Annotated in this window: 53 protein-coding genes (1 of these 53 running past the window's edge); 28 read left to right on the forward strand and 25 right to left on the reverse strand. The window is 72.5% G+C overall.

Features of this window, described 5'->3' with window-relative positions; translation table 11 throughout:
* Positions 1-121: 121 nt before the first annotated feature.
* Positions 122-2,656 carry an ABC transporter permease gene (locus AC0NH5_RS27760; RefSeq protein ID WP_474409353.1) on the reverse strand — a complete coding sequence of 845 codons (2,535 nt, stop codon included), beginning with the start codon at positions 2,654-2,656 and terminating at the stop codon, positions 122-124.
* Positions 2,656-3,423: an ABC transporter ATP-binding protein gene (locus AC0NH5_RS27765; RefSeq protein ID WP_474409355.1), complete on the reverse strand. Its 768-nt coding sequence runs from the start codon at positions 3,421-3,423 to the stop codon at positions 2,656-2,658. The genes AC0NH5_RS27760 and AC0NH5_RS27765 overlap by 1 nt, the downstream gene beginning before the upstream one ends.
* Before the next feature lie 295 nt (positions 3,424-3,718).
* Between AC0NH5_RS27765 and AC0NH5_RS27770 the strand changes: the two genes are divergently transcribed.
* A complete protein-coding gene (locus tag AC0NH5_RS27770) occupies positions 3,719-4,414 on the forward strand; it encodes a neutral zinc metallopeptidase (protein ID WP_474409358.1) in 696 nt (231 codons plus the stop codon).
* 141 nt (positions 4,415-4,555) lie between these two features.
* A complete protein-coding gene (locus AC0NH5_RS27775; RefSeq protein WP_474409676.1) occupies positions 4,556-5,203 on the forward strand; it encodes an HAD family hydrolase in 648 nt (215 codons plus the stop codon).
* Between the two features lie 82 nt (positions 5,204-5,285).
* Here the strand turns inward: AC0NH5_RS27775 and AC0NH5_RS27780 are convergent, their stop codons facing one another.
* Positions 5,286-5,984 (reverse strand): LuxR C-terminal-related transcriptional regulator, encoded by a 699-nt coding sequence (locus AC0NH5_RS27780; RefSeq protein ID WP_474409360.1) that lies wholly within the window; start codon positions 5,982-5,984, stop codon positions 5,286-5,288.
* A gap of 120 nt (positions 5,985-6,104) precedes the next feature.
* Positions 6,105-7,253: a RecB family exonuclease gene (locus tag AC0NH5_RS27785; protein WP_474409362.1), complete on the reverse strand. Its 1,149-nt coding sequence runs from the start codon at positions 7,251-7,253 to the stop codon at positions 6,105-6,107.
* Between the two features lie 156 nt (positions 7,254-7,409).
* On the opposite strand from AC0NH5_RS27785, the gene AC0NH5_RS27790 reads away from it, so the two are divergent.
* The 3 genes from AC0NH5_RS27790 to AC0NH5_RS27800 all read left to right on the forward strand — a co-directional run bounded on the left by AC0NH5_RS27790 (position 7,410) and on the right by AC0NH5_RS27800 (position 10,154).
* The gene (locus AC0NH5_RS27790; RefSeq protein WP_474409678.1) at positions 7,410-8,519 is read left to right on the forward strand and encodes a site-2 protease family protein; all 1,110 of its coding nucleotides are present in this window, start codon (positions 7,410-7,412) and stop codon (positions 8,517-8,519) included.
* Positions 8,520-8,561: 42 nt separating this feature from the next.
* A complete protein-coding gene (locus AC0NH5_RS27795; protein ID WP_474409364.1) occupies positions 8,562-9,500 on the forward strand; it encodes a tRNA (adenine-N1)-methyltransferase in 939 nt (312 codons plus the stop codon).
* Between the two features lie 63 nt (positions 9,501-9,563).
* Positions 9,564-10,154 (forward strand): hypothetical protein, encoded by a 591-nt coding sequence (locus AC0NH5_RS27800; RefSeq protein WP_474409366.1) that lies wholly within the window; start codon positions 9,564-9,566, stop codon positions 10,152-10,154.
* Between the two features lie 32 nt (positions 10,155-10,186).
* Here the strand turns inward: AC0NH5_RS27800 and AC0NH5_RS27805 are convergent, their stop codons facing one another.
* On the reverse strand, positions 10,187-10,498 hold the full coding sequence (locus AC0NH5_RS27805; protein WP_474409368.1) for a ferredoxin: 312 nt from the start codon (positions 10,496-10,498) through the stop codon (positions 10,187-10,189).
* 174 nt (positions 10,499-10,672) lie between these two features.
* Here AC0NH5_RS27805 and arc point away from each other — a divergent pair, with 174 nt between their 5' ends.
* The 8 genes from arc (at position 10,673) to AC0NH5_RS27845 (ending at position 19,284) form a co-directional block, all read left to right on the forward strand.
* The gene (arc, locus tag AC0NH5_RS27810) at positions 10,673-12,454 is read left to right on the forward strand and encodes a proteasome ATPase (protein ID WP_474409371.1); all 1,782 of its coding nucleotides are present in this window, start codon (positions 10,673-10,675) and stop codon (positions 12,452-12,454) included.
* Between the two features lie 57 nt (positions 12,455-12,511).
* Positions 12,512-13,762: an acyltransferase family protein gene (locus AC0NH5_RS27815; protein WP_474409373.1), complete on the forward strand. Its 1,251-nt coding sequence runs from the start codon at positions 12,512-12,514 to the stop codon at positions 13,760-13,762.
* Between the two features lie 47 nt (positions 13,763-13,809).
* Positions 13,810-15,327: a depupylase/deamidase Dop gene (gene dop, locus AC0NH5_RS27820; RefSeq protein ID WP_474409375.1), complete on the forward strand. Its 1,518-nt coding sequence runs from the start codon at positions 13,810-13,812 to the stop codon at positions 15,325-15,327.
* Between the two features lie 100 nt (positions 15,328-15,427).
* The gene (locus AC0NH5_RS27825; RefSeq protein WP_474409378.1) at positions 15,428-15,643 is read left to right on the forward strand and encodes a ubiquitin-like protein Pup; all 216 of its coding nucleotides are present in this window, start codon (positions 15,428-15,430) and stop codon (positions 15,641-15,643) included.
* 201 nt (positions 15,644-15,844) lie between these two features.
* Positions 15,845-16,684 carry a proteasome subunit beta gene (gene prcB, locus AC0NH5_RS27830; RefSeq protein ID WP_474409380.1) on the forward strand — a complete coding sequence of 280 codons (840 nt, stop codon included), beginning with the start codon at positions 15,845-15,847 and terminating at the stop codon, positions 16,682-16,684.
* A gap of 33 nt (positions 16,685-16,717) precedes the next feature.
* Entirely contained in the window at positions 16,718-17,554 is an 837-nt protein-coding gene (prcA, locus tag AC0NH5_RS27835) for a proteasome subunit alpha (protein ID WP_474409382.1), read from the forward strand.
* Positions 17,555-17,686: 132 nt separating this feature from the next.
* The gene (gene pafA, locus AC0NH5_RS27840) at positions 17,687-19,045 is read left to right on the forward strand and encodes a Pup--protein ligase (protein WP_474409383.1); all 1,359 of its coding nucleotides are present in this window, start codon (positions 17,687-17,689) and stop codon (positions 19,043-19,045) included.
* Positions 19,046-19,068: 23 nt separating this feature from the next.
* Positions 19,069-19,284, forward strand: coding sequence for a hypothetical protein (locus AC0NH5_RS27845; protein WP_474409385.1), 216 nt, complete (start codon positions 19,069-19,071; stop codon positions 19,282-19,284).
* A gap of 38 nt (positions 19,285-19,322) precedes the next feature.
* Here AC0NH5_RS27845 and AC0NH5_RS27850 read toward each other — a convergent pair whose 3' ends face one another.
* From AC0NH5_RS27850 to AC0NH5_RS27865, 4 genes are all read right to left on the reverse strand, one after another.
* Positions 19,323-20,786: a GGDEF domain-containing protein gene (locus AC0NH5_RS27850; protein WP_474409388.1), complete on the reverse strand. Its 1,464-nt coding sequence runs from the start codon at positions 20,784-20,786 to the stop codon at positions 19,323-19,325.
* Positions 20,787-20,858: 72 nt separating this feature from the next.
* Positions 20,859-21,500, reverse strand: a complete 642-nt coding sequence (locus AC0NH5_RS27855) for an O-methyltransferase (protein WP_474409391.1) — start codon at positions 21,498-21,500, stop codon at positions 20,859-20,861.
* 81 nt (positions 21,501-21,581) lie between these two features.
* Entirely contained in the window at positions 21,582-22,667 is a 1,086-nt protein-coding gene (locus AC0NH5_RS27860; protein ID WP_474409394.1) for a DUF3866 family protein, read from the reverse strand.
* Complete coding sequence (locus AC0NH5_RS27865; protein WP_474409396.1) at positions 22,637-22,903, reverse strand: hypothetical protein; 267 nt, start codon at positions 22,901-22,903, stop codon at positions 22,637-22,639. Before AC0NH5_RS27865 ends, AC0NH5_RS27860 begins: the two co-directional genes overlap by 31 nt.
* A gap of 128 nt (positions 22,904-23,031) precedes the next feature.
* Here AC0NH5_RS27865 and AC0NH5_RS27870 point away from each other — a divergent pair, with 128 nt between their 5' ends.
* The 7 genes from AC0NH5_RS27870 (at position 23,032) to AC0NH5_RS27900 (ending at position 27,991) form a co-directional block, all read left to right on the forward strand.
* The gene (locus tag AC0NH5_RS27870) at positions 23,032-24,015 is read left to right on the forward strand and encodes a helix-turn-helix transcriptional regulator (protein WP_474409398.1); all 984 of its coding nucleotides are present in this window, start codon (positions 23,032-23,034) and stop codon (positions 24,013-24,015) included.
* Positions 24,012-24,974, forward strand: a complete 963-nt coding sequence (locus AC0NH5_RS27875; RefSeq protein WP_474409400.1) for a helix-turn-helix transcriptional regulator — start codon at positions 24,012-24,014, stop codon at positions 24,972-24,974. Before AC0NH5_RS27870 ends, AC0NH5_RS27875 begins: the two co-directional genes overlap by 4 nt.
* Positions 24,975-24,999: 25 nt before the next feature.
* On the forward strand, positions 25,000-25,242 hold the full coding sequence (locus AC0NH5_RS27880) for a hypothetical protein (protein WP_474409679.1): 243 nt from the start codon (positions 25,000-25,002) through the stop codon (positions 25,240-25,242).
* A gap of 158 nt (positions 25,243-25,400) precedes the next feature.
* Entirely contained in the window at positions 25,401-25,802 is a 402-nt protein-coding gene (gene tatA / locus AC0NH5_RS27885) for a Sec-independent protein translocase subunit TatA (RefSeq protein WP_474409403.1), read from the forward strand.
* 9 nt (positions 25,803-25,811) lie between these two features.
* Positions 25,812-26,777, forward strand: coding sequence for a twin-arginine translocase subunit TatC (gene tatC / locus AC0NH5_RS27890; RefSeq protein ID WP_474409406.1), 966 nt, complete (start codon positions 25,812-25,814; stop codon positions 26,775-26,777).
* Positions 26,778-26,861: 84 nt separating this feature from the next.
* The gene (locus AC0NH5_RS27895) at positions 26,862-27,761 is read left to right on the forward strand and encodes a diacylglycerol kinase family protein (protein ID WP_474409408.1); all 900 of its coding nucleotides are present in this window, start codon (positions 26,862-26,864) and stop codon (positions 27,759-27,761) included.
* 41 nt (positions 27,762-27,802) lie between these two features.
* On the forward strand, positions 27,803-27,991 hold the full coding sequence (locus AC0NH5_RS27900; RefSeq protein WP_474409410.1) for a hypothetical protein: 189 nt from the start codon (positions 27,803-27,805) through the stop codon (positions 27,989-27,991).
* A 20-nt stretch (positions 27,992-28,011) separates the two neighbouring features.
* On the opposite strand, the gene AC0NH5_RS27905 is transcribed toward AC0NH5_RS27900, so the two are convergent.
* Complete coding sequence (locus tag AC0NH5_RS27905) at positions 28,012-28,761, reverse strand: HAD family hydrolase (protein ID WP_474409413.1); 750 nt, start codon at positions 28,759-28,761, stop codon at positions 28,012-28,014.
* A 78-nt stretch (positions 28,762-28,839) separates the two neighbouring features.
* On the opposite strand from AC0NH5_RS27905, the gene AC0NH5_RS27910 reads away from it, so the two are divergent.
* The 3 genes from AC0NH5_RS27910 (at position 28,840) to AC0NH5_RS27920 (ending at position 33,103) form a co-directional block, all read left to right on the forward strand.
* Entirely contained in the window at positions 28,840-31,605 is a 2,766-nt protein-coding gene (locus AC0NH5_RS27910; protein ID WP_474409416.1) for a DEAD/DEAH box helicase, read from the forward strand.
* 286 nt (positions 31,606-31,891) lie between these two features.
* On the forward strand, positions 31,892-32,719 hold the full coding sequence (locus AC0NH5_RS27915) for an ATP-binding protein (protein WP_474409419.1): 828 nt from the start codon (positions 31,892-31,894) through the stop codon (positions 32,717-32,719).
* A 24-nt stretch (positions 32,720-32,743) separates the two neighbouring features.
* Entirely contained in the window at positions 32,744-33,103 is a 360-nt protein-coding gene (locus AC0NH5_RS27920; RefSeq protein ID WP_474409422.1) for an STAS domain-containing protein, read from the forward strand.
* A gap of 102 nt (positions 33,104-33,205) precedes the next feature.
* On the opposite strand, the gene AC0NH5_RS27925 is transcribed toward AC0NH5_RS27920, so the two are convergent.
* Positions 33,206-33,586 (reverse strand): VOC family protein, encoded by a 381-nt coding sequence (locus tag AC0NH5_RS27925; protein WP_474409424.1) that lies wholly within the window; start codon positions 33,584-33,586, stop codon positions 33,206-33,208.
* Between the two features lie 119 nt (positions 33,587-33,705).
* Between AC0NH5_RS27925 and AC0NH5_RS27930 the strand changes: the two genes are divergently transcribed.
* Entirely contained in the window at positions 33,706-34,494 is a 789-nt protein-coding gene (locus AC0NH5_RS27930; RefSeq protein WP_474409427.1) for an inositol monophosphatase family protein, read from the forward strand.
* Positions 34,495-34,833: 339 nt separating this feature from the next.
* Here the strand turns inward: AC0NH5_RS27930 and AC0NH5_RS27935 are convergent, their stop codons facing one another.
* Positions 34,834-36,057, reverse strand: coding sequence for an MFS transporter (locus tag AC0NH5_RS27935; RefSeq protein WP_474409430.1), 1,224 nt, complete (start codon positions 36,055-36,057; stop codon positions 34,834-34,836).
* A gap of 261 nt (positions 36,058-36,318) precedes the next feature.
* On the opposite strand from AC0NH5_RS27935, the gene AC0NH5_RS27940 reads away from it, so the two are divergent.
* Positions 36,319-36,852, forward strand: coding sequence for a snapalysin family zinc-dependent metalloprotease (locus tag AC0NH5_RS27940; protein WP_474409432.1), 534 nt, complete (start codon positions 36,319-36,321; stop codon positions 36,850-36,852).
* Between the two features lies 1 nt (position 36,853).
* On the opposite strand, the gene AC0NH5_RS27945 is transcribed toward AC0NH5_RS27940, so the two are convergent.
* From AC0NH5_RS27945 to AC0NH5_RS27980, 8 genes are all read right to left on the reverse strand, one after another.
* Positions 36,854-37,471, reverse strand: coding sequence for an FHA domain-containing protein (locus AC0NH5_RS27945; protein ID WP_474409435.1), 618 nt, complete (start codon positions 37,469-37,471; stop codon positions 36,854-36,856).
* Positions 37,468-38,733 carry a vWA domain-containing protein gene (locus AC0NH5_RS27950; RefSeq protein ID WP_474409436.1) on the reverse strand — a complete coding sequence of 422 codons (1,266 nt, stop codon included), beginning with the start codon at positions 38,731-38,733 and terminating at the stop codon, positions 37,468-37,470. Before AC0NH5_RS27950 ends, AC0NH5_RS27945 begins: the two co-directional genes overlap by 4 nt.
* 10 nt (positions 38,734-38,743) lie before the next feature.
* On the reverse strand, positions 38,744-40,129 hold the full coding sequence (locus AC0NH5_RS27955; protein ID WP_474409438.1) for a PP2C family protein-serine/threonine phosphatase: 1,386 nt from the start codon (positions 40,127-40,129) through the stop codon (positions 38,744-38,746).
* A 19-nt stretch (positions 40,130-40,148) separates the two neighbouring features.
* The gene (locus AC0NH5_RS27960; protein WP_474409440.1) at positions 40,149-42,509 is read right to left on the reverse strand and encodes a tetratricopeptide repeat protein; all 2,361 of its coding nucleotides are present in this window, start codon (positions 42,507-42,509) and stop codon (positions 40,149-40,151) included.
* Entirely contained in the window at positions 42,506-43,702 is a 1,197-nt protein-coding gene (locus tag AC0NH5_RS27965; RefSeq protein WP_474409442.1) for a hypothetical protein, read from the reverse strand. The genes AC0NH5_RS27960 and AC0NH5_RS27965 overlap by 4 nt, the downstream gene beginning before the upstream one ends.
* On the reverse strand, positions 43,699-44,652 hold the full coding sequence (locus tag AC0NH5_RS27970; protein WP_474409444.1) for a glutamate ABC transporter substrate-binding protein: 954 nt from the start codon (positions 44,650-44,652) through the stop codon (positions 43,699-43,701). Before AC0NH5_RS27970 ends, AC0NH5_RS27965 begins: the two co-directional genes overlap by 4 nt.
* Positions 44,649-45,950: a hypothetical protein gene (locus tag AC0NH5_RS27975; RefSeq protein WP_474409447.1), complete on the reverse strand. Its 1,302-nt coding sequence runs from the start codon at positions 45,948-45,950 to the stop codon at positions 44,649-44,651. Before AC0NH5_RS27975 ends, AC0NH5_RS27970 begins: the two co-directional genes overlap by 4 nt.
* A 121-nt stretch (positions 45,951-46,071) precedes the next feature.
* Positions 46,072-47,625, reverse strand: coding sequence for a long-chain-fatty-acid--CoA ligase (locus AC0NH5_RS27980; RefSeq protein WP_474409450.1), 1,554 nt, complete (start codon positions 47,623-47,625; stop codon positions 46,072-46,074).
* Between the two features lie 173 nt (positions 47,626-47,798).
* Between AC0NH5_RS27980 and AC0NH5_RS27985 the strand changes: the two genes are divergently transcribed.
* Positions 47,799-49,031, forward strand: a complete 1,233-nt coding sequence (locus AC0NH5_RS27985; RefSeq protein ID WP_474409453.1) for an EAL and HDOD domain-containing protein — start codon at positions 47,799-47,801, stop codon at positions 49,029-49,031.
* Between the two features lie 36 nt (positions 49,032-49,067).
* On the opposite strand, the gene AC0NH5_RS27990 is transcribed toward AC0NH5_RS27985, so the two are convergent.
* Both AC0NH5_RS27990 and AC0NH5_RS27995 read right to left on the reverse strand, forming a co-directional pair.
* Positions 49,068-51,377, reverse strand: coding sequence for an FtsX-like permease family protein (locus tag AC0NH5_RS27990; protein ID WP_474409455.1), 2,310 nt, complete (start codon positions 51,375-51,377; stop codon positions 49,068-49,070).
* Positions 51,374-52,129: an ABC transporter ATP-binding protein gene (locus AC0NH5_RS27995; RefSeq protein WP_474409458.1), complete on the reverse strand. Its 756-nt coding sequence runs from the start codon at positions 52,127-52,129 to the stop codon at positions 51,374-51,376. The genes AC0NH5_RS27990 and AC0NH5_RS27995 overlap by 4 nt, the downstream gene beginning before the upstream one ends.
* A gap of 109 nt (positions 52,130-52,238) precedes the next feature.
* Here AC0NH5_RS27995 and AC0NH5_RS28000 point away from each other — a divergent pair, with 109 nt between their 5' ends.
* Entirely contained in the window at positions 52,239-53,474 is a 1,236-nt protein-coding gene (locus tag AC0NH5_RS28000) for a sensor histidine kinase (protein WP_474409461.1), read from the forward strand.
* Positions 53,471-54,118 carry a response regulator transcription factor gene (locus AC0NH5_RS28005; protein WP_474409463.1) on the forward strand — a complete coding sequence of 216 codons (648 nt, stop codon included), beginning with the start codon at positions 53,471-53,473 and terminating at the stop codon, positions 54,116-54,118. The genes AC0NH5_RS28000 and AC0NH5_RS28005 overlap by 4 nt, the downstream gene beginning before the upstream one ends.
* Before the next feature lie 99 nt (positions 54,119-54,217).
* Here AC0NH5_RS28005 and AC0NH5_RS28010 read toward each other — a convergent pair whose 3' ends face one another.
* The 3 genes from AC0NH5_RS28010 to AC0NH5_RS28020 form a co-directional block, all read right to left on the reverse strand.
* Positions 54,218-54,886, reverse strand: a complete 669-nt coding sequence (locus AC0NH5_RS28010; RefSeq protein ID WP_474409466.1) for a peptidase associated/transthyretin-like domain-containing protein — start codon at positions 54,884-54,886, stop codon at positions 54,218-54,220.
* A gap of 325 nt (positions 54,887-55,211) precedes the next feature.
* Positions 55,212-55,967, reverse strand: a complete 756-nt coding sequence (locus AC0NH5_RS28015; protein ID WP_474409681.1) for an ABC transporter permease — start codon at positions 55,965-55,967, stop codon at positions 55,212-55,214.
* Positions 55,968-56,065: 98 nt separating this feature from the next.
* Positions 56,066-56,630: the 3' portion of an ATP-binding cassette domain-containing protein gene (locus AC0NH5_RS28020; RefSeq protein WP_474409469.1), read on the reverse strand. 413 nt of this gene lie beyond the right edge of the window; only the last 565 of its 978 coding nucleotides appear in the window; the start codon falls outside the window, past its right edge; it ends in the stop codon at positions 56,066-56,068.

Below are 56,630 nucleotides of genomic sequence, written 5' to 3' on the forward strand. Positions count from 1 at the left end.
TGCGCCGCCCTTGGCGCTTGCCCCCGTCCGGGGACGGCGCTTCGAGCTGTCGGGGGGTGCCGGCCTGTGTGTGAAGTTCGGGTCCGATACGGACCCGAACTCCACACACAGGGTTCTGGGGTCAGTCGTGGGCGATGGCGTTCAGGACGTTGAGGCGGGCGGCCCGGATCGCGGGTGCCACGGCGGCTATCACGCCGACCAGGGCGGCCAGGGCCAAGTAGGTGCCCATCCGGGGCCAGGGCAGCACGAGCTCGGTGATGCCGTCGCTCTCCAGGGCCCGGGTCACCGCGGTGCCCATGCCGGCGCCGACCGTGACGCCGAGGAGGGCGCCGAAGACCGAGATGACCACGGCCTCGACGGTGACCATCCGCATGGTCTGGGCGCGGCCCAGGCCGACGGCGCGGAGCAGGCCCAGCTCACGGGTCCGTTCCAGGACCGACAGCGCCAGGGTGTTGACCACGCCGAGCACGGCGATCAGGATGGCCAGCCCCAGCAGGATCTGGATCATCGTGATGATCTGGTCGAACTGTGCGGCCTGGGCGTTGACGAATGTCTCCTGATCGGTCGCCGACACCTCGGGGCTGTCCGCCAGCAACGCCTTGACCTGCGGCAGGACGGCTGAGACCGGCACGCCGTCGTTCAGGCGGACGAAGCCGAGGACCGGCTGACTGATCCCGAAGCCGTCGATCGCGGCGGCCGGGAGCACCAGGCTGCCGGGCAGCGTGTCCTCCGCGAAGACCGCGGCGACCGTGTAGGTGCGCTGGTCACCCCGCGACGTCTGGATGTCCACCCGGGTGCCGGTCTGCCATCCGTTCTCGGCGGCCCGTGGCGCGCTGACCGCGATCTGGTCGTCCCGCAGCGTCGTGGCGGTCGACCCGTAGGCACGGGCGAGCACGGCCAGGTCCTCGGTGGCGGTCACGTACTCCTGCTCCCCGCCGATCGCGACCAGGTCGTTGTAGAGGCCGGCGGCCGCCTGCACGCCCGGGATCTGCGCGGTCGCCGACAGGACGGCCGGGTCGTACGTCGGTGGCCGTGGCCCGCCCTGCTCGCCACTGATCATGATCTGGGCCTTGAGCGTCCGGGCGGCCTCCGCCTGGAGGCTGGCCTTCGCCGAGTCCATCACCACGGTCACGCCGGTGACCAGCGCGATGCCGACCATCAGCGCGGCCGCGGTGATCGCGGTGCGCCGCGGGTTGCGGCCCGAGTTGAGCCGGCCCAGCCGTCCCGGCACCGACCAGGCGAAGAGCCGGCCGAGCGCGGACACCACCGGGCGGCTGAGCAGCGGGGTGAGCAGCGCGATCCCGATGAACGTGACCAGCACGCCGCCGAGGATCAGCCACAGCGTCGCGTCGCCGGAGTCGGCGAACAGCCCCAGGCTGAGCGCGGCCGCGCCGGCCGCGGTGACCAGGGAACCGGCCACCGTGATTTTCGTGAGTGGGCGGTCCGGGGTGGCGACGTCCTGCATCGCCGCGACCGGGGCGATCCGGGAGGCACGCAGCGCGGGCAGCACCGCGGCGACCACGGTCACCAGGATCCCGACCACGAACGCGCTGATCACCGCGGACAGCGGGACGCCGATCGGGGCCAGGTCCATGCCGCCGCCCATGCTGCTGAACAGCGCGCCCAGGCCGGCGCCCGCGCCGACCCCGGCGGCCAGGCCGAGGACCGCGGCGATCAGGCCGACCAGTACGGCCTCCACCAGCACCGAGTTGATCACCTGCCGGCGGCTGGCGCCGATCGCCCGTAGCAGGGCCAGCTCCTTGGTGCGCTGCGCGACCACGATCGAGAACGTGTTCAGGATCAGGAAGATCCCGACGAACAGCGCGACGCCCGCGAAGCCGAGCAGGATCTGGTTGAAGAAGCCGATGCCCTCCTTCAGCCCGGCCGAGCTCTCGTCGGCGAGCTGCTCGCCGGTCTTGACCTCGAAGTCCGCGCCGAGCGCCGGGGCGAGCCGGTCCCGCAGCTGCGCCGGGGTCACGTCCTCGGCGGCACGCACGGTCACCGAGGTGAACGCGCCCTTCTCGCCGAGCATCAGCTCACCCGCGACCGGTGTGGTGAACGCGACCTCCTGCACGCCGCCGAGGCTGTCCCGGTCGCCGGCGTAGCCCCAGATGCCGACCAGCGTGAACACCCGCTTGGGCTGCTGGGTGAGCACCGGCACCCGGTCGCCGATCCGATATCCGGACAGCTCCGCGGTGGTGGCGTTCATCGCGATCTCGCTGTCGGCGGTGGGCCCGCGACCGTCCCGCAGCTGGAGCAGCTCATCGGTGCCGGTCCAGTTCGTACCGATCCGGGGTGGACCGAACGAGGACAGCACCTTGCCGTCCGATCCGATCACCCGTGCGCCGTCCGCGTCGACACGGCCCACGGCTGCCCGTACCCCCGGCTGGGTCTTGATCTTGTCCACGACGGAGGCCGGAAGCGGTGTGGCGACCTGTTCGCCCTCGAACTCGGCGACCTCGATCTTGGGTTTGGCGCTGACCGAGACGTCGGTCGTCGCGTAGGCGTCCGAGAAGATCGAGTCGAAGGTGCGGTTCAACGTGTCGGTCAGCACCAGGGCGCCGGACACGAACATCACGCCGAGAATCACCGCGAGACCGGAAAGGATCAGCCGCAGCTTGCGGGCGAGCAGGCTCTTCAGCGTCGCGCGCAGCATCAGAGCATCACCGGGTCGCTGTGGGTGTCCAGCCGCTTCATGGTGTCCAGGACGGACTCGGCGGTCGGGTTCGCCAGCTCGTCGACGATCTCGCCGTCGGCGAGGAAGACCACCCGGTCGGCGTAACTCGCGGCGACCGGGTCGTGGGTGACCATCACGATGGTCTGGCCGTGCTCGCGCACGCTCATCCGCAGGAAGTTGAGGACCTCGGCGCCGGAGCGCGAGTCGAGGTTGCCGGTCGGCTCGTCGGCGAAGATCACGTCCGGGCGGCCCATCAGCGCCCGCGCGCACGCCACCCGCTGCTGCTGGCCGCCGGAGAGCTGGCTGGGCCGGTGCTTGAGCCGGTCCTGCAGGCCGACCGTCTTGATCACGGTGTCCCACCACTGCGGGTCCGGCTTGCGGCCGGCGATGTCCAGCGGCAGCCGGATGTTCTCCGCGGCGCTCAACGTCGGCAGCAGGTTGAACTGCTGGAAGATGAAGCCGACCCGGTCCCGGCGCAGCCGCGTCAGCGCCTTGTCGCTCAGGTTGCTGATCTCGGTGCCGCCGATGTGCACGGTGCCCCGGGTGACCGTGTCCAGCCCGGCGAGGCAGTGCATGAGAGTCGACTTGCCGCTGCCGGACGGCCCCATGATCGCGGTGAAGCGGCCCCGGCCGAAGTCCGCGCTGACCCCTCGCAGCGCGGCGACCTCGGCCTCACCCGAGCCGTACACCTTCCAGACCTCGACCGAACGCGCCGCCACCGGTTCGCCGGTATCCGTCCCTGCCACGTCTCCCCCTCGTGTCACTACCGTCTCGGCCCACCGCCACGGCCCGCCGTCTGGCGGGCCGTGCCGTTCCCGGGCCGTCGTCTTGGTCCGGCCGGGGCGCTCCCGCACCCGGCCGGCCAGCCCAGTCTGTCGGCGCGATCGCAATGGAGCGTCCGCCCCACGGGGGAGCGCGGTCGGAGATTTCGCTGGGGGTGACCACCCACCCCGGCTCAGGGACACCCCCGAGAGAAACGTTTCGCCGGCCGCCCGGATTGGTATCCCTGACTACCGTGAAAGCCCCGGCCTGGAGGACCGCATGCGCCCTCGCCTCGTGTTCGCATTGATCGCCGTGCTGTTCACGGCCGGGTGTCTCGCCCCGGTCGAGGACGGCCCCGGCCGAGCCCCCGCCCCCGCCGAGACCGCCGGGGAGGGCGTCGACCCGGAGGACGGCACCGACACGCCGGAGGAGTTCGCCAACGACATCCGCGCCTCCCAGTCGGTCGCCGAGCAGTACTGGTCGGAGCAGCTCGGCGCCGACTTCCAGCCGGTGCGGCGGCTCATCCCGTACCAGCGCAGCGGCGAGGTCGACTGCGGCGGTGAGTCGCTGCCCCGCAACAATGCGGTGTACTGCTCCGCCGGGGACTTCATCGCTTACGACCTGAACTGGGCGTACGCGGCATTCCAGCAGATCGGCGACGCGTTCGTGTTCTACCTGCTCGGCCACGAGTACGCGCACGGAATCCAGGCGCGGCTCGGCATCCGGAAGCAGTTCACCATCGAGCAGGAGCTGCAGGCGGACTGTATGGCCGGCGCCTTCATCGGTGACAAGGTCCGCGACGGGTCACTGACGATGCAGGACAACGACACCCGGGAACTGGCCGACGGGCTCGCCGCCGTCGGCGACGACCCCGGCCAGCCGTGGTTCGCCGAAGGCGCGCACGGGACGGCCGAGCAGCGGATGGACGCGTTCGCCAGCGGATATGAGAAGTCGCTGTCGGCGTGCGGGCTCTGATCCGGGTCACATCGGGCTCTGATCCGGGTCACATCGGGCTCTGATGTGGGTCACATGGGGCTCTGATTTGGGTCACATCGGGTCGGCGCACGCCGCCGGACGACGCAGAATAGGCGCGGCGGATCGACCTGGGGGGCTGTTCTGGACGCCGTACTCTTCGACATGGACGGGACGCTGGTCGACAGCGAGCGGGTGTGGGGCATCGCCCTGGCCGAACTCGCGGTGCTGGCCGGCGGTGAGCTCTCCGAGCGGGCCCGGCTCGCGATGGTCGGCACCAGCATGGCCGAGACCATGCAGCTGTTCCGCGACGACCTGGGGCAGCCGGACCGGCCCGAGGAACCGGACGCCGCCTGGCTCACCGAGCGGGTCCACGAGCTCTTCGGCGAAGGACTGGTGTGGCGGCCCGGCGCGGCCGAGCTGCTCTTCGCCGTCCGCGAGGCGGGCATCCCGACGGCGCTGGTCACCTCGACCGGCCGGCGCCTCGTCGAGGTCGCCCTCAAGACGCTCGGCGCGGAGAACTTCGACGTCGTCGTCTGCGGCGACGAGGTCACCCGGCCGAAACCGGACCCGGAGCCCTACCTGACCGCGGCCCGCCTCCTGGGGGTGCCGATCACCCGCTGCGTGGCGATCGAGGACTCGCCGAGCGGGTCCGCCAGCGCCCTCGCCGCGGGTGCGGCGGTCCTGGCGGTGCCCGCGGAACTGGAGCTGCCGCCGACCGACGGTGTCCACCTGCGGTCGACGCTGGTGGGCGTGGACCCGGCGTTCCTGACCGGGCTGCTCCGCGTGTAGATCCGGCCGGGTGCCGGATCTGACCAGCCCGGTTGCGACCCGGTCAGGTGCCGGGACTGGCCACGCCGGCTTGTGGACCGGATCAGGTGCCGGGTTTGACCAGGCCGGTCTCGTAGGCGAGGACCACCGCCTTGGTGCGGTCGCGCAGGCGCAGCTTGGTGAGCACGTGCCCGACGTGGGTCTTCACGGTGGTCTCGCTCACCTGCAGAAGGTCCGCGATCTCGGCGTTGGTCAGGCCGCGGGCGACGTGCACCAGGACCTCACGCTCCCGGCTGGTCAGGGCGTTCAGCCGGGAGGCGCCGTTGTCGGCCGGCACGGGGACCGCCGCGGCGACCCGGGTGAGGACGCGGGCCAGCAGCGGCGGGGCGATCACGGCGCCACCCGCGGCGACGGCCCGGACAGCGGCGGCCAGCTCGTCGCGCGGAGCGTCCTTGCACAGGTAGCCGGTGGCGCCGGCGGCGACCGCGGCCAGGATCTCGTCGTCGCTGTCCCGGGTGGTCAGGATCAGCACCCGCACCGGGAGGCCGGCCCGGGTGATGGTCCGGGTCACCGTCAGGCCGTCGGCTCTCGGCAGGTCCAGCTCGGTGATCAGCACGTCGGGGAGCAGCCGGCGGGCCAGCTCGATCGCCTCGACACCGTCTCCGGCCTCACCGGCGACCACCATGTCGGCCACACCGGTCTCCGGGTGGTGGAGGCCGTCGGGTGGGGCGGTCAGCATCGCCCGCAGGCCCGCGCGCTGCAGGGGTGCCGGGTCGGCGACCAGGACACGCAGAGGCTTCATCCCGGCATTGTCCGACGTGCGGCCGGTGATGCCGGTCCCATGGTCGGATGCCCGTCGCGCCGAGGGGCCGGTGGGCGACCGGGCAGTGCGGTGGGCCGGCGAGGCGCCGGATGGGGGCGGTCAGGCAACGGGGGCGTCCCGGGGGAGGGTGGTGAGGCGGTCGGGCTCGGCGTCGGCGGTGAGGTCGGGCAGGGTGGCGGGCGCGGCCTCCGGGAAGGGCGGGGGAGTGCCGCCGAACTCGGGGCACAGGGCCTGGTGACTGCACCAGCCGCAGAGGCGGCTGGGCTTGGGGCGGAAGTCGCGGTCGCGCTTGGCCCGCTCGATGGCGTCGGACAGGGCGATCAGGGTGCGCTCGAAGCGCTCCAGCTCGCCGGCCTCCGGGCTGTAGTCGCAGACCTCGGCGTCCTTGAGATAGAGCAGGCGCAGCACCCGGGGGACCACGCCGCGGGTGCGCCAGAGCACCAGCGCGTAGAACTTGAGCTGGAACAGCGCGCGACCCTCGAAGGCCTCGCGCGGGGCGCCGCCGGTCTTGTAGTCGACGACCCGCAAGTCGCCGGCCGGGGAGACGTCGAGGCGGTCGATGTAGCCGCGGAGGAGCAGCTCGTCGTCGCCGATCAGGGTGGAGACCAGGGTCTCCCGCTCGGCGGGCTGGAGGCGCTGCGGGTCCTCCACCGCGAAGTAGCCGGTGAGCAGGGCGCGGGCGCCGGCCAGGAACGCGGCGACGCGGGCCGCCTCGGCGCCGCCGGGGACGTCGATCAGGATCTGCTGCCCGGTGGCGTCGGCCTCCGCGGCGACCGCGGCCGGATCACGCATCGACGTGGGACCGGTGACGCCAGGGGGGCCGGCGACGATGGTCGGCGTGGCGGTGCCGGGGGCCGGGTCGGCGGCGATGTCCGGCTTGCCGGTGGCGGGGTCGGCGAACAGGCCGGCCAGGGCGGGCTCCTGCTCGAGCAGACGCTGCCACTCGGGCTCGACCAGGGCGATCGCGGCGTCCGGGGTGCGCTCGGCGGCCGGCAGGTCGAAGAGGCGCTCCAGGACGGCGTGGACGAGCGTGCCGCGGGCCTGGTCGGCCGACGGGGTCTCGGGCAGCTTGTCGATGGTGCGGAAGCGGAACAGCAGCGGGCAGGTCTTGAAGTCGGCGGCCCGCGACGGCGACAGCGAGGGGCCGGCCGGCGCGTCGGGGCGGCGGCCGCGAACGGCCGGGACCGGGGAACCCGGTGGCAGAGGCTCGGGAGCCGGTTGCGCGGTCGTCGATGGGGGGGCCGTCATGTCAGAAAGGCTAGGCCAGGGGTACGACGAAAACGCCGGGGTGGGTCCCATCGCGCGGGTGTCCGTAGCATCGAAGCCGTGGAGGACAGCCGAGCGTCGGGGGAGCGCGCGTCACGGGATGCGCGACGGCCGGGTGGCGGGCGGCCGGTTGGGCACGTGCTCGGCATCCCGGTGCACGCGAACGCGTCGATGCTGCTGCTCGCGGTGCTGGTCACGGTGGTGTACGGGAATTACGCCCGCACCCAGCTGAACCTGGCCGACCCCTGGGCGTACCTCGTCGGGCTGGGTTTCGTCACCTGCCTGCTCGGCTCGGTGCTGCTGCACGAGCTGGGGCACGCGCTGACCGCCCGGCGGTTCGGGATCGGGGTGCGCCGGATCACGCTGGAGTTGCTGAGCGGCTGGACCGAGATGGACCGGGACGCGCCGACCCCGCGCATCGACGCGCTGGTGTCGCTGGCCGGCCCGGCGGTGTCGCTGGTCCTGGGCGGGCTCGCCACCGGCGCGGCGCTGTTGCTGCCGGAGAGCACGGTGCCCGGCCAGATCGCCTTCCAGCTGGCGGTGAGCAACGTCCTGGTGGCCGTCTTCAACGTGCTGCCGGGGCTGCCGCTGGACGGCGGCCGGGCGCTGCGGGCCGCGGTGTGGGCGGTGACCAAGGACCGGAACCGGGCCACCGAGATCGCCGGCTGGGCGGGCCGGATCCTGGCGCTGGCCACCGCGGCGGCCGTGGTCCTGCTCTACCAGCTGGGCTTGCTGACCATTTTCGGACTTGTCTTCATCCTGTTGGTGGTGCTCACCCTCTGGCAGGGCGCCGGCCAGTCGATCCGGCTGGGCCGGATGACGCGCCGCTTCCCGCTGATCGACCTGAGCCGGCTGGCCCGGCCGCTGCTCGCGGTGCCGGCCGGGACCCCGCTCGGCGAGGCGCAGCGGCGCCGCGCCGAGGACCCGCGGCCGGACGTGGTGCTCGCGGTCACCGACGCGGCGGGTAGCCTCACCGCACTGGTCGACCCGGTCGCCGCCGAGCGTGTGCCGGTCGACCGGCGGCCCTGGGTGAGCGTGGAGAGCGTGTCACGGTCCCGGGACGCGCTGACCACCCTGCCGCTCGGGCTGACCGGCGAGCAGGTGGTCCGGGCGTTGCAGGCCCACCCGGGTGCGCACTACCTGGTGACCGCAGGCGAGGATGTCGTGGGCGTCCTGCGGGTCGCCGACGTGGCCGCCGTGCTGGAACCGCGGCGGGCCGCACCGGGTCCGCGCGACGACCGCTCTTGATCATTAAAAGCCACCAGACCGCAGACAGCCGAAAGAAGATCAGTGACCACAACCCCCACCACCGCCGTCGACGAGCAGGTCCCCGCCCACCGCGGGCCGTTCCGGGTGGGCGACCGCGTTCAGCTCACCGACCCGAAGGGGCGGATGCACACGATCGTGCTGGAGGCCGGCAAGGCGTTCCACACCCACCGCGGCGCCCTGGAGCACGACGATCTGATCGGGCTGCCGGACGGGAGTGTGATCACCGCGACGAGCGGTACGGCGTACCTCGCGTTGCGTCCCCTGCTCGCCGACTACGTCCTGTCGATGCCGCGCGGTGCGCAGGTCATCTACCCGAAGGACGCGGCGCAGATCGTCGCCATGGGCGACGTCTTCCCGGGCGCGAAGGTGCTCGAGGCCGGCGCCGGCTCGGGGGCGCTGACCTGCTCGTTGCTGCGGGCCGTGGGCAGCACCGGTGAGGTGCACAGCTATGAGCTGCGGGACGACTTCGCGGCGATCGCCCGCAAGAACGTGGAGGCCTTCTTCGGCGGCCCGCACCCGGCCTGGCACCTGCACAACGGGGACGTCGCGGGCAACGACATCACCGGCTTCGACCGGATCGTGCTGGACATGCTGACCCCGTGGGAGGCGCTCGACATGGTCGAGCGGGCGCTCATCCCGGGCGGCGTGTTCATCGGGTACGTGGCCACCACCCCGCAGCTGTCCGAGCTGGTCGAGGCGTTGCGGGAGCGCGGCGGCTGGACCGAGCCGCGGTCCTGGGAGTCGCTGGTGCGCGACTGGCACGCGGAGGGCCTGGCGGTCCGCCCGGACCACCGGATGATCGCGCACACCGCGTTCCTGGTGTCGGCGCGCAAGCTGGCGCCGGGCATCACCGCGCCGCCGCGGCGCCGCAAGCCGAGCAAGGGCGCCGAGGCGTACGCGTTGCGCAAGGCGACCCAGGCCGCACTCGCCGCACAGCGCGAGGACGCCGGAGGGGAGTGACCGCCGCCGCTGCGGTCCGGTAGGTTCCGGTAGGGCGTGATGGGGAGGGCAGGGGTGGGCGCGATGAGTTCTCCGCCGTTCGGCGGCAGCAACGAGATGCCGGCGGTGTTTCCCGACTGGTCGCCCTACCCGGACCTGGACTCGGCCGCCCGGGCGTACCTGCGGGATCCGGACGTGGCTCTGGAGGCGCTGTTCGGGGTGCTGCGCGGGGCCTCGGTGCTGTGTTTCACCCTGGAGCGGTTCGTCAACGAGGTGAACGGCGTCTGGCAGGAGGTCGTGGTCTGCGACGGCAGCCGGCTGGTGCTCTGGCACGGTGAGGACGTCGCCCCCGGTGACGGCCCGGTCGGGGCGATGACCTCGTCGTTGCGGGTGGTGCCGCTGTCCACGGTCACCGAGGTGGGCTGCCGGCGGCGGCTCACCCGCACCTCGAACGGGCAGGCCCGGGTCGACAGCATCGACGTCTACCTGCTGCTCAGCTCGGTCGACGACGCGGTCCCGCCGCCCGGTGTCGGCGAGGAGGAGGGCCGGGCCCCGCTGCGGCACGACGCGCTGCGGTTCGGCAAGACCATCGACGACGGTGGGCCCGGGCAGATCGCCCGCCTCGAGGAGTTCTCGCGCGTGGTCGCGTCCCTCGTGGGCCGTCCTACGCTGTAGATCACCCGAGGAGTAAGCGGGATCACTCCGATTCACTCATCCGGGGCGTCCGGGCCGGCGATCTCCACCTCGTCGGCGGCGCGGACCACGTGGATGCAGTCGCCCGGGCACTCCTTCGCCGAGTCGATCACCTCGAGGCGCAGATGCCGGGGGACGCCGGTGCGGACACCCGGCTCCTGGAGCAGGTCACCGGCGTCACCCTTCACGTACGCCAGGCCGTCGATGTCCAGTTCGAAGACGTCCGGTGCGTACTGCGCGCAGAGGCCGTCCCCGGTGCACAAGTCCTGATCGATCCAGACCTGCAGTTCCTCCGCGCCGTTCGGCGCGACTGTGTCCGACGACACTCCGACCTCCCACGACTTGCTCGTTGCGACGGTACCCGAAGGTCGTATTGACCACCCGGCCGCAGGTTGATCAATCGATCAAGACTCGGTGACGAGGGTGTTGCGGGGGTCGAAAACCGCTTCGCAACAGCTAGTGTTGACCCAAGACGTTCGAGCCCCCCGGGGAGGTGGGACGTGGCACGTAGCGACGAAGCGGACTCCCGCGCCGCACGATGGGAGAAAGAGGCCAACGACCTCTCGAGTCAGGTGGCGTTCCTGCAAGAGGAGCTCGCCCTGGTTCGACGGAAGTTGACCGAGAGCCCCCGACACGTCCGGCAGCTCGAGGAACGGCTCGCGGCAACGCAGGCGCAGCTGGCCCGAGTGACCGAGAACAACGAGCGGCTCGTGGCGACCCTCAAGGAAGCCCGGGCCCAGATCGTCACTCTCAAGGAAGAGATTGACCGCCTCGCCCAGCCGCCGAGCGGTTACGGCGTGTTCCTGACGGCACACGAGGACGGCACGGTGGACGTGTTCACCGGCGGGCGCAAGCTCCGGGTGGCGGTCTCGCCGTCACTGGCCGTCGACGAGCTGCAGCGGGGCCAGGAGGTCCTGCTCAACGACGCGCTCAATGTGGTCGACGCGTTCGGCTTCGAGCGGTCCGGTGAGGTCGTCCTGCTCAAGGAGGTCCTGGCCGGCCCGGACGGTGCGCTCGGTGACCGGGCGCTGGTGGTCTCGCACGCCGACGAGGAGCGCATCGTGTTCCTCGCCGACTCCCTCGAGATCAGCAAGCTGCGCGCGGGCGATTCGCTGATGATCGAACCTCGTTCGGCGTACGCCTACGAGCGCATCCCGAAGAGCGAGGTCGAGGAGCTCGTCCTGGAGGAGGTCCCCGACGTCGACTACACCGACATCGGTGGCCTGCACTCGCAGATCGAGCAGATCCGCGACGCGGTGGAGCTGCCCTTCCTGCACGCGGACCTGTTCCGGGAGCACCAGCTGCGCCCGCCGAAGGGCATCCTGCTCTACGGCCCGCCCGGCTGTGGCAAGACCCTGATCGCCAAGGCGGTGGCCAACTCGCTGGCCAAGAAGATCGCCGAGCGGCGTGGCGAGGAGAAGCACACCAGCTACTTCCTCAACATCAAGGGTCCTGAGCTGCTCAACAAGTACGTGGGTGAGACCGAGCGGCACATCCGCCTGGTCTTCCAGCGGGCCCGCGAGAAGGCCGGCGAGGGCACCCCGGTGATCGTGTTCTTCGACGAGATGGACTCGATCTTCCGGACCCGTGGCTCCGGTGTCTCCAGTGACGTGGAGAACACCATCGTTCCCCAGCTCCTCAGCGAGATCGACGGCGTCGAGGGCCTGGAGAACGTGATCGTGATCGGCGCCTCCAACCGGGAAGACATGATCGACCCGGCGATCCTGCGCCCGGGCCGTCTCGATGTGAAGATCAAGATCGAGCGACCGGACGCCGAGGCGGCGAAGGACATCTTCGCCAAGTACATCCTGGCCGACCTCCCGCTCAGCGGGGACGACCTCGCCGAGCACGGCGGCAACCGGGACGCCACGGTGGCCGCCATGATCGAGGCCGTCGTGCTGCGGATGTACACGGAGACCGAGGAGAACCGCTTCCTGGAGGTCACCTACGCCAACGGTGACAAGGAGGTCCTGTACTTCAAGGACTTCAACTCCGGCGCGATGATCCAGAACATCGTCGACCGTGGCAAGAAGATGGCGATCAAGGAGTTCCTCACCTCCGGCAAGAAGGGCCTGCGGCTGCAGCACCTGCTCGACAGCTGCGTCGACGAGTTCCGGGAGAACGAGGACCTGCCGAACACCACCAACCCCGACGACTGGGCCCGCATCTCCGGCAAGAAGGGCGAGCGGATCGTCTACATCCGCACCCTCGTCTCCGGTGGCAAGGGCGCCGAGGCCGGCCGCTCCATCGAGACCGCCTCCAACACCGGTCAGTACCTGTAAGGCGAGACCGGCAGGGGCGGAGGGTTTCCCTCCGCCCCTGCCGTCGTTCTCCCCTGTGTGACCACCGCACCCCGCCTGGCCTGGCTCGACGCGCTCCGCGGGTACGCTGCGGTGGTCGTCGCGCTCTTCCACCTCAGCCCGGTCGTGCTCGGCTCCGCCCGGCACCTGGAGATCTATCGCCAGTTCGACCTCGGCAAGTACGGCGTCCTGCTGTTCTTCCTGGTCAGCGGCTACGTGATCCCGATGTCGCTGGAACGCCACGGATCCCTGCGGCGGTTCTGGACCGGCCGACTGTTCCGCGTCTACCCCGCTTACCTGCTCACCGTCGCGCTCGCCTGCGGGCTCGGGGCGGCCGGGCTGTACCGGCTGCCGGACCAGCTCGGCTCCGAGACGGTCACGACCGTTCTCGGACACGTGACCATGCTCCAGGACCTGCTCGGCGTCCGCGGCGTGGTCCGGCCGTTCTGGACGCTCTCCTACGAGATGCTGTTCTACCTGCTGGTCGCGGGTCTGTTCGGATGGCGGTGGCACCGGGGGTCCGCGTGGTGGGCGGCCGGGCTCGCGCTCGCCGCGCTGCTCGGCGGCACCCACCTGCCCGGGGACCTGCTCGGCGCCACGCCGGCCGATCGGCGGATCACGGCGGCCACGGTCACCTTGCTGATGGCGGGGAGCTTTTACGCGTACGCGAAAAATCGCAAAGGTCTCGCCCTCGTGGCCGGCGCCGCCGGTCTTTGCCTGATCGTTCTGCCGTTGGTGAACGGTCATGCCACCCGGTGGGTGACCAGCGCGTCCTCGGCGCAGGCCACCCTCATGCTCGCGGTGATGTTCGCCGGAACCGTCATCCATCGCGCGCAGCACCGGCAGATCGGCCGGCCGGGCGCCGCCGTTGCGCTGACCCTGGTCTTCGCCGGCGTCGCTCTGCACCAGTGGGTGGCCACCGGCGCCGGGCTGTTGCGCTGGACCCTGATCGCCGTCGCCGTGGCCGCCACCTTCCTGATCGCCTTCGGCCTGCGTCACCGGCGCGTGCCTGTCGTGCTCACCCGGCTCGGCGCCGTCAGCTACTCGCTCTATCTGCTGCACCTGCTCGTCCTCGGACTGATCGTCCGCCATACGGATGACCCGGTGGTCGTCACGATCGGCTTCACGGCGGGAACGCTTTCGGTCGCGTGGCTCGCGCACCGCTGGGTGGAACGGCCCGGACAGGCGCTCGGCCGCCGGGTCGGGGAGCGCCTCGCCGCGACCGACGTCGCCACCCAAGGTGGCACGCCGCGCACGACCAGCTTCGGAAAGCAACGTGAGAGCGTCTAGGCTCGATGCATGAGCAGGCTTGGCTTCGTGGCGGACAGGGTGGTCGCATGAGCGTTCGACGGATTATGGGGACCGAAGTCGAGTACGGCATCTCGGTGCCCGGCCAGCCCGGCGCCAACCCGATGGTCACCTCGTCGCAGGTGGTCAACGCCTACGGCGCGCGTCCCGAGCTCAACCGGGGCGGGCGCGCACGCTGGGACTACGAGGAGGAGTCGCCGCTGCGCGACGCCCGCGGCTTCACGTACTCCGGCGCCGCCTACGACCCGGCCGAAGCCCTCGCTGACGAGGACCTCGGCCTGGCCAACGTGATACTGACCAACGGCGCCCGGCTCTACGTCGACCACGCGCACCCGGAGTACAGCACGCCCGAGTGCACCAACCCGCTCGATGTGGTCAAGTGGGACAAAGCCGGCGAACGGGTGATGGCCGAGGCATCCCGGCGGGCCGCCACGATTCCCGGCGCCCACCGCATCCAGCTGTACAAGAACAACACCGACAACAAGGGCGCCTCGTACGGCTCGCACGAGAACTACCTGATGCGCCGGCAGACCCCGTTCGCCGACATCGTCGCCCACCTCACCCCGTTCTTCGTGACCCGGCAGATCTTCACCGGCGTCGGCCGTGTCGGGATCGGCCAGGACGGCACCGGCTCCGGCTTCCAGATCTCCTCGCGCGCCGACTTCTTCGAGGTCGAGGTGGGCCTGGAGACGACGCTCAAGCGGCCGATCATCAATACCCGCGACGAGCCGCACGCCGACGCCGACAAGTACCGGCGGCTGCACGTGATCATCGGCGACGCCAACCTCTCCGAGATCGCGTCGTACCTGAAGATGGGCACCACCTCCCTGGTCCTCAACATGATCGAGGAGAAGGTGTTCACCGGCGAGCTGGGCATCGCCGACCCGGTCTCGGAGCTCAAGAACGTCAGCCACGACCCGACCCTCAAGCACCTCATGCGGCTGCGTGACGGCCGCCGGCTGACCGCGCTCGACCTGCAGTGGGCGTACTACGAGCGGGCCCGGGAGTTCGTCGACGACCGGTACGGGACGGACGTCGACGAGCAGACCGCGGACGTCCTGAGCCGCTGGGAGGACGCGCTCGACAAGCTCGGCCGCGACCCGATGCTCTGCTCCGACACCCTCGACTGGGTCGCCAAGCTGCGGCTCCTCGAGGGGTACCGGGAGCGTGAGGACCTCACCTGGTCGTCGCCGAAGCTGCAGCTCGTGGACCTGCAGTACTCCGACGTGCGCCCGGAGAAGGGCCTTTACCACCGGCTGGTCGCGCGCGGCTCGATGAAGACGCTGCTCGAGCCGGAGGCGACCGAGCGCGCCATGTACGAGCCGCCGGAGGACACCCGGGCCTACTTCCGGGGCCGCTGCCTGGCGCAGTACGCGTCCGAGGTGGTCGCCGCCAGCTGGGACTCGGTGATCTTCGATGTGGGCCGGGAGTCGCTCGTCCGGGTGCCGATGATGGAGCCGGAACGCGGCACGAAGAAGCACGTGGGCGCGCTGTTCGACACCTGTGAGAGCGCCAAGGACCTGCTCGAGGTCATCACGAGCCGATGAGAAAACACCCGGACCGGCGGGTCGTTTCGTCACAGGCGCGAGGTAGGTTTTTCCCAACCCGATGTTGCAGGGCTTCGGGTGGCTGAGAAGGGGGACATCCATGGCAACCCGAGACACAGGTGGTCAGTCGCAGAGCGGGAAGGGCCGCAGCGACCAGGAGGTCGAGGACGTCACCGTCGAGGCCAACCCTGAGGTCGCCGAGCGGCATGCGGAGATCACCGAGGACGTGGACGATCTGCTCGACGAGATCGACTCGGTTCTCGAGGAGAACGCCGAAGAATTCGTCCGCGGCTACGTGCAAAAAGGCGGCCAGTGAGTTACTCGTCCGTTTCGCATTGACCGGTCCTTGAGTTCATAGCCGTTCCTGTCGCCGGATGCCGCTTCACGTGGTGTCCGGCGACGATTTCCGGGCCGTCGGTGCCGGCGGCCCGCAACACGTCGATGATGTTCATCGCGCCGGGTCGGTGCGCGGGATATCGTGCTTCAACTCTGCGATCACGTACCTGAAAGGAACCACGTGGCGACGGGCTTTGATCCATCCGGGCGTCTACCGGATTTCTTCACCAGCACGGGGACGTCCTCCTTCACGCAGTTCCTGAGCCAGGCTGCCCCGGAGCTGCTGCCGGGCCGCCGGCCGCTTCCGCCGGGCCTGTCCGCCGACATCGCCCCGCACGGCACCACGATCGTCGCGATCGCGACGGCCGACGGTGTGGTGATGGCCGGCGACCGGCGCGCGACCATGGGAAACCTGATCGCCAGCCGGGACATCAAGAAGGTGCACCCCGCGGACGCGTACTCGTTGATCGGCATCGCCGGCACGGCCGGGATCGGCATCGAGCTGATCCGGCTGTTCCAGGTGGAGCTGGAGCACTACGAGAAGATCGAGGGGGCGATGCTCTCCCTCGACGGTAAGGCGAACCGTCTCGCGGCCATGGTGCGCGGCAACCTCGGCGCCGCCATGCAGGGCCTGGCGGTGGTTCCGCTGTTCGCCGGGTTCGACCTGGCGCCGGCCGATCAGATGCCGGCCGGCCGGATCTTCAGCTTCGACGTGGCCGGCGGGCTCTACGAGGAGACCGGCTACGAGGCGATCGGCTCGGGTTCGCTGTTCGCCAAGTCGGCGCTGAAGAAGCGGTACCGGACCGGCGTGAGCACCGCGGACGCGATCCGGCTCGCGGTCGAGGCGCTGTACGACGCGGCCGACGACGACACGGCGACCGGCGGGCCGGACGTGACCCGCAAGATCTTCCCGGTGGTGATGACCGCGACCGCGGCCGGCACCCAGCGGCTCAGCGACGAAGAGATCACCACGGTGGCCGAGCAGGTCGTCCAGGGACGCATGGAGAACCCGGGCGGTTGATCCGCTTTCTCGTCAGACAAGGAGTTGCCACCCGTGGCCATGCAGTTCTACGCATCACCCGAGCAGGTTCAGCGCGACCGCTCGGAGTACGCCCGTAAGGGCATCGCCCGCGGCCGCTCGGCCGTGGTGCTGACGTACGAGGGCGGCATCCTGCTGGTCGCCGAGAACATCACCACCCTCCGGAAGATCAGCGAGATCTACGACAAGATCGCGTTCGCGGCCGTCGGGCGGTACAACGAGTTCGAGGCCCTGCGCCGCGGCGGTGTGCGGATGGCCGACATGGTCGGTCTCAGCTACGACCGGCGGGACGTGACCGCGCGGGCGCTGGCGAACACGTACACGCAGACGCTCGGTGCGATCTTCTCGGAGACCCAGAAGCCGTACGAGGTGGAGATCTGCGTGGCGCAGGTCGGCGCCTCGGCGGAGCAGGACGAGCTGTACCGGATCACCTACGACGGTTCGGTGATGGACGAGCCGGGCTTCATGGCGATGGGCGGCCAATCCGAGGCGATCGCCAACGTGCTGCGCGAGCAGCACGACGCGGCGGCCGACCTCACGACGGCGCTGACCCTGGCGCGTGAGGCGCTCGGCAGCGTCGGTGGGGAGAACGGCCAGACCCGCACGCTGGAGGCCAAGTCCCTCGAGGTGGCGGTGCTGGACCGGCGCCGGCCGGGCCGGGCGTTCCGGCGGATCGCCGGGACGGCGCTGACCAGCCTGCTCGGTCACGAGTCGGTGGCCGAGGCGGACCTGGGCGAACTGGACGCCGCGCCGCCGGCGCCGGCCGAGGCGAAGCCGACGGTGTCGGCGGCTTCCGCGGACAAGGAGACGGCGGGCACCGAGACGCCGGAGAGCGACAAGAAGAAGAAGTGACGGCTCGCGGCCCACCGGCTCCGTCCCGGTGGGCCGCGCGCTGCCGGCTGTCACCGGGACGCCACGGTGGGTATAGCGGAAAGCGCTCGTGGTGACTGCCGCTGAACCGGTCCTTGCCGCTAGTGTTTCGTCATGGAACGGCGAATTTTCGGCCTCGAGACCGAGTACGGAGTCACGTGCACCTATCGGGGGCAGCGGCGGCTGTCGCCCGACGAGGTGGCCCGCTATCTGTTCCGCCGGGTGGTGTCCTGGGGACGCTCCAGCAACGTGTTCCTGCGCAACGGCGCCCGTCTCTACCTCGACGTCGGCTCCCACCCGGAGTACGCGACGCCCGAGTGCGACTCCGTCACCGACCTGGTCGCCCACGACCGGGCCGGCGAGCGGATTCTGGAAGGCCTGCTCGTCGACGCCGAGAAGCGGCTGCACGACGAGGGCATCGCCGGTGAGATCTACCTGTTCAAGAACAACACCGACTCGGCCGGCAACTCGTACGGCTGCCACGAGAACTATCTGGTCAGCCGGCACGGCGAGTTCGGCCGGCTCGCCGACGTGCTCATCCCGTTCCTGGTCACCCGGCAGCTGATCTGCGGCGCGGGCAAGGTGCTGCAGACGCCGCGCGGTGCGGTGTTCTGCCTGTCGCAGCGCGCCGAGCACATCTGGGAGGGCGTCTCCAGCGCCACCACCCGGTCCCGGCCGATCATCAACACCCGCGACGAACCGCACGCGGACGCCGAGCGGTACCGCCGCCTGCACGTGATCGTCGGCGACTCCAACATGAACGAGGTCACCACGCTGCTGAAGGTCGGCAGCGCCGACATCGTGCTGCGGATGATCGAGGCGGGCGTGGTGATGCGCGACCTGACCCTGGAGAACCCGATCCGGGCGATCCGCGAGGTCAGCCACGACGTCACCGGCCGCCGCAAGGTCCGCCTGGCGAACAACAAGGAGGTCTCCGCGCTGGACATCCAGCACGAGTACCTGTCGAAGGCCACCGAGTTCGTCGAGCGGCGCGGCGGCGACCCGATCGCGAAGCGGGTCGTCGAGCTCTGGGGCCGGGTACTCACCGCGATCGAGAGCGGCGACCTCGACCCGGTGTCCCGCGAGATCGACTGGGTGTCGAAGTACAAGCTGATCGAGCGGTACCAGGCGAAGCACGAGATCCCGATGTCGCATCCGCGGGTCGCGCAGCTCGACCTGGCGTACCACGACGTGCGCCGGGGCCGGGGCCTCTACGCGCTGATGGAGAAGCGCAACCAGGTCGACCGGATCAGCAACGACCTGCAGATCTTCGAGGCCAAGGAGACGCCGCCGCAGACCACGCGGGCCCGGCTGCGCGGCGAGTTCATCAAGCACGCGCAGGAGAAGCGGCGTGACTTCACCGTCGACTGGGTGCACCTCAAGCTCAACGACCAGGCGCAGCGGACCGTGCTCTGCAAGGACCCGTTCCGGGCGTACGACGAGCGGGTGGAGCGGCTGATCGCCAGCATGTGACCACCGGTTAGGCTGGCCGGGCTATGACATCGTCAGTCCCCGGCCAGCCCGAACCCGTGGAACCGCCCGAGCGTACCGATCCGGAGGTTCGCTGGCGCCGCGTCGAACGTCGCCGGGAGAAGGTCTTCCGCCAGGTCCAGCAGGCGAAGCACGGCAAGCACCTGATCCCGACGTGGTTGCTCGCCGCGATCCTCGGTCTGCTGCTGGCCGGCTGGCTCTACCTCGTTCTGACCTCCTGACGCAGCGTGGTGATTTCGGGTGCGATGCGCGCCCCAAGTCACCACGCAACGGGTTGCGGGTGTGGGGCGGGGGCCGTTTCGATGCGGTTGCGGCCGGCCGCCTTCGCCCGGTAGAGCGCGGCGTCGGCTCGTTGCAGCAGCTCGTCGGAGGTCTCGGTGCCGTCCCACACGGCCAGCCCTGCGGAGAACGTCTGCTCCAGCGGGGTAGCCGCCAGCGCCCGGGTCAGCGCCTCCCGGCTCTCGGCGGCGCCGGCGGCCGGCAGCAGCACCACGAACTCCTCACCGCCGTACCGGGCGATCACGTCGACCTCGCGCAGGGCCGCGTGCCAGGCCGCACTCGCGCCCTTGAGCAGCCGGTCGCCGGCCGGATGACCGTGCGTGTCGTTGAAGCGCTTGAAGTGGTCCAGGTCGAAGATCGCCACCGACACCGGCGTGCGGTCACGGCGGGCCCGCTCCAGGGCGCGGGGCAGCTCGTCGTTCCAGGCCCGACGGTTGGGCAGGCCGGTCAGCTCGTCGGACCGGGCCAGGTCGCGCACCTGCCGGGCGTGCTGCTCCACCTCCCGCACCAGCATCGCCATCCGCGCGACGACCAGCAGGAACAGCGTGGCCGAGCCGAGCGCGATGGCCCAGCCGTCGGTCACGGCGCCGGCATGCAACTGCACGGCCAGCAGCACCGGGGCGATCAGTGACGCACCGGTGAGCAGGGCCAGCAGGCCGATGCCGAGCCGGGCCGGCGGCGTCTCGGCGGGCGTGGCAACCCGGCGCGCGTCGACGTGCAGCGCCGCGACGCCGAACAGCAGGAACGCGATCAGGAAGACCGACTCGAGGGGCCGGCGGAACCAGCGGGCCTCCTCCAGCATGACCCCGAAGTCGCCGAGGTTGCCGAGCACCACCCAGGCCGAGTCGCCGGCCAGCAGCGCCGCCAGCGCGCCGGCGATCCACCAGAACGACGCGCCGCGGGCGCCGCCGCTGCGCAGCAGCCGGGTCATCATGGCGAGCAGCAGAAGATCACCGATGGGGTACGCCACCTGCGTCACGTGCGCCCACCGGTTCATCCGGTCGCCGAGGTTCTCCGGCGCGATCACGTAGACCCACGCCAGCAGCCCGAACCCGGTGGTGATGGTCGCCGCGTCGACGACCGCGGTCCAGTCGCGCCGCCGGTCCCGCCGCCACACCAGCACGCCGAGCCCGAGCACGCAGGCCGGGTAGAGCGCCAGGAAGAACGGGTCGGCAGGGGTGGGCAGGTCGGCCAGGCCGAAGCACACGTCGCTGATCACCGCGACCGCGATGCCGGTCGAGTTCAGCAGCACACCCGCGGCGAAGCACCACCAGGGCAGCCGGTCCGGGGCGGGCAGCCGGCGGGCGCCCACCACGATCGCGGCCGTCGCGGTCCAGCCGGTCGCGACCTGCCATACGGTGGTCCACCAGCCGTCGTCCGGCAACACCTGATAGCCGGCGACGGCCAGCACCGCCACCACCGCGAACCGCAGCACACTCGACACCGCATCAGGAAACGGCACCCGGGGGGTGGTGGCGGTGCCCGTCGTGGTGCGGACGGGTTGCCTCTGATTCCGCTAAGGGCGCTTGCGGATCAGGGTGACGCCGTCGCGGACCGGCAGCATCACCGACTCCACCCGCTCGTCGGTGACGATCCGGTCGTTGAGGCCGGCCACCGCCCGGTCGGCGGCGTCGCCCGGGTTCAGCACCCGGCCGGCGCGCAGCACGTTGTCGAAGACCAGCAGGCCGCCCGGGCGCATCCGGGGCACCAGGGCGTCGTAGTAGTCCGGGTAACCGGTCTTGTCGGCGTCCACGAACGCGAAGTCGATCCCGGGGTCGAGGGCCCGCAGCGTCTCGATCGCCGGGGCGAGGCGCAGCTCGATGCGGTCGGTCAGGCCGGCCCGGCCCCAGTAGGAGCGCGCGATGCCGGTCCACTCGTCGGAGACGTCACACGCCAGCAGGCGGCCGCCGGGCTCCAGGCCGCGGGCGATGCAGATGGCGGAGTAGCCGGTGAAGGTGCCCACCTCCACCGCGTACCGCACGCCGGTGAGACGGACCAGCAGCGTGAGCAGTTCGCCCTCGTCGTGCGAGATCTGCATGCCGGCACTGGCCGGATATTTCGCGGCGGTCTCCTCGGCCAGGTCGCGCAGGACGTCGTCGGCGGGCGTGCAGTGCGCCAGGAGATAGTCGCTGACGGCAGGATCAATGATGTCGGCCATGCCGCCAGCCTTCCGTAACCGGGCCGGGCGCGACAGGGCCGGCGGATCACCGAGGGCCGCGGCATGGCCCGCGGCCGGCTCCTAGCTTGCCAGCAGCGTCGCGGCGTGCCGGCCGGCGGCCGCGGCGGCGAGGAAGTAGCCGTGGTCCTGGTCGAGCTTGCGGCCCATCGTGGAGAGCGGGACCGGACTGGCCCGCAGCGCCGCGTCCAGGCCGGCGGTGGCGACGCGGATCAGGCGGTGACGCCCGGAGAGCGGGGCCAGCGCGGCGTCCACCTCGGCCGCCAGCCGCGGTTCCAGCCCGTCGGGGACGGGCAGGTCGGCGGGGGCCAGGGCGACCCGGCCGTACGCCGTGATGCTGTGATGGGAGACGCCGCGGTGCCGTTCGCGGCCGTCGCCGTCGGAGATGCGCAGCGAGCCGACCGGCCGGCCGTCGAGGGCGGCGACGGCGTTGATCGCCTCGCCGAGCGCGACTCCGGAGAAGCCCCAGGTGGTGCCGGTGCCCAGATTGCCGGGGCCCTGCGCGACGATCGTGACGTCGGCGTGCAGCACGTGCCGGGCGGCGAGCAGGCCGGTGTGCACGGTGCTCGCCTCGAGGTCGCCGCCGAACGCCTGGCCGGTGGTGATCGTGCCGGCCAGGTGCTCGCGCAGGCCGTCGAGGGTGCGGGAGAACCAGGCCGGCAGCGCGCCGCCGTCGGTCATCAGATAGGCGACCCGGGCCGCCGGCCGGTCGGCGTGGATGCCGGCCAGGATCGCCGGCAGCGCGGAGTGCAGGTCGGCGGTGACCACGGGCATGCCGTCGACGCCGGTGGCGGCGGCCATCACCGGGCGGTGCGGGGAGGCCTCCTCGTCGACACCGAGCAGGATCGGCTGCAGCGGTGTGTACCGCGCCTTGACCAGGTGTCCGCTGTCGCGGGTGCTGCCGTCGTCGGGCGGATCCGGCGGCAGGCGGTCGGGCAGCGCGACCACCAGCGCGTACCCCCCGGTGCCGAGGCCCATGACCAGCGCGCCGACGTTGAGCAGCACCCGGTCGCCGGGCTCCGGGGCGCCGACCAGGGCGGGATAGGCGAGGGCGCGCAGCGGGCCGCCGGGAGTGTCCACGTCGAGCTCGACGGCGCCGTTCCAGGCCCGCCGGATCGTCACGACTGTCCCGGACCGCCACCGCACCATGCCCGGGACCCTATCGCTGCGGCCCGCCCCGCCCCCCGGTCGGGTCGAGGAAGACGTGGCTGATACCGGGGTAGCTGCGCGGCGGCGTCCTCGAAGAACACCGCCTCGACCGTGGTGTCCGAGGTGAGCCGCAGAAACCGGGTCGGGGAGGTGTGCCAGCGACGCGACTCGTTGCGCGCCTGCCGGACCGCCTTGCCGAACGACACGCTCTCCGCGGCGAACGCGACGGCCAGCACGATGTACGACGCCAGGTACTCGCGGCGACGGGCTCTGCTGGTGCGGGAACAGTCTGGGTCACGATCGCTGCGTTCCCGCGGCAAACACGGATAACCGCGCCGACCGGTGGGCTGCTAGCGTTGCGGCCGTGTCGCGCACTCGCACGGAGCGCCTGGTTAACCTGGTGATCTGCCTTCTGTCCACGCGGCGGTTCCTGACTGCCGCCCAGATCGCCGCGACCGTGCCCGGTTATGAGCACGACCCCTCCGACCCCCGCGACCACGAGGCGTTCCAGCGCAAGTTCGAGCGGGACAAGGCCGAGCTGCGTGAGCTCGGCGTTCCCCTGGAGACCGGCACCGCGAGCATCTTCGACCAGGAGCCGGGCTACCGCATCGCCCAGCGGGAGTACGCGCTGCCCGACATCCTGCTCGAGCCGGACGAGGCGGCGGCCGTCGGCATCGCCGCGCGGCTGTGGCAGCACGCCGGTCTGGCCGCGGCGGCCTCCTCCGGGCTGGCGAAACTGCGCGCCGCGGGAGTCGAGGTCGACCCGCAGGCCACCCTCGGCGTCGAGCCGGTGGTGACAGTGGACCCGGCGTTCGGCCCGCTGACCGTGGCGGCCCGGCAGCGGCGGGCGGTCACCTTCAAATACCGGCGGCCGGAAGGCGACGAGCCGAGCACCCGCCGCCTGGAGCCGTGGGGCGTCGTCTGCTGGCGCGGCCGGTGGTACGTGGTCGGCCACGACAAGGACCGCGGCGCCACCCGGTGCTTCCGGCTCTCCCGGATCCAGGGCGACGTGCGCATGGTCGGCCGCGGCGAGGCGTTCGAGCCGCCGGCCGGCGCCGACCTGATCAGCCACGTGGCCCGGTCGACCGGGCCGATCGCGCGCACCGGGCGGGCCATCGTGACGGTGCGGCCGGGCCGCGCCGCGGGCCTGCGGCGGATGGCCTCGGAGACGGTGTCGCTGCCCGACGGCGATCGGCTGACGATTGCGTACGGGGACGTCGAATGGCTCGCGTCGCGGATCGCGGGGTACGGGCCGGACGTGCGCGCCGAGGGGCCACCGGAACTACGCGACGCCGTGATCCAGCAGCTCAAGGAACTCGTGGTCCGCTACGAGCCGGTGCCGTCATGACCGCGCGGACCTCCGCCGACCGGCTCGGGCGGCTGCTCAACCTGGTGCCGTACCTGCTGGCCCGGCCCGGGATCGAGGTCGCCGAGGCGGCCGCCGACCTGGGGGTGACCGACAAGCAGCTGCGCGAGGACCTGGAGCTGCTCTGGGTGTGCGGGCTGCCCGGGTACGGGCCGGGCGACCTGATCGACATGGCCTTCGACGGCGACCGGGTCACGATCAGCCACGACGCCGGGATCGACAAACCGCTGCGGCTGAACCCGGACGAGGCCCTCGCGCTGGTGGTGGCGCTGCGGATGCTCGCCGAGACGCCGGGGATCGGCACCCGGGACGCGATCGAACGGGCCCTCGCCAAGATCGAGAGCGCGGCCGGGGACCTGGCGTCGGCGCCGGTGACCGTCCGGCTGCCGGCCAACCAGGAGAAGCTGGCCGCGGTGCGGGCCGCGGTGGACTCCGGGCACGCGCTGCGGCTGACGTACTACACGGCGGCCCGCGACGAGACCACCGAGCGGGTGGTCGACCCGATGCGGATGCTGATGGTGGGCGGCCTGGCGTACCTCGAGGCGTGGTGCCGCCGCGCCGAGGGCACCCGGATGTTCCGGGTGGACCGGATCGACGCGTTCGCCGAGCTGCCCGAGCCGTCCGCCCCGCCGGTCGGGGCGGTGCCGCAGGACGTCAGCGAGGGCGTGTTCCGGCCCGGTCCCGAGCTGCCGCTGGTCACGTTGCGGGTGGCCCGGGGCGGCCGATGGATCACCGAGTACTACCCGGTCGAAGAGGTGCGGCGGGAATCGCCGGAGTGGCTGGTCACGATGCGGGTCACCGACCTGGGCTGGGCGCAGCGGTTCCTCGCCGGGGTGGGGCCTGAGGTCACCGTGCTGGGCCCGCCCGAACTGGTCGAGCGGATCCGGGCCGAGGCCGCCACCGCACTCGACCAGTACGCGGCGCCGCTCGACTCCCGGTGACAACCGGTAAGGTGGCCGGGTGGTGATGTGGGTCTGGATCGTTGTCGCAGCGATCGCGCTGATTGTCCTGGTGTCCGTGGCCGTGCGGCTGTTCGGGCGGCTCTCCGAGCTGCAGCGGGCGGCGCTGCGCCTGCAACGGCGGCAGGAGGAGGCGCTGCGGTTGCAGACGGGTGCGGAAACGTTGCAGCAGACTGTGCAGGATCTCCAGTCGCGTGCCGAACTGACGCAGGAGCGGGTCGCGGTCGTCAAAGCCGGGCTCGGCCGTTGAGAGGGAGCGCCGCTGAAAGGTAGCTGAGTGCTGTTCGCGCTCCGTTGCCCGGGACTTCGCAAGATCATAAGAATCCCAGGGCATCCGGTGGCCGACTTCACCGGAAACCACACGTACGATGGACCCCGCAACCTGATCCGACCGACTGGAGTCATCCCATGAACGTGCTGAAGCCATGGCACATCATCGTTCTCGTCGTGGTGCTCGTTCTGCTCTTCGGCGCGAAGCGTCTGCCCGACGCGGCTCGTTCGCTCGGCCGTTCGCTGCGGATCATCAAGGCGGAGACGAAGGGTCTCGTCGACGACGACAACACCGTCGCGGAGAAGGCCGAGCCGCAGCACAGCCGCACGCCGCTCCAGGGTGAGGTGCAGCAGCCCTACCAGCAGCCGGGTTACCAGCAGGCGCCGCCGGCCGGCTACCAGCAGACCCCGCCGCCGGCCGGCTACCAGCAGGCGCCGCCGCAGGGCTACCAGCAGACCCCGCCGCCGCCGGCCGGTTACCAGCAGCCGCAGCCCCAGCCGTACGTCGACCCCTCGGTGCAGCGCACCAACGATCGCTGACCCAGGCCGATGGCACTGAGCCTGCGCCTCAAGAAGGGACCCAGCAAGTTCCAGCAGGCGTCCGACGGCTCGATGACACTGATCGAGCACGTCCGGGAGCTGCGCAACCGGCTCTTCTTCGCCTCGCTGGGCATCGTCGGGGGCCTGATCTTCGGGTTCATCCTCGCTGACTGGGCGTTCGACCTGCTCAGCGGGCCCTACTGCGCACTCGGGACTTCCTGGGTGCTCAACGCGGACGGCGTCCGGGAGTGCAAGTTCCTGACGCTCGGCGCCACCGACGGCCTGATCCTCAAGCTGAAGATCGCCTTGTGGCTGGGTCTGATCGTCGGCGCCCCGGTCTGGCTGTACCAGCTGTGGGCATTCATCGCGCCCGGCCTGCACCGGCACGAGCGCAAGTGGGCCTACGTCTTCGTGCTGATCGCGGCGCCGCTGTTCGCCGGCGGGGCAGTGTTGGCGTTCTTCGTGGTGGAACACGGCCTGGCCTTCATCATGCAAGCCGGTGTCCTGCAGGAGTCCCAGCAGCTCGAGGTCACCGCCTACATCGGCTTCGTGACCTCGATGATCCTGTTGTTCGGCGCCGGTTTCGAGTTCCCGCTCGTGCTGCTGATGCTGAACTTCACCGGCGTGGTCAGCGCCAAGCGCCTGCTCAGCTGGTGGCGCGCGGTGATCTTCCTATGCTTCGCGTTCTCGGCGATCGCCACTCCTGACCCCGGCCCGTTCGGCATGACGCTGCTCGCGGCCTGCATGTCGCTGCTGTACTTCATCGCGGTCGGCGTGGCCTTCCTCAACGACAAGCGCAAGGGGCGCGGCAAGGAGATCTACGCCGGGCTGAACGACGACGAGATCTCGCCGCTCGCCGAGGAGCGGGTCCCGGTCGGGGCGTCCGACCCGATCGAGGCGCCGAGTGCCGTCGGTGCGCCGTCGCCGGTGGAGCGGCCGGCGCCGCTGGAACGCCGCTTCGACGACATGACCTGACGTTCCGACGCTTCCGCGACCGCCGCACCGGCCCGGTGCGGCGGTCGTTCCTGTTCCGCGGGGCGGGGCGTACCGTGCTCCGCTGTGACGAGCGATTTCATCGCGGTGCTGGCGAACCCGGCGGCCGGCCGGGGACGGTTCCGTGGCTTGCTCCCGGACGTGGTGCGGGCGCTGGGCGGGGTGGGCCGGCCGGTGCGGCTGCTGGAGGCGAGCAGCGGGCTCGAGGCGGAGGCCGCGTGCCACCGGGCGGTGGACGAGGGCGCGGTCGCGGTGGTCGCGGTGGGCGGGGACGGGACGGTCCACCGGGCGTTACAGGCGGTAGCGGGTACAGCGGTCGGGTTCGGCGTCGTGCCGGCCGGCACCGGGAACGACTTCGCGAGCGCGGTGGGCGTACCCCCGGATCCGCAGCAGGCCGCGGAGGCGATCTGCGCGGCTCTGCGCGATGAGCGTGCCCACCGGTTCGATCTGGCCCGGACCTCGGACGCCCGGGGTGACCAGCGATGGTTCTGTGCGGTGCTGGCGGCCGGATTTGACGCCCTGGTGAACGAACGGGCGAACCGGATGCGGCGGCCGAAGGGGCCACGCCGGTACGACCTGGCGATCCTGCTCGAGCTGGCGCGGCTGCGGGCCCGTGCCTACACCGTGCACGTGGACGGCGTGGCGCACAGCTTTCCGGCCGAGATCGTCGCGGTGGGTAACTGCGCGAGTTACGGCGGCGGGATGCGGATCCTGCCGGGCGCGGATCCGGCGGACGGGCTGCTCGACGTGATCTTCGCGGCGCCGCTCGGGCGGGTCCACCTGACGCGGCTGAAGCCGCGCCTGCGGCAGGGCACCCACGTCGACGATCCCAAGGTCACGGTGCTTCGCGGGCGCCGGGTGCGGGTCGAGGCCGAAGGGATCATCGGGTACGCCGACGGCGAGCGGCTCGGGCCGTTGCCGCTCGACGTCGTGTGCGAGCCGGGTGCGGTCCGGTTGCTCCGGTGAGCCGAGGGTCAGATTTCCCGCCGCGGGCCGAACTGACTGGCATGACGAACTCGATCGGCACCAGCGCCTCCTCGATGGCTTCCATGGCTTCGTCGATGTTCGGCAGCGCGCGTGAGGCACTCAAGGCGGTGGCAGACGCGGCCAGGACCGACGGCGCGGCGGAGAGCCAGGCGGCGCAGACCACCGGCAAGAAGGGCCGGATCGGCACGGCTCTCGACTGCTACGCCTGAGGTTGACGCGGCACAGCTCCTTACGCGGCACAGCCCGCCAGGGCGAGGGTCGCGCCGAGGCCGTTGACGTGGCCCGGCTCGGCGGCCGGCAGGACCAGGGCGGCGCAACCCGCGCGGACCGCGCCGGCGTCGGCGGGTGTGTCGCCGACCATGAGAGTGCGCTCCGGGTCCACGCCGAGCATGCCGCAGGCCCGCAGGAAGATGGCCGGGTCCGGCTTGGTGCGGCCCACCTCGTAACTGAGGGCGAAGGCGTCGACCAGGCCGTCGAGGCCCCAGCGCGCGAAGTGCGGGCGGATGTCGAAGCCGATGTTGCTGACCACGCCCACCTTGATCCCGGCGTCGTGCAACCGGCGCAGCGTGGGCCGGGTGTCCGGGTACGGCAGCCAGCCGTCCGGCGTGAGCAGCCGGTCGTAGAGGGCGTCGGCGAGACCCTCGACGTCGGTGTGCACGGTCGAGGCCAGCCCGGTGTAGGCGGCGCGGTGACTGTGCGCGTACAGATCCCGGTCGGCCCAGTGCTCGGCCAGATGCGGCGGCACCCGGTGCGGCAGCGGCCCGCCGGCCCGCCCGGCGGTCAGCAGACGGTCGGCCAGGACGGTTGCCCGGTCCCGGGGAAGTTCCGCCCCGCAGGCCGCGGCGGCGGCGACGACCCAGGTCAGCGGGTCCTCGACCTGGGCCAGCGTGCCGTGGAAGTCGAACAGCACCGCCTCCACCGGCCGTCCAGGATCGCGCGGGTGTTCCGTCATTTCGATGGCATCCGGCACGGGATGCACCTTACCGATCCACACCGACCCGCCCGGCAGCCACCACCGTGTCGCAAAGTGTCACATCCACGAACTAGCCTGGGGTTCATGACGAGTCCCGCCGAACGGTATGCGGAATCCAAAAGGCGGGCGGCGCGGGTCGCGCAGTTCCCGGCCCTCGAGGATTTCATGCTCGACGTCGGCTTCGACCTGGACGACTTCCAGCGCGAGGCCTGCGCGGTCCTGGAGCGCGGCAGCGGCGTGCTGGTCTGCGCGCCGACCGGTGCCGGCAAGACCGTGGTCGGCGAGTTCGCGGTGCACCTGGCACTGCGCTCGGGCGTGCGCAAGTGCTTCTACACCACCCCGATCAAGGCCCTCTCGAACCAGAAGTACCACGACCTCGTCGACCGCTACGGCGCCGACAAGGTGGGCCTGCTGACCGGTGACAACGCGATCAACGGCGACGCCCCCGTGGTGGTGATGACCACCGAGGTCCTGCGCAACATGCTCTACTCCGGCTCCGACCAGCTGCGCGGCCTGGCATACGTGGTGATGGACGAGGTGCACTACCTCGCCGACCGGTTCCGTGGCGCGGTCTGGGAAGAAGTGATCATCCACCTGCCGGCCTCGGTGACCCTGGTGTCGCTGTCGGCCACGGTGAGCAACTACGAGGAGTTCGCCGACTGGCTGGTCACCGTGCGCGGCCAGACCGAGGTGGTGGTCAGCGAGCACCGGCCGGTGCCGCTCTGGCAGCACATGCTGGTCGGCCGCCGGATGTTCGACCTGTTCCACGACGCCGACGCGGCGAAGAAGCACGACGTCCACCCCGAGCTGCTGCGCTACACGCGGGAGATGGAACGCCGCCTCGAGATGACCGACCGGGCCGCCACCGGGTGGAACGGCCGGGGTGGTCATCGCGGCCGGCGCTGGACGCCGCCGCCCCGCCCCGAGGTGGTGGACCGGCTGGACCGCGCCGGGCTGCTGCCGGCCATCCTGTTCATCTTCAGCCGGGCCGCCTGCGACGCGGCCGTGCAGCAGTGCCTGACCGCCGGCATGCGGCTCACCGACGCCGACGAGCGCGCCGAGATCCGCCGCATCGCCTCGGTGAAGGTGGCGAGCATCCCGGCCGAGGACCTGTCGGTGCTGGGTTACTGGGAGTGGCTCGACGGCCTGGAGCGCGGGGTCGCCGCGCACCACGCCGGCATGCTGCCCGCCTTCAAGGAGGCGGTCGAGGAGTGCTTCGTCAAGGGCCTGGTCAAGGCGGTCTTCGCCACCGAGACGCTGGCGCTGGGCATCAACATGCCGGCCCGGTGCGTGGTGCTGGAACGCCTGGTCAAATACAACGGCGAGGCGCACGTCGACCTCACCCCGGGGGAATACACGCAGCTCACCGGCCGGGCCGGCCGGCGCGGCATCGACGTCGAGGGGCACGCCGTGGTGCTCTGGAGCCCGGACGTCGACCCCCGGCACGTCGCCGGTCTCGCTTCCACCCGCACCTATCCGCTGCGCTCGTCGTTCCGGCCGTCCTACAACATGGCGGTCAACCTGGTCGGCACCGTCGGCGCGGAGAAATCCCGCGAGCTGCTCGAGTCGTCGTTCGCCCAGTTCCAGGCGGACCGGTCGGTGGTCGGCCTGGCCCGGCAGGTCCAGCGCAACGTCGAGACCATGCAGGCGTACGGGGAGGACGCCGCCTGCCACCACGGCGACTTCGACGAGTACTTCGCGATCAGGGTCGCCATCGCCGACCGGGAGAAGGCGCTGTCCCGGCAGGGGGTGGCCCAGCGCAAGTCGGCCGCCGTGGCGTCGCTGGAGAGGCTGCGCCTCGGTGACGTGATCCGGGTCCCGCAGGGGCGCCGGGCCGGGCTGGCCGTGGTGCTGGAGCCGGCCGGCAGCGGGTTCGGTGAGCCCCGGCCGCTGGTGCTGACCCAGGACCGCTGGGCCGGCCGGGTCAGCCCGGGCGACTTCGGCGGCGAGGTCGAGGTGCTGGCCCGCCTCCGGGTGCCGAAGAACTTCAACCACCGCTCGCCGGGCGCCCGCCGGGACCTGGCCGCCCAGGTCAGCGGCACCGGGCTGGACCGGCACCCGGACCGGCGGCGCGGTGGCCGCAGCCGGGGCAACCCGGGTGAGGACGCCGAGATTGCCCTGCTCAAGGTGCAGCTGCGACAGCATCCGTGCCACGCCTGCCCGGAGCGCGAGGATCACGCGCGCTGGGCGGAGCGGCGGCACCGGCTGCTGCGCGACACCGACGCGCTGCGGGACAAGGTGGCCGGCCGGACCGGGTCGCTGGCCCGCACCTTCGACGAGGTCTGCTCGGTGCTGACCTCCCGGGGATATCTCAGCGCCGACGGCGAGGTCACCGAGGCCGGGCGGATGCTCGGCCGGATCTGGTCGGAGGCCGACCTGCTCGTCGCCGAGTGCCTGCGCCAGGGCGTGTGGGACGGCCTGGCCCCCGAGGAGCTGGCCGCCGCCGTCTCCATGGTGCTGTACGAGTCGCGGCGCGAGGGTGAGGACCGCGCGTCGGTGCCGAAGGGGCCGGTCAGCGCCGCGGTGGACGACTGCGCGAAGCTCTGGGCCGAGATCTCGGCCGAGGAGAGCGAGCACGGGCTGTCGCTGACACGGGAGCCGGACGCCGGGTTCGTCTGGCCGATGTACCGGTGGGCGCGCGGCGAGCCGCTGGCGCGGGTGCTTGCCAGCGGCACCCAATACGACGCGGACATGCCGGCCGGCGACTTCGTGCGGTGGGCCCGGCAGGTGCTGGACCTGCTGGGGCAGATCCGGGAGGCGGCCGCCGCGTCGCCGAGCGTGAAGGCGACGGCGCGTAAGGCGGTCAGCGCGGTGAACCGGGGGGTGCTCGCGCTGCAGGGCGGGGTGTGAGCGGTGGAACTCCGAGCACCGGGTCGTCCCCGGCGCTCGGCTTTTCCGGGCCGCCCTCGGGCGGTCCGGCGCTCGTCCTTCTCCGGCGGTCGCGGGGGGATCGGAGCGGTTGTGCGTTTTCCGGCCGGGCGGGCGGCGACACGGTTGCGGTTCGCGGCCGGAACGAATGGCGATCGTGGCGGATGGTGAATGTCCGTTGACGAGATCTTCCGGACAAATCAAGAATTGCGGGCGGCAGCACAGACGTCGATGACGGCAACGGCCCGAGGGTCGGGAGAAGGGCGCGATGAGCGGGGGCTCACCCCATCTGATCGGTTGGTCCGGTGACACCCTGACCGACTCGGTGCTGGCCGTCATCGACGCCGACACGACGGTGATCGAGTTCTCGGTGTGGGGCGGCTGGGACCGTTCGCTGTCCACGCGGGCCCGCGCGGTGCTGGACAAGTGCCTGGCCGAGCACCCCACCGGGATCATCGTGGACCTCCAGGAGCTCAGCGACCCGCACGCGGCGAGCGCGCCGCTGTGGCTGACCGCCTGCGCCCAGGGCGCCGCGATGGAACCGCCGGTGACGATCGCGATCTGCGCGCGGGCCAACGCGCCGCTCGCCCGCCGGATGACCCGCCTCGGCGCGCGGGACTGGCTGGTGCACTACGCCACGGTCGCCCAGGCCCAGGCCGCGCTGGCCGGCCGCCGCGCGCTGCCGGAGCGGATGAACCTCGTGCTGCCGCCCGACCCGGCCGGCGCGTCGATGGCCCGTTCGCTGATCAACGACGCCTGCCGGGAGTGGCGGCTGGAGCATCTGTGCCAGCGCGCCCGCCTGGTCGTCTCCGAGCTGGTGCTGAACGCCGCCGAGCACGCCGGCACCGACATCGAGATCATCATCTCGTTACGCGGCGCGGGGCCGGGGGCGGCGCTGCACCTGGCCGTCTACGACGGCGACACGGTCCTGCCCCGGCTGCGTGACCCGGTCCCCGGGCCGCTCGGCCCGTCCCTGGTCGACCGCGGCCTCGGCCTGCGCATCGTGGGCGCGGCGGCCTCGGCGTGGGGCGCTCTGCCCGCCCGCAACGGCAAGCTGGTGTGGGCGATCATCCGAGCCCGCCCGGAGGCTGGCTGAACGACTCGCGCCGGAGGTTCGGGGATGACAGGTTCGGGGCCGGGGCCCGCGGGTACCCGGATCGCCGGCTCGCGCGACGGGGACCGGCTGCTGATCACGCTGCGCGGCAGCTTGGACGCCACGTCGGTGAGCGCTCTCCAGAGTCAGCTCTACGATCTGGCGCAGGTGCACGACCTGATCGGGTTCGGGGTGCCGGTGCGGCAGATGCACATCGACCTGGCCGAGGTGGACTTCTGCGACGCGGCGGGGCTGCGCATGCTGGTGGCGGCCCGGCGGGTGGCCGAGGCGCGGCAGGCGACCTGCCACCTCCACGATCCGCAGCCGCATCTGCGGTGGTTGCTGCTGGCTACGCGGGCGGCGGACCTGTTCGACCTCGATGCGTGAGCGGGCTCGGTGTCGCGGCCAGGTGGGGTGTGGGAGTAGGTCACGGCCGGGTGCGGGCGGGGAGTGGGTCAGGGCCAGGTGCGGGCGGGGTGTGGGAGTGGGTCAGGGCCAGGTGCGGGCGGTGGAGTCGAAGAGGGCCTGGTCGCTCTGGACAGGGACGACGCAGAAGAGGTGACCACCCGGCGCCCGCAGGATCACGTGGCCGCCGTGGTCGGCGATGATCTCGGCGCCCAGGCCGGTCAGCCGGGTGCGCTCGGCGGGCACGTCGTCGGTCTCGATGTCGACGTGGTAACGCGGGGCGTCGCCGACCGCCTGGACATCCACGGCGAAACCGGGCACGGCACCCCGCAGCTGGATGAACTCCTCCTCGCCGGGCACCGGCTCCGCGGGGGTGCCGAGGGCGGCCGACCAGAACCCGGCGGCGGTGGCGGCCTGGTCGGCGGGGGTGTCGATGAACAATCCGAAGAGGCGGCTGCGATGCATGATCCGACTTTAAGCCGCGTGACTGTCCGAATGCGACTCCTGACACGGCGCGCAATCTTGGCACGGAGTTCACCTCCGACCGGGCCCGCGGGCCTGCCCGCGCCGGGCAGGATGGACGGGTGAACGACGATCTTCTGCTTGCCCGGGCGGCCGCGGTTGCCGGCGCCGCCGAGGCGATGCGGCACTACGCCACCCTGGCCGACCTGCCACGCGAGGTGAAGGCGGACGGCTCGGTGGTGACGCGGGCCGACCGCGCCGTCGAGGCGGTCATCCGCGACGTGCTGACGGCGGCCCGGCCGGACGACGCGATCCTCGGCGAGGAGGAGGGTGAGACGGCGGGCCGTGGCGGTCGCCGCTGGATCATCGACCCGATCGACGGGACGGCGCTCTTCGTCGCGGGGGATCCGCGGTGGCTCGTGCTGGTCGCCCTCGAGGAGCAGGGCGCGATCACCGCTGGCGTCGCGGTGGTGCCCGCGCAGCAGCGCATCTGGTGGGCCGAGCGGGGGGCGGGGGCGTACGAGGGACGGGTCCAGGCCGGTGAAGTGGTGGACGAGACACGGATCCACGTGTCGCCGGGCGCCGCGCGGAAGGTCGAGGAGAGTCGCCTCGGTGTCGTGCCGGCCTGGGATCGTGAGGTGGCCGCGCCGCTGATCGAGGTCGCGGACGAGCTGGAGTGGCCGCTGCACCCGCCGCTGATGATCGCCCGGGGTGACCTGGACGTGGCCGTGCAGACGTGCGGGTCGGTGTGGGACTTCGCGGCCACGTCGCTGATCGTGGCGGAGGCCGGCGGCTTCTATCGAGGGCTCGACGGGCGGACCAGCCCGGGGGCGGGGCCGTCGCTGTTCGCGGCGAACGCCGACTTGCGGGACGCGGCGCTGGGCCTGCTGAGCTCGGCGGCTGTGCAGTGATCGTGCGCTCCCGGGCCGGGGTGGAGCCGGCTGGGGAGCACACGAAGCCGCCGCGTGAGTCACGTTCGGTCTGAGCGGCGCGCTCACCCCAGGTCGCACGACCGACCCCAGGCCGCGCGACCGCCTCCGGGCCGCGCGATCGACCCCACGCCGCGCGACCGCCTCCGGGCCGCGCGCGGTGTGGGGGCGAAGCTGCGCGGCGGTGTGGGCGGACGGAGCCGCGCGGCGGTGTGCGCGGACGGAGGCGTGCGCGTCCGGTGGGTGACCACCCGCTTCAGCCCGGCGGCCGCGCTGCGGCCGGGAGTGGGCAGACGGTCGCGGATGGCCCCGGGACCGGACTCATTCGTACGATATCGATGCCTTTCGCAAAGGTCTCCAGGCAGCGGCAGCGATGGCGGTCATCGCTGCCGAGGCCAGCCAGAACGGTGTGGTGAGGGACCAGGTGGTGGCCAGCAGGCCGCCGATCAGCGTGCCGACCGCCGCGGCGCCGCCGGACTCCAGCAGGGTGTAGACGCTGCCCACCCGGCCCAGCAGGCCCGCCGGGACGAGGCGCTGGCGCAGGGTGGTGACGGTGACGCCCCAGACCATGGTGTGGACGCCGAAGACGACGATGGCCGCGGCGGCGACGAGCGGTGACGTGGTCGAGGCCAGCGTGAGGTGGAAGAGCGCCTCGAGGAGCAGGCCGGCACGCAGGGCCGTGGTGGCGCCGAGCAGCCGTGTCAGGCGGACGGCGACGAGGGATCCGGCCAGCCCGCCGGCCGCGAAGGCGGTGAGCAGGAAACCGAAGCCCACGTCGGACAGGCCCAGCCGGTGCCGGGCGTAGAGGACGAACGTGGCGAAGGCCGCGCAGTACACGATGTTGCTCAGACCCATCGCCACGGCCAGGGTGCGCAGGAGCCGGTTGCGCCAGAGCCAGCGCAGGCCCTCACCGATGTCGGCCCGCAGGGAGCGGCGGACCGCCGGCTCCGCGCCCGGAGCGGAACGGGTGGCGGGCAGGCCGGCGACCAGGGCGGCCGCCACCACGAAGGTGACGGCGTCGAGACCGAACGGCGCGGCCGCGGCGATGCCGTAGAGCCAGGCGCCGAACGGCTTGGCGGCGAACTGGTTGACGACGGTGAAGGTGGCGGCCAGGCGGGCGTTGGCCCGGTCCAGCTCGGCGGGTGCGACGACGGCCGGCAGCAGCGCCCCGGCGGCGGTGTCCGCGGCGGTCTCGGCCACGCCCAGGACGAAGACGACCGCGTAGACGAGCGGCACCGAGACGTGTCCGGTGGCGATCGCCGCGGTGAGCACTGCCAGCGCCGCCGCCCGCACCAGGTTGACGGTGACGATCAGGCGGCGCCGGTCCAGGCGGTCCGCGTAGGCGCCGCTGATCAGGCCGAACAGCAACCAGGGGAGTTGGCCGGCCAGGGCGCCGCCGGCGATCAGGGCGGGGCTGTCGGTGATCGAGGCCAGCAGCAACGGGCCGGCCACCATGGTGACGCCGTCGCCCAGGTTGGAGACCGCCGAGGCGGCCCACAGGCGGTGGAAACCCACGCCGAGGCGCGGGCTGAAAAGGGTACGCAAAAGAGCTCCTCGAGCCAGGAAGGAAACGGTCGTCGTGGACCGCTCCGCGGCGAGGAGCCATCACCGCGGTGTGGCTAGGGCGCGGCGTGCTCTCGCGGCGCAGCGGCGACCGTGACCGGGCTGAGGCGCATGTTCGCTCCTGACGTCGAAGGTCGTTCCATCCTTCCACCCCGAGGCGGCAAACGGTATGACCTTAACCATCGATAAGGATCACTGGACTTCCTAGGGTGGGGTGCAGTCCTCAACCCCCAAGGAGTGAAGATGATCCTGCGAAGAGTGCTGGCCGCGCTCGTGGCCGCCGCGGCCCTCGGCGGCGTCCAGGTGATCGGTGCGACGCCCGCGTCGGCGGCCCCGCGCGTGCTGTACTACGACGCCAGCCAGGCCCAGGAGTTCGTCTCGGTCGTGCACCAGGGCGCGCAGATCTGGAACAGCCGGGTCGCGAACGTCCGGCTCGAGCCGGTGCCGGCCGGGCGCACCCCGAACATCCGGGTGTACGCGGACAACGGCTGGCCCCGCGCCCAGACCACCTCGCTCGGCAACGGCCGCTGGTACATGGGCCGCCAGGCGGTCAACCAGGGTTACTACCAGCCGCGGATCGCCGCGCACGAGTTCGGGCACCTGCTCGGCCTGCCGGACCGGCGCACCGGGCTGTGCAGCGACCTGATGTCCGGCAGCAGCGCGCCGGTGAGCTGCACCAACCCGAACCCGAGCAGCCGTGAGGCGTCGACGGTGAACAACAACTTCGCCTCGGCCGCGGCCGCCCGGGTCGCGCCGCGGGCGTACGTCTGGCAGTGAGTCACCCGGCGGGCGGGGCGTGCATCGTGATCGTGGTCCAGACGCCGACGTGGACCTGGTCGCCGTCCTTCAGGGCGCGTGACTGTCCGGCGCCGAGCGGCAGGTCCTCGTCGTTGAGGTACGTCCCGTTCGTCGAGCCGAGATCGGAGACCAGCCAGACGCCGTCGATGTTGAGCGTCAGCAGCGCGTGGCTGTGCGAGACCCCCGGGTCGTCCGGCAGGTCGAGCTCCGGGTCGGTGCCCTTGGAGGTGCTGTGCCGGCCGATCCGGATCTGCGGCGGGCGCAGGATGATCGTCTGCTCCGGCGTGCCGGCCGGGAACTCGACGCCGTCCGCCTCGTTGAGGTCGAAGTACGCCCGGTCGGCGAAGACCGTGGCGGTCCAGTCGGCCGCCGGCGGGGACGGCGGGGCCAGCTGCGGGACCTTGCCGGTGGTGTGGTCGTAACCGCAGTCCTCGCAGAAGCGGGCCGTCCCGCCGCGCGGCACCCCGCAGTTCGGGCAGGCGGCCACCGTCGGCTCGGGGACCGCCAGGACCACGGTCTCGGCGACGATCTTCGCCCCGCACGTGTCGCAGAAGTCGCCGTCCGCCGAGACGTGTCCCTTCGGGCAGAGGTGGGTCACTGCGACCGCCCGACCCGCACCGTCTTCGTCGACCGGGTGTCGAGCGCCATCTCGTCCTCCGCGCTCACCCGGCGCCGGAGCCGGACCGTCCCGGTCGCCGCGTCCTCGATCTCCACCACCTTGCTCAGCAGGTCCTCGGTCGCCTTGTTCCCGCTGGCGTGCGCCAGCTGCGCGGCCCGGCCGAACTTCATCGTCGCGGTCCGGTCGTCGCCCGACTCCCGGGCCGCGATCCCGGCCTGGATCGCGTCGGCCAGCTCCGCCTGCCCGGTGTAGTGGGCGACCTGCCGGTTGATCCGGGTGGAGAGCGCGGTGTCGTCGGTCCACACCGCCCGGACCAGCGACTGCGCGTGCACAGTGTCGCCCTCGACCACCGACACCCGGGCGGCGAGCATCTCGTCGCCGGACGCGCCCGGGGTCACGTCGATGCAGATGTGGTAGTCGCGGCTCTCCTGGCCCCAGGCGCCCAGCGGGTAGCGCCCGGCCCGGGGGCCGTCCGGCACCCGCTTGCCGGTCAGATCGGCCACCTGCGGCTCGACCTGCTTGACGAACCGGACCGTGGTGTTCACCGGGGTCCACACCTTGAGCTGCACGTCGGCGCTGGTCTTGCCCATCGCCGAGGTCATCATCTGCTCGAACGCCGCGGTCAGGTCCATCGGCTTCGCGACGATGTCCACGGTGCCGAGCAGCGCTGCGGAGATCTTGCGGAGCTCGGAGACCTTCCAGTTGGTGCCCACGCCCCGGCAGTCGCAGGTGAACCGGCCGGCGATGGACTCCAGGACACTCTCCAGATAGCCGTACCGCTCGCCGTTGTCGCCGTCGGTCAGCAGGATGGCGTGCGCGATGTCGCCCGGGCGCAACGCGAACAGCTGGGCGGCGAGCAGCAGCCAGGCGCCCATCGCGGTGCCGCCGCCGGGCTGGAGCCGCTCGACGGCGCGGGACGCCTCGGCCCGGGTGGCCGGCGAGGCGACGGCCAGCAGGCCGGGGTCCGGGTAGAGCTGCTGCGCGGTGCTCACCCCCGCGATGATCGCGAAGTGCACGCCGTCGTCGATGCACTCGACGGCCGCCTTGGCGGCCTGCCGGGCCGCGCCGATGCGCCCCTCGGCCTGCATCGAGCCGGACGCGTCCACGATGATGATCTCGGTCGCCCCGGCCGTGCGGCGGCCGCCCTCCGCCCCGGTCGAGGTGACCGTGACGATCGCGTTGACCTCGCTCGCGCCCAGGGCGAGGTACTCGTTCTGGAAGGCCTCGGCGGTGTAGGACACTCTGGTCTCCTTACTCGGGGTGAACCGGGACGAGGGCGACGGTGATGTTGTCGGCGCCGCCGGCCTTGTTCGCGTAGGCGACGAGGGCCCGCGCCGCGTCCAGCAGGCCCGGCGCCGACGCCACGCAGGAGCGAACCACATCGGCGAGCTCGGCCGGGTCGGTGAGGTAGTTCCACAGGCCGTCGCTGCACAGCATCAGCAGCCCCGGCTGGGCGGCGGTGAAGGCGCCGGCCCGCGGCCGGACCGGGCCGGCGTCCGCGCCCAGCCAGGCGGTGATCGCGTGCGCCTTCGGGTCGTTCATCGCGACCTGCGGGTCGATACCGAGCGCGATCACGTGCTGGGCCCACGAGTCGTCCTCGGTGAGCTGCTCGGCCGGGCCGTCCGGGCCGAGCCAGTAGGCGCGGCTGTCACCGACCCAGCCGAAGCCGACGTGCGGGCCGCGGACAGCCGCGGCGACGATGGTGCACGCCGGGTTGGAGGAGGCGCGGCGCGGGTCGCCGGTGTGCGCCAGCGACGCCACGGCGTCGGCGGCGGCGGAGATGGCCGCGGCGACGACGCCGGCGATGGCGATTGCCGGGCTGGGCTCTTCAAGATCTTCCGCTGGTACGGGTGAAGCCCCCGCCCGGTCGCTGATCACTACGGTCTCGTCCCCGGCCGGGAGCCTGGTGGTGGCGTCCTTGTCGGCGGCCACCACCGTGGTGTCCGCGGCACCGAGCACCGTCGTGGTGTCTGCGGCACCGAGCACCGTCGTGGTGTCTGCGGCACCGAGCACCGTCGTGGTGTCCGCGCCCGGATCGGCCGGCGCGGCGGCCGGGTGCTGGGCCACCGCGAGCAACTCGCCCGCCGTCCGCGCGGCGAGGTCGGAGGCCGCGTCCGGGTCGTAGGAGGCGGACACGCCGTCGCAGACCACCACGTCCGCGGCCGACTCGCCGACCGCCAGCCACATGGCGTCCTCGTTGCGGTGGTGCCGCCGGCCCCGGTCGCTGACCGCCGCCCCGGTCGCACCGCCGTCGGCTTCCAGGTGGTCACGGGGCCGGCCGGCGAGCATGCCGCACTCCTCGCAGTAGCCGTCCGCGCCCACGGTCTTCTCGGCACCGCAGTGCGGGCAGTCCATCCAGTCCTTCGCGGACCTCGCACCGGCCGCCGGCTCCCCGGCGGCCGGCGGATCTTCCGGCGCCGGCAGCTCCACGGTGCTGACAGCGCTCGGCGCCGGTGCCGAGCCGGCCGCGGTGGGCAGCACGGCAGTCGTCTCCGCCTCACCCGGTGTGGCGGCCGGCAGCACGGCTGTCGTCTCGGGCCCGCTCTGCGGCGCGGCCAGCTCGCGCCCGCACACCTCACAGAACGCCGCCCCGGCCGCGCGCTCGTCGGCGCATGCGGTGCAATCGGTCAGGATCATCGGCGTCGTTACCGCCCTTCTACGTTCGCGTCCGCGGCCTCGCCGCGTTCGCCAGGTCAACCAGGCGGATCTTCTCCGGCCCGTGCACCGCCCGGGCCATCTCCCGGTACGCGGACTCCAGCGCGAACCGTACTTCCCGCTCGCCCGTGTGTCCCGAACGGGCCCCACCGAGCACTGCCGCCGGAATCCTCGTCCCCGCGCCGAGTGTGCGCAACGCCTGCTCGAGGAGTTCCGCCCGGAGCGCGGCCACCTGGGCCGCCTCCATCTCGAGGCGCTCGATCAGCTCGGCGGCCGTGGTGAGCGAGTCCACGTCCACCGCGGCCGACTCGTGCGGGCGGACCAGGGCGCGGACCGCGCCGACCTGGGACACCCGGTAGGCCGACGAGGTGCCCGGCACCCGGTTGTACGCCTCGACCGCGCCGGCCCGGTCGCCCGCGTGCAGCCGGCACCGGGCCAGCCCGGCAGCGGCCGTGGTGTACGCCGGGTCGGTGCTGCTGACCACGTCGTAGTAGCGGGCCGCCTCGGTCCGGTCGCCGGCCAGCTCGGCGGTGAAGCCCAGCGCCAGCTGCGGCGCCAGCTCGCCGGGCAGCGCCGCGTACACCGCGTCGAAACGGGTGCGGGCCTGCGCGGTGTCGCCGGTGGCCAGCGCGAGCAGCCCGTCGTACCAGGCGACCCGCCAGTCGTCGCCGGCCGTCTCGGCGAGCAGCGCGGCCGATGCCCGGGCATCGGTGAAGTCGCCGGTGCGGGCACCGAGGTCGATGTGCGCGCGCAGTTCCCGCAGCCGGACCTCGAGGGTGTACTGCGGGGCCTTGGCGAGCAGCGTGAGCACCTCGCCGGGCTCGGTGACGGTGACCGAGGCGAGGAACGCGGCGGCCGGGTCGGTCAGGTCGATCAGCGGGGTCGGCAGCTCCTGCCAGCGCAGGTCGCCGGACCGCAGGTCGGTGCGCAGCTCCCCGGTGAACAGCCGGGACGGCGCGGGCCGCGGCTCACCGCCGGCCGCGAGCACCTGCCGCAGCACGCCGAGCATCTGCTCGGTCATCTCGGCGGCGTCGACGAACCGGTCCGCCGGGTCCGGCCGGGTGGCCCGGACCAGCAGCCGGTGGAACGACTCGTACCGCTGGTAGACGTCGAACTCGCCGCGCGCCGGCAGGCTCTCCTTGAAGGTGCTCTGGTAGCCGCGGAAGTCGGTGGTCAGCACGGCCAGGGTGCGGCCGACGGTGTAGATGTCGGAGGCGACCGACGGCCCGTGGGTGGCCATCTCCGGCGCCTGGTACCCCACCGTGCCGTAGATCGCCGCTTCCTGGTCGTCGACGTGCACGACGCCGCCGAGGTCGATCAGGCGCATCTGGTCACCGGACTGGATCACGTTGTCCGGCTTGAAGTCACAGAAGATCAGGCCGCGGTCGTGCAGGTATCCGAAGGCCGGCATGATCTCCAGGACGTACGCCAGCGCCCGGTCCACGCCGAACGGATCGGTCTTGCGCAGGTCCTTGAGGGACTTGCCGCCGACGTACTCCATCACGATGTAACCGGCGCCGTCGTGCTCGACAAAGTTGTAGATCTTGACGATGTTCGGGTGCTCGACCTCGGCCAGGAACCGCCGCTCGGCCACCGCCGCGGCCAGCGCGTCCTCGTCGCCCGCGTTGAGCAGGCCCTTGAGCACCACCCAGCGGTCCGACACGTTCTTGTCCACAGCCAGATAAATCCAGCCGAGGCCGCCGTGCGCGAGCGGGCCGACCACTTCGTACTGGCCGGCGACCAGATCACCCTTGGCCAGTTTCGGGGTGAAGTCGAACTGCTCGCCGCAGGCCGCGCAGAACCCGGAGGTGCGGCCGGGCCGGTCGCCGCGGGTCCGGCCGACCGGCTTGCCGCACTTCGGGCAGTACCGCTTGGACTCCGGCACCTCGGCGACGGTCATCACCGCGGTGGACGGATCGGCCTGGGTGATCGGCGCGATGTCGACGAGGCCGCCGCCGAAACGGCGGCGGGATCCGCCGCGGGAGCTGCCGGTGCGGGCGCTGCCCCCGGTCCGGGTGGAGAGGGCGCCGCTGCGCATGGACTGCGAGCGGCTGGAGACCGCCCGCGACGCCGGCGCAGGCGAGTGTGTGAAGTTCGGCCCACCGGTGGACCCCGGCTTCACACGCTGTTGGGGAGCCAGGCCGCAGGTGTCGCAGTAGCCGTCCTCGATGGTCCCGTCACACCCGGCCCGGCCGCAGCCGGCCGGCTCAGTGGCACCGGCGCTCACCGCCACCTGCGCCGGGGAGTGTGTGACGTTCGGCCCACCGGTGGACCCCGAGTTCACACGCTGCTGGGGGGCCAGGCCGCAGGTGTCGCAGTAACCGTCCTCGATGACGCCGGGACAGTCGCGCTGGCATCTCATCGGGCCTCCCTGGCGGCGAGAGCATCCTGATAGGCGCTGACCGCGGCCCGGGCCACGGTCAGGTCGCACGGCGCCTGGTGGAGCGCGGTGCGGGCGGCCTCGGCGAGCGGGGTCAGGCCGGCGTCCTCGCCGAGGCCCCGGCGCAGTGCCTTCGCCCGGTACGCGTCGAGGCGGCCGCGCAGCTCGTTGCGTTCGGCCAGCAGGGCGGCGTTGCGGGCGGCCGCGTCGCGCAGCACGGCCAGCCGCTCGGTCGCCTGCCGGCGCCACCGGGCGAGCCGCGGGCTGATCAGCGACCAGTGCCCCGCGGCGGCCAGCGCCTCGATCGCGGCGAGGTCGGCGAGCGGGTCGATCCCGCGTACGTCCGCGATGGTGTGCGCGGGGAACCGCCCGGCCGCGGCGTCGCGTGCGGCCTCGGCGGCCTGCCGGGCCGTGCTGATCTCGTTCGCCAGCGTCCGCGCGTCGCGCAGCCGCTGCTCGATCGAGGCGCGCAGCTCGGCCACCGAGGTCCGCTCGGCGTCCGCCCGGTCGATCAGCGCGCGGACCCGCGCCAGCACGCTCTCGTCGGCGCCGAGCGGGTCGCCGGCGAGCGTGCCGGTGAAGCCGTCGAGCAGCCGGTCCGCCTCGTCGAGCAGCTGGTTCGTCTCGGTGAGCAGCGCGCCGGCCGCGGCCGCGCCGGCCAGCCCGCGAGCATGCGAGAGGGCGGTCGCGGCGTCGGCGGCGGCCGGCAGCAGGCGCCGCCACCGCTCGCCGGCCCGGGTGACCACGTCGACCGCGGTCGCGAACGCCGCCTCCATCGCGGCCAGCAGCTCGGCCGGCGAGCAGGTGGTGCTGACCTGCCCGGCGCCGAGCAGGCCGCGCTGGGCGAGCGGCACGGTGCTGGTGGAGAGCGTGATCGAGGGGCCGAGGACCTCATGGGCGTACGCCCTGCGGTCGGCGTCGGAGAGCCGGCGCCGGTCCCGTAGCGCCCGGGCCCGGGCGATCACCTCGCCGAGCTGCCGGTGGCCCTGCCACAGCCGGCCGAGCGCGTCGGCGGCGCCGGCCCAGGCGGCGGCCGTCCGGCCGGTCAGCGCGGTGGCGCCGAGCTCCTTGCGGTCCGGGTTCTCGTCGAGCTCGACCAGGTTCGCCGCCATCGCGGCGACGGCGGTCTCCAGGCGGGCGAGTTCCGCGTCCGCGGAGATGATCGGCATGGTCATCGGTACAGCGCCGCCGGGGGTTTCGGCGCGTTCCCGCCCAGCCACCTGGTGTAGGTGGCGGCCCAGGTGCCGTCCCGGCGGATGTCGTCGAGGACCTGGTTGACGAACCGGGTCAGCTCGGGGTGGTCCTTGGAGATCGCGATGCCGTACGGCTCCTCGGTGAAGCGGTCGCCGACCACCTTGGCGTACGGATCCTGCGCGGCGAGCCCGGCCAGGATGGTGTCGTCGGTCGAGACGGCGTCGACCTCGTTCTGCTGGAAGGCGACCAGGCACTCACCGAAGCCGGGCTTGGCGACCGGGACCGGCTTGCTGGGCGCCGCGGCGATGTTCTCCAGCGACGTGGAGCCGGCAGCCGCGCACACCTTCTTGCCGCCCAGGTCGGCCAGCCCGGTGGCGCGCGAGTCCTTGCCGACCATGACCTGCTGGCCGGCCAGGTAGTAGGTGGTGGAGAAGTCGACCTCCCGCCACCGGGCGCAGTTCGCCGTCATCGTGCTGATGATCAGATCGACCCGGCCGTCGCGGACCCAGGCGGTGCGCTCGGCGCGCGGAACCACCTTGATCTGCACCTTGTCCGGATCGCCGAGGATCCGTTCGGCGATCTCCCGGGCGATGTCCACGTCGAAGCCCTCGACCCGGCCGGTGAACGGGTTGCGCGAGCTGAACAGCAGCGCGTCCTGGCTGGTGCCGAGGATCAGCCGGCCCCGGCTCCGGATCTCGGCCATCCGGCTGCCGGCGGGCAGCCGGTCCGGCGCGGGCAGCGCCCCGCCCGGCGGGCGCAGGCTGGCCCGCGGGTTGCACGCGGTGTCGGCGGGAACCGGCGCGGCGGCGGCGGCCCCGGCGCTGGGCAGGGCGAGTGGTGGCCGGGCCGGCGGCGCCTCGTCGGAGCAGGCGGCGGTGGCCAGCAGCGCCGCCGTGACCAGCACGACGAGGGCGGGACGAGCGCGCGTCATCGGTACTCCTCCAGCCGGGCCCGCAGGCCGATCGCCGCCAGCAGGGCGACGGCCAGGGCGAGCAGCGGGCCGAGCACGGTCAGCGTGCCGAGGCCCCGCCCGGCGGCACCGATGTGGTGCTCGAAGACGGCTTTGCGGTCCTCCAGCGCGGTTTCCACGGTGCCGGTCAGCTCGTCGAACGCGGTGGTGGCGGCCGGGCCGACGGCAAGCTCCACCGCGGCCTCGTAGTCGCCGCCGTCGTCCGAGTCGCGCACCTGCTGGTGGATCGCGGCGTACCGGTCGTGCTGCACGCGTGCCTGCTGCATCAGCTGCGACACGTCGTCGAGCGCGGGGTCGTCGAAGGTGAGCCGCTCGCGGATGGTCTGGAAGTCCTTCTCCAGCGGTCCGCTGCCGGACCGGGCGGCCAGCGTCAGGGCCTCGTCGGCGCGTTCGCGCAGCACCAGGATCCGGATGTCGGTCAGCGCCGCCACCGGCTCGGAGCCCTCGGTGGCGGCGAGGCCGAGCCGGTCGCGCTGGGCGGAGAAGACCGCGGCGGAGCCGGCCGCCAGCACGGCGGTCAGCACGGTGGCGGCCACCAGCGGAATGTTGAAGGTGCGCCGGGTGGTGCTGCTGAGGTGGAGCTGGGTCGCGATCAAGGCGACCGCCAGGCCGACGAGCAGAGTCAGGAACAGGGTCAGCCACCAGGAACCGCGGGCCTGCTGGTAGCCCTCGCGCACCTCGCGCCCGGCGAACTGGAGCAGCGTGCGGGCCTGCGGCTGCAGGGTCTCCCGGTTGAGCTGGGAGGCGGTGGACAGGTAGGAGGCGCCGACCGGCAGGCCCTGCCGGTTGACCGCGCGGGCGGTGGCGACGAGCGACGCGTACCGTGCGGTGCCGGCGGCGAGCGCCTCGACCGCCTCGGCGGCCTCGCTGTCCGCCGGGGTGCGCCGGGCGGCCGAGGTGAGCGCGGTGCTGGCGCGGGCCAGCGCGGCCTCGTACCGCTGGGTCAGCTGCACCGGCTCCTGGCCGCCGGCGAGGAAGGCCTGCGCAGCGGTGGTGTCCGCGTCGGCCAGCGCCGTGTAGATCGTCTCCGCTTCCACCAGCAGCGGCTGGGCCCGGTCCCGCAGGTCGCCGGTGCCGGTCGAGGCCGCACCGGCGGTGAGCCCGGCGACCAGACCGGTCAGCACGCCGAGCGTCAGCAGCATGGTGAGCAGGAGCTGGAGGCGACCCGGCGAGGTGTGGCGCAACTGCCCGAACCGGTGCAAGACGGACCCTCGCGGGAGCGTGGCCCCCTCGTGACGCTGGGCCAGAGCAGTGGTCAAGCTTCGCCTCCGTGTTGCGGCTCCCCGTTGCCGTCCACTGTGCGGCATGCGCGCAAGTGATCTTCGACGCGGGCACCGGGCGGGCGACCGGCGGATGCCGGGCGCCCGTCGGGCCGGCCGGTCAGCTGAGCTCGCGCTTGAGCAGCTTGCCGGTGGCGGTCATGGGCAGCGACTCGACGATGCTCACGATCCGCGGGTATTTGTACGCCGCCATCTGCTCCCGGCACCAGGCGACGATCTCGTCCTCGGTGGCGGTGGCGCCCGGCTTGAGGATCACGAACGCCTTGATCTCCTCGCCGTGGCTGGCGTGCGGTACGCCGATGACCGCGGCCAGGGAGACCGCCTCGTGGGTCAGCAGGACCTCCTCGATCTCCCGCGGGTACACGTTGAAGCCACCGCGGATGATCATGTCCTTGGCCCGGTCGACGATGTAGTAGAAGCCGTCCTTGTCCCGGCGGGCCAGGTCACCGGTCCGGAACCAGCCGTCGCGCATCACCTCGGCAGTGGCCTCCGGCCGGTTGTAGTAGCCGCGCATGATGTTGTGGCCGCGGATCGCGATCTCGCCGATCTGGTCGGCGCCGTCGACGGTGTTCCACTCCGGGTCGATCAGCTTGACCTCGACACCCCAGATCGGGATGCCGATCGAGCCGGGACGCGGGTCGCTGTCCGGGTCGCTGAAGGTGGCCACCGGGGAGGTCTCGGACAGACCGTAGCCCTCCAGGATGGTGACGCCGAACCGCTCCTTGACCGCCTTGATGATCTCGACCGGGAGGCTGGAACCGCCGGAGACCGCGACCCGCATGTTGGCCGCGATCCGTTCGACGTCCACACCGTCGGTCTCGCCCAGCGCGTTGAGCAGGCCCCAGTACATGGTGGGGACGCCGGCGAAGAACGTCACGTTCTCCGACTGGAGCAGCTGGACCGCGGCCGTCGCGTCGAAGCGGGGGAGCAGCACCAGCGTGGCGGCGGAGGCGAAGCCCGCGTTCATGTTGACCGTCGAGCCGAACGAGTGGAACAGCGGCAGCACCAGCAGGTGCGTGTCGGTACCCGGCCGGGTGCCGAAGAGCCGGTTGCAGGTGAGCGCGTTGAGCACCAGGTTCGAGTGCGACAGCTCGGCGCCCTTGGCCTGGCCGGTGGTGCCGCTGGTGTAGAGGATGACGGCCGGGTCGGTCTCGGCGCGCTGCACGGTCGCGAAGACCGGCGCCTGGCCGGCGAGCGCCGCGCCCAGAGTCTCGGCACCCGCGATCGGCGAGGCGGCGGCCGGGTCGGCGGTGATCAGGAAGAACTGCTCGCAGCCCTCGGCCTCCTGGAAGCCGGCGTGGCCGGCGGCGCCCATCGGGAGTTCGGCGGTGCCCTCGAAGCAGAAGTACGCCCGGGCCTCGGAGTCCTTCAGGTGGTACGCCACCTCGCGGCCCTTGAGCAGCACGTTCAGCGGCACGACCACGGCGCCGGCCTTGAGGATGCCGTAGTAGACGACCGGGAAGTACGGCAGGTTCGGGCAGGAGAGCGCCACCTTGTCGCCCGGCCGGATCCCGCGGGACACCAGCAGGTTCGCGACCTGGGCGGCCGCGGCGTCCACCTGGGCGTAGGTGAGGCGCCGCGGGCCGAGGACCACGGCGTCGCGCTCCGGGTAGTGGCGGGCGCTGTCCTCCAGCAGGACGGAGAGGTTGAGCATCCGGAGGGTCCCCTTCAAGTCACTTGTGACGGCGGTCTCATCCCAGCACGCGGGCCCCCGGGACCGGAACCCTCCGTTCCGGCTGTGTTGCCGGGAGCATTTCTGTCAGCGGAATCGGGCGGATTGGTCAAGTCCGCCGGATTGCTGCCGATGGCCTCGACGTGGGAATCCCGGTGTTGGACGCGGTGCACGTGGGCCGCCAGCCGATCTTCGACGTCAACGGCGTCGTCGTCGCTTACGAGCTGCTCTTCCGCGGCCGTATGGACGACGTCGCCTCCGGGCGTCAGGACACTTATGCGACCAGCACCGTGATGGTCAACGCGTTCACCGAGTTCGGCATCGCCGAGGTGGCCGGCAACCGTCCGTGCTTCATCAACCTGACCCGGGAGTTCGTCACCGGGCGGCTGCCGCTGCCGTTCGGCCCGGAACAGGTGGTGCTGGAGATCCTGGAGACGGTGCACGTGGACGACGAGGTGATCGACGGGATCACCACGCTGGCCGACGCCGGGTACAAGATCGCGCTGGACGACTTCGTCTGGGGCTCCGGCCACGAGCGGCTGCTCGGGCTGGCCTCGTACGTCAAGCTCGACCTCCTGGACGGCGACCTGAGCCGGCTCGACGAGATCGTCGCGGCCTGCCGCGAGTACCCGGGCATCCAGCTCGTCGCCGAACGGCTGGAGACCGCCGAGCAGGTGGCCATCGCCGACCGCTACGGCATGGAGCTGCGTCAGGGGTACGCGCTGAGCCGTCCCCAGGTGCTCAGCACCCCCAGCCTCTCCCCGTCCCGGATGCGCCGCCTCGAGCTGGTCGCCGCGCTCATGCACCCGGACGTCCGGCTGGACAAGGTCACCGACATCATCGCCAGCGACCCGGCGCTCGCCCTGCGGGTGCTGCGGGTGAGCAACTCGGTCGCCGCCGGCGTGGTCAGCCGGATCTCCTCGGTACGCCAGGCGATCATGCTGATCGGCCTCAACCACATCCGCCGCTGGGCGACCCTGATGGTCGTCGACGACGTCGCCGAGGCCCCGGAGGAGCAGTTGCTGACCGCGCTCACCCACGCCCGGCTCTGCGAGAACCTGGCGCACCGCTTCGGCGCCGACCAGGGCGCGGCGTTCGTTGCCGGGCTGGTCACCGGGATGGCGCGCCTGATGGACACCACGCCGGACGCGATGGCCGAGCAACTGCCACTGACCGCGGACGTGGCCGACGCCGTCAAGTTCGGGGTGGGCCGGCTCGGGAAGTTGCTGGAGGCGGTTCGCGCCTATGAGGACGGCGACTGGGGGACCGGCGACCTGGCCGGGCCGGCGCTGGACGCGATGCGCTGGTCGACGCGGACGCTGAGCGCCGCCCATCGCTTCACCCCCGCGCCGGCCCGCAGCCCGGTCGGCACCCGCTACCGCCGTTGAGAGCGTGATGACGCGGGGTTCGTACAGAACCCCCCATCACCACGCCCGTTTGAGGACCGGGGTGGCGGCGGCCAGGACGGCCAGGACGGCGCAGGCCGCGGTCACCCCCAGCCCGGCCGCCCACGGGATGACCAGCGGCACCGACTGACCCAGTTCGTCCTCGGCAGCCGCCTGCACCCCGAGCAGCGACACCCCGGCCACGGTGGCGCCGAGCAGCGCGCCCACCCCCACCGCGAGCAGCGCCTCGGCCGAGACCACCCGCAGCACCTGGGACACGCCGGCCCCGGCCAGGCGCAGCGCCCGGAACTCCCGGCGGCGTGCCGCGGTCGCCATCAGCAGGGTGTTCGCCACCGCGATCCCGGTGTACCCCGCGGTCAGGCCGACCATCGCCCAGAGGAACAGGTCGACCAGCCGGCCCTCCTCGTCCACCTCCCGCTGCACCCACTGCTCGACGGTCATCGCCCGCGCGCCCGGCGCGGGCGCCGGTTCCCCGGCGAGGACGACCATGTCGGTGAGCGCGTCCGGGTCATGGGCGCGCACCAGGGCGCGGGGAAGCGTGAGCGGCGTCTCGGCGTCCGGGTCGACGGCGCGTACCGGGAGATCGGCGACGACGCCGTCGGCCCAGCGCACCGAAAGCGTGCTGCCGGGCGCCGCGCCCAGCTCGGTGGCGGTCTCCTGATCGAGGGTCAGGCCGGCGGCGGAGGACCCGGCGGCGGCGTAGCCGGTGACGCCGCCGGGGTGGGTGACCAGGACCCGGGTGGTGAGCGTGGAGTCACCGGCGGCGGCCACCGGTTCCGCCAGCCCCGGTGTGCCGTCCGGCACGAGCAGGGTCGCGGCCGGATATTCGGCGGCCTCCTCGATGCCGATCACCTCCTCCAGGGTGGCGATGGTGCCGGTGAGCAGCACCGTGAGACCCACCGTGGCGAGCACCGGCGCGGCGGTGGCGGCCACCCGGCGTACCCCGGTCAGAGTGCCCTCGCGGACCAGCATCCCGGTCGCCGTGCCCCGCCCCGGCCAGGCGGCGAGCCGGACCAGCGGGCCGATCAGCACCGGCGAGAGCAGCGCGGCCGCGCCGATCAGGAACATCGCGCCGCCCATCCCGGCGGAGGTCCGCATCTCGATCGGCACGGCCGGCATGGCGGCCAGCAGGCCGAGGCCGCCGGCCAGCCCGAGCAGCCCGCCGAACCAGCGGGAACGGGTCATCGGGCGCGGGTCGGCGGCCGCCTCGCGCAGAGCCTCCAACGGCGGCACCCGGCTGGCGCGGCGGGCCGCGACGGCGACGCCGGCCAGGGCGACGAGCACACCGAGCAGCGCGGCGCCGAGGACCGCGACCGGCTGCCAGGTCGCGGTGAACCCGGCCGGTTCCAGGCCGGCGTCCACCATCGGGCCGGCCAGCAGCCGGGCGGCCGCGGCGCCGAGCGGGGCCCCGAGCAGGCCGCCGAGCACGGCGATCACGGTCGTTTCGGCGTACATCTGCCGTCGGACCTGGCCCGGCGTGGCACCCACCGCGCGAAGAAGTCCCAGCTCGCGCCGTCGTTGTGCCGCGCTGAGCGCGCAGGTCGAGGAGACCACGAAGACGGTGGCGAACGCACCGAGCCCGACCAGCACGATGAGCAGCTGCGCGCCGATCCAGCGGATCCGGGTGACGCCGGCGGGCTCCAGCTCATCGCGGTCGCTGCCGGCCCGGACGGTGCCGGCCGGGCCGATCAGGGCGCGCGCCGCGTCGGCCACTCCGGCGTCGTCGCCACGCACGGTCAATCCGATGACGCGTACGCCCGAGGCGCGCCGCTTCGCGTCGGTGTCGGCCAGGTAGAACCCGGGACCGTCCACGGTCCCGGTCACCGTCCAGGTCTCCGGCCCCGTCGCGGTGAGAACGTCGATCGTCGTGCCCGGGGCGGCCCCGCTCAGCACCACCTCGCCGCGCCCGTCCGGCGCCTGCCCGGCGGTGAGCCGGTAGCCGCCGAGCACCGCCGACGAGAACGCGTGCCCGTCGATCCGGGCGGCCTCGGGATCGCCCTGCGCCCGCCCGCCGGTCAGCCGCTGCACGTAGAAGGCTGGGTCCGGCACCGCGGCCGTCACGCCGGGGACGGTGGCCAGCCGGTCGGCGAGCGCGTCCGCCTCGGCGGCCGTCCAGGCCCGGCGTTCCGTCTCGCCGTACTCGTCGGTGCCCACCTCCGGCGACTGCACCAGCACCGGCGCGTGGTCGTACCGGACCGGCGCCTGCGGCTGCGAGCTCAGGTGCAGCGTCGCTGAGCCGGACAGCACCGCGACACCCGCCGCCACCGCCACAAAGGTGCCGGCGAAGCTCGCGAACCGGTGCCGCACCATCGCGAACGCCGCGCTCATCGGGCCGCCACCCGCTCCTCCAGCCGGGCGGTGTGCACGGCGATCCGCTCCGGCCCGGCCGGGCCGGTCAGCTCGTCGACCACCCGGCCGTCGGCCAGGAACAGCACCCGGTCGGCGTGCGCCGCGGCCAGCGGGTCGTGGGTCACCATCACGATGGTCTGCCCGTGCCGGTCCACCGCCTCGCGCAGCAGGCGCAGCACCTCGGCGCCGGACCGGGCGTCCAGGGCACCGGTCGGCTCGTCGGCGAAGAGCACCGCCGGACGGGTGACCAGCGCCCGGGCGATCGCCACCCGCTGCTGCTGGCCGCCGGACAGCTCGCCGGGGCGGTGCCCGGCCCGGCCGGCCAGCCCCACCTCGGCGAGCACCGCCGCCACCGCGCCGGCGTCCGGGCGGCGGCCGGCCAGGCGCAGCGGCAGCGCCACGTTCTGCGCCGCGGTGAGCGCCGGAATCAGGTTGAACGACTGGAAGACGAAGCCGACCCGGGCGCGCCGGAGCTTGGTCAGCGCCCGTTCGCCGAGGCCCTCGATCGGCGTCCCGTCGATCACCACCGTTCCGGCCGTCACCCGGTCCAGGCCGGCGGCGCAGTGCAGGAGCGTGGACTTGCCCGACCCGGAGGGGCCCATCACGGCGGTGAAGGTGCCGGTGGCGAAGCGGGCGCCGACCCGGTCCAGGGCGGTCACCGCGCGATCCCCGGCGCCGTACCGCCGCGTCACCGCGCGCAGCTCGACGGCGGCTGTCTCTGGCTGTGTCATGCGTCGAGTCTTGGATCTGCGGGCCGGCGGCACAGTCACGCGAGGTCCACAGTCGGGGGTATATCCAGCACTACCGACGCCGAATCCCGCGGCCGGTAACGTGCCGGGCATGCCGGTCCGCACCGCCCTGGAGGCGCTCAGCCTGCGGCCGACCGTGTTCCTGCGCTCGGCGTGGCCGTGGCGCTCCCTCGCCTATCTGCTGGGCGGGGTGCTGCTCGGCTCGGCGACCTTCCTCGCCGTGATCGGGTTGCTGGTGGCCGGCACGGTGCTGTCGGTGCTGGTGATCGGCTTCGCCGGGTTCGTCGCCACCGTGCTCTCCGGCATCGTGGTGGCCCGGGTGGAGCGGCGCCGGCTGCGGCTGGTCGACGACGAGGAGCTGATCGACCCGCATCGGGTGCTGGCGCCGGGCATCGGCCTGCGGGCCTGGCTGAACGTGCGGTTGCGGGAGCAGGCGACGTGGCGCGAGCTGGGCTACGCCCTGGTCTCGGCGGGCGTGCTGTGCTGGATGGACGCCATCGTGGTCGGCGGCACGGGTTACGTCGTCGCGGTCACGCTGGGCGCGCCGTTCTTCATCTCCGACCAGCCGCTGTCCATGACGCTGCAGCTCAGCGCCGTCGGGATTCCGCTGACCGTCGTCCTGGCGTACCCGATCAGCGCGTGGGCCGGCGCCCGCGCCGCGATGGCCCGCGCCATCCTCGCGCCCCGTGCCGACGACACCGACGCCCGCCTGATCGAGGTGACCCGTTCCCGCGCCCGCTTGGTCGACGCGTTCGAGGTGGAACGCCGGCGCATCGAGCGGGATCTGCACGACGGCGCCCAGCAACGGCTCGTCGCGCTGAGCATGAAGCTCGGGCTGGCCCGCCTGGAGCTGCCGCCGGGCACGCCGGCCGCCGAGTCGGTCGCCGCCGCGCACGAGCTGGCCAAGCAGGCGCTCACCGACATCCGGGAGCTGATCCGCGGCGTGCATCCGAAGGTGCTGACCGACCGGGGGCTGGCCGCGGCGGTCGGTGAGGTGACGTCCGTCGCCCCGTTGCCGGTCGACCTGGATCTGCAGTTGCCGGGGCGGCTCCCGGCGGCTGTCGAGGCGACAGCGTATTTCGTGATCCTGGAGGCGCTGACCAACGTGGCGAAGCACGCCGGCGCGTCCCGGGCCGCGGTCGGCGCCCGGCTGGCCGGGGGCCGCCTGGCCATCGAGGTGAGCGACGACGGGCACGGCGGCGCCGACCCGGCCGCCGGGTCCGGGCTGATCGGGCTGGCAGACCGGGTGGCTGTGCTGGAGGGGACCGTGACGCTGTCCAGTCCGGCGGGTGGACCTACCCTCGTGCGCGTGGAGATCCCGGTATGACGTTGCGTGTGGTGATCGCCGAGGACGGCCTGATCGTCCGGGAGGGCGTCGCCGGGATGCTGCGCCACTTCGGGCACGAGGTGGTGGCCGCGGTCGGTGACGCGTCCGCGTTGCGCGCGGCGGTGCGGGAGCACCGGCCCGACGTGGTGGTGACCGATGTGCGGATGCCGCCCGGGTTCAGCGACGAGGGGCTGCGGGCCGCGATCGCGCTCCGCGCCGCCGACCCGTCGTTGCCGGTGCTCGTGCTCAGTCAGTACGTCGAGCAGACGTACGCCGCCGAGCTGCTCGACTCGGAATGCCCGGCCGGCGTCGGCTATCTGCTCAAGGACCGGATCGGCGAGGTGACCGAGTTCGTCGGCGCGCTGGTGGCGGTCGCGGGCGGGCGCACCGTGGTCGACCCCGAGGTGGTCCGGCAGCTGCTCGGCCGGCGCCGGGACCCGCTGCACCGGCTCACCGCCCGGGAACGGGAGGTTCTCGGCCTGATGGCGCAGGGCCGCTCGAACGCGGCGATCGCCCGGGAGCTGGTGGTCACCGAGGCGGCCGTGGCCAAGCACATCGGCAGCCTGCTCGCCAAGCTCGACCTGCCGCCGGACGCCGACGACCACCGCCGGGTGCGTGCCGTTCTGGCCTATCTCCGCGGTTAGGCACTCCGGACGCTGAACCTTGGCGGGCGCGGGGGAGTACTCCACAGTGCCGTGGCGCGGGGCGGTCGTGATGCCCGGAACCGTCCCGCGTCGCGGCCCTCAGCCGGGCGGGGTGCCCACGCCGACGGTCACCGTGGCGAGCAGGCCGCTGGCCAGCTCGAACCGGTCGCGGGGGACGACGTGCAGCTTGCCGCCCTTGGCATGTCCGCGGTCGGCGTCGTTGGTGGTGCGCGCCGCAGGGATCTCGCGGTACGGCTCCACCCGCGCGACCTGGGCGGTGACGGCCTCGGGGAAGTACAGCCGGCCGGCGTGCGCGACCGAGCGCCCGCCGGCGAGCCGGGCGCCGACGTGCACCTCGGCGCTCAGGTGTACGGCCCGGCCGGGGAGCCAGCCGGGATGCACGGTGCGGAACTCGGCGTACCCGTCCTGGTCGGTGACCTGGGCGCCGCGCAGGATCGTCTCGCCGGTGGCGTCGCGGTGGCGGATGTCGAGGACCGCGCCGGTGACCGGGTCGGTGGTCCGGATGTCCAGCACCCGGACCCGCAGCATCAGCGGGACGCCGGGGCGGTCGCCGGCGATGTCGCGCCGGACCAGTTCGAGAGGCAGGTGGTGGATCTGCCCGGCGGAGGCCGGGACGAAGACGCAGGACCACGGCGCCGGCGCGTCCTCCCAGCGCGGTTCCGGGCGTGTCTCCCAGGACGGCGCCGGGCGCGTGCCGGGTGGCGCTGTCAGCGCCTCCCTCCTGGTGATGATCTCGTCGTTGCGCACTGGACACCCCCGCTGTCGATCCGGTCAGTTGATCTTCGCAGGGATAAAGAACCTTAATAGCGGTTTCGGCAAATTTGTCCGAACAACGGAAGGCTTCGTTCTGTAACACCGGCGGCGCAGACTGCCGCTGACGGACCACCGGCAGTCCCGCTCCGGTGGCCCCCGGCGGCATAGGCCGCCATGGCCTTGCCAGGCCGCGCCCGACTCCGTCCTGGGCGCGGCCGGCCGGACCGCTCTGGCCGGAGCGCGGTCCACCGGCGCTGCGGGCGGGATCGGTCGTTGCCGCGACCCCGCCCGCGGCGCCGCCCAGCGCCACCCGCCCTCGTCAGCGGCCCAATCTTCGGTACCGGCGCACCGCCAGCGGCGCGAAGATCACGATCAACGCGACCGGCCACGCCACCGCCAGGAACATCGCGTGCTCCGCCGGCCACGAGTCCCCGCCGAGCCCAGGATTGCCGAACAGCTCCCGGATCGCCGACGTCGTCGCCGACATCGGGTTCCACGCGGCCACCGTGCCCAGCCAGCCGGGCATCAACTCGGGCGCCACGAACACGTTCGACACCGCGCTCAGCGGGAACGCGAGCGGGAACACGATCGTCGCCACCGTGTCCGGGTTCGGCGCGACCAGCCCGAGGAACATCCCCATCCAGCTCAACGCCAGCCGCAGGAGCAGCAGCAGGCCGATCGCCAGCAGCATGTTCCCCACACCGCGGTGCCACTGCCAGCCGACCAGCAGCCCGCACACCACGAGCGCGCTGGTCTCCATAAGGGCCCGCGCCTGGTCGGCGACCGCCCGCCCGGTCATCAGCGCCGACCGCGCGATCGGCATCGACCGGAACCGGTCCACCACACCGCGCCCGACGTCGGTGGCGATGCCGGTGGCGGTGGCGCCGATCCCGTACAACATGGTCATCACGAACACGCCGGGCAGCAGGAACTCGCGGTAGGCGCCGCCGCCGGGCACCTGCATGCCGCTGCCGAACACATAGCCGAAGACCAGCACGAACATGATCGGCAGGCTGAAATAGATGATCAGTTCTTCCGGCGCGCGGACCACATGACGCAGATAACGGCCGGTCATCACCCAGGCATCCGCGACGGCGCGGCCCCGGCGGGTGGTCGCCGCAGGAGACGATCCGGGGGTACGGGTGAGAGCACCCGCCCGTTCGGTGACGCTGGTCATCGGGTCCCCTCCTCGGGCTGGTCCTCCGCGGGATGGCCGGTCAGCTGCAGGAACGCCTCGTCGAGCGTCGGCCGGTGCACGCCCACGTCGGCGACCACGATCCCGGCGTCCTGCAACGCCCGGACCGCCGAGGTCAGCGCACCCACCCGGTCGGTGACCGGCGCGCGCAACCGGCGATGATCCCGATCGACGTGCGGTGCCGCACCGACCACCCGGGCCACGACGGCAGCCGCGTCCGCCAGCCGGTCCGCGTCCCTGATCACCACCTCCAGACGGTCCGCCCCGATCGCCGCCTTCAGCTCCTCCGGGGTGCCCTCGGCCACCACCCGGCCCGCGTCGATCACCGAGATCCGCGCGGCCAGCTGATCCGCCTCCTCCAGGTACTGCGTGGTGAGCAGCATCGTCGTCCCCTCCGTCACCAGGTCACGCACGGTGTCCCAGACCTGGTTGCGGCTGCGGGGATCCAGCCCTGTCGTCGGCTCGTCCAGGAACAGCACCTCCGGCCGCCGGATCAGGCTCGCGGCCAGGTCCAGCCGCCGCCGCATCCCGCCGGAGTAGGCC

It is taken from the genome of Actinoplanes sp. 13 (assembly GCF_056134165.1).

Coding starts and splice junctions, on each gene's coding strand:
- AC0NH5_RS27760 (WP_474409353.1), bottom strand. CDS start 2,656: ATGCTGCGCGCGACGCTGAAGAGCCTGCTCGCCCGCAAGCTGCGGCTG.
- AC0NH5_RS27770 (WP_474409358.1), top strand. CDS start 3,719: ATGCGCCCTCGCCTCGTGTTCGCATTGATCGCCGTGCTGTTCACGGCC.
- AC0NH5_RS27780 (WP_474409360.1), bottom strand. CDS start 5,984: ATGAAGCCTCTGCGTGTCCTGGTCGCCGACCCGGCACCCCTGCAGCGC.
- AC0NH5_RS27785 (WP_474409362.1), bottom strand. CDS start 7,253: ATGACGGCCCCCCCATCGACGACCGCGCAACCGGCTCCCGAGCCTCTG.
- AC0NH5_RS27800 (WP_474409366.1), top strand. CDS start 9,564: ATGAGTTCTCCGCCGTTCGGCGGCAGCAACGAGATGCCGGCGGTGTTT.
- dop (WP_474409375.1), top strand. CDS start 13,810: ATGAGCGTTCGACGGATTATGGGGACCGAAGTCGAGTACGGCATCTCG.
- AC0NH5_RS27825 (WP_474409378.1), top strand. CDS start 15,428: ATGGCAACCCGAGACACAGGTGGTCAGTCGCAGAGCGGGAAGGGCCGC.
- pafA (WP_474409383.1), top strand. CDS start 17,687: ATGGAACGGCGAATTTTCGGCCTCGAGACCGAGTACGGAGTCACGTGC.
- AC0NH5_RS27845 (WP_474409385.1), top strand. CDS start 19,069: ATGACATCGTCAGTCCCCGGCCAGCCCGAACCCGTGGAACCGCCCGAG.
- AC0NH5_RS27855 (WP_474409391.1), bottom strand. CDS start 21,500: ATGGCCGACATCATTGATCCTGCCGTCAGCGACTATCTCCTGGCGCAC.
- AC0NH5_RS27860 (WP_474409394.1), bottom strand. CDS start 22,667: ATGGTGCGGTGGCGGTCCGGGACAGTCGTGACGATCCGGCGGGCCTGG.
- AC0NH5_RS27875 (WP_474409400.1), top strand. CDS start 24,012: ATGACCGCGCGGACCTCCGCCGACCGGCTCGGGCGGCTGCTCAACCTG.
- AC0NH5_RS27880 (WP_474409679.1), top strand. CDS start 25,000: ATGTGGGTCTGGATCGTTGTCGCAGCGATCGCGCTGATTGTCCTGGTG.
- tatA (WP_474409403.1), top strand. CDS start 25,401: ATGAACGTGCTGAAGCCATGGCACATCATCGTTCTCGTCGTGGTGCTC.
- tatC (WP_474409406.1), top strand. CDS start 25,812: ATGGCACTGAGCCTGCGCCTCAAGAAGGGACCCAGCAAGTTCCAGCAG.
- AC0NH5_RS27900 (WP_474409410.1), top strand. CDS start 27,803: ATGACGAACTCGATCGGCACCAGCGCCTCCTCGATGGCTTCCATGGCT.
- AC0NH5_RS27910 (WP_474409416.1), top strand. CDS start 28,840: ATGACGAGTCCCGCCGAACGGTATGCGGAATCCAAAAGGCGGGCGGCG.
- AC0NH5_RS27915 (WP_474409419.1), top strand. CDS start 31,892: ATGAGCGGGGGCTCACCCCATCTGATCGGTTGGTCCGGTGACACCCTG.
- AC0NH5_RS27920 (WP_474409422.1), top strand. CDS start 32,744: ATGACAGGTTCGGGGCCGGGGCCCGCGGGTACCCGGATCGCCGGCTCG.
- AC0NH5_RS27925 (WP_474409424.1), bottom strand. CDS start 33,586: ATGCATCGCAGCCGCCTCTTCGGATTGTTCATCGACACCCCCGCCGAC.
- AC0NH5_RS27940 (WP_474409432.1), top strand. CDS start 36,319: ATGATCCTGCGAAGAGTGCTGGCCGCGCTCGTGGCCGCCGCGGCCCTC.
- AC0NH5_RS27955 (WP_474409438.1), bottom strand. CDS start 40,129: ATGATCCTGACCGATTGCACCGCATGCGCCGACGAGCGCGCGGCCGGG.
- AC0NH5_RS27960 (WP_474409440.1), bottom strand. CDS start 42,509: ATGAGATGCCAGCGCGACTGTCCCGGCGTCATCGAGGACGGTTACTGC.
- AC0NH5_RS27965 (WP_474409442.1), bottom strand. CDS start 43,702: ATGACCATGCCGATCATCTCCGCGGACGCGGAACTCGCCCGCCTGGAG.
- AC0NH5_RS27970 (WP_474409444.1), bottom strand. CDS start 44,652: ATGACGCGCGCTCGTCCCGCCCTCGTCGTGCTGGTCACGGCGGCGCTG.
- AC0NH5_RS27980 (WP_474409450.1), bottom strand. CDS start 47,625: ATGCTCAACCTCTCCGTCCTGCTGGAGGACAGCGCCCGCCACTACCCG.
- AC0NH5_RS27990 (WP_474409455.1), bottom strand. CDS start 51,377: ATGAGCGCGGCGTTCGCGATGGTGCGGCACCGGTTCGCGAGCTTCGCC.
- AC0NH5_RS27995 (WP_474409458.1), bottom strand. CDS start 52,129: ATGACACAGCCAGAGACAGCCGCCGTCGAGCTGCGCGCGGTGACGCGG.
- AC0NH5_RS28000 (WP_474409461.1), top strand. CDS start 52,239: ATGCCGGTCCGCACCGCCCTGGAGGCGCTCAGCCTGCGGCCGACCGTG.
- AC0NH5_RS28005 (WP_474409463.1), top strand. CDS start 53,471: ATGACGTTGCGTGTGGTGATCGCCGAGGACGGCCTGATCGTCCGGGAG.
- AC0NH5_RS28015 (WP_474409681.1), bottom strand. CDS start 55,967: ATGACCGGCCGTTATCTGCGTCATGTGGTCCGCGCGCCGGAAGAACTG.